The 52501-nt window shown below is 68.9% G+C and carries 48 protein-coding genes and 2 tRNA genes (1 of these 50 running past the window's edge); 26 read left to right on the top strand and 24 right to left on the bottom strand.

Features of this window, described 5'->3' with window-relative positions:
• Positions 1-225: the beginning of an ABC transporter substrate-binding protein gene (locus ACFHNC_RS05285; protein ID WP_437168177.1), read on the bottom strand. The gene continues 1350 nt to the left of window position 1, outside the view; the window shows 225 of its 1575 coding nt (coding positions 1-225); its start codon is at positions 223-225; the stop codon falls past the left edge of the window.
• Positions 226-377: 152 nt separating this feature from the next.
• On the opposite strand from ACFHNC_RS05285, the gene ACFHNC_RS05290 reads away from it, so the two are divergent.
• The 8 genes from ACFHNC_RS05290 (at position 378) to ACFHNC_RS05325 (ending at position 10227) form a co-directional block, all read left to right on the top strand.
• Complete coding sequence (locus ACFHNC_RS05290) at positions 378-2009, top strand: amidohydrolase (protein ID WP_437168178.1); 1632 nt, start codon at positions 378-380, stop codon at positions 2007-2009.
• The gene (locus tag ACFHNC_RS05295; protein WP_437168179.1) at positions 2003-2944 is read left to right on the top strand and encodes an ABC transporter permease; all 942 of its coding nucleotides are present in this window, start codon (positions 2003-2005) and stop codon (positions 2942-2944) included. The genes ACFHNC_RS05290 and ACFHNC_RS05295 overlap by 7 nt, the downstream gene beginning before the upstream one ends.
• Positions 2945-3017: 73 nt before the next feature.
• A complete protein-coding gene (locus ACFHNC_RS05300) occupies positions 3018-3884 on the top strand; it encodes an ABC transporter permease (protein ID WP_437168180.1) in 867 nt (288 codons plus the stop codon).
• 18 nt (positions 3885-3902) lie between these two features.
• A complete protein-coding gene (locus ACFHNC_RS05305; protein WP_437168181.1) occupies positions 3903-5501 on the top strand; it encodes an ABC transporter substrate-binding protein in 1599 nt (532 codons plus the stop codon).
• 16 nt (positions 5502-5517) lie between these two features.
• Positions 5518-6951 carry an amidohydrolase family protein gene (locus tag ACFHNC_RS05310; protein WP_437168182.1) on the top strand — a complete coding sequence of 478 codons (1434 nt, stop codon included), beginning with the start codon at positions 5518-5520 and terminating at the stop codon, positions 6949-6951.
• Complete coding sequence (locus tag ACFHNC_RS05315) at positions 6948-7940, top strand: ABC transporter ATP-binding protein (protein WP_437168183.1); 993 nt, start codon at positions 6948-6950, stop codon at positions 7938-7940. Before ACFHNC_RS05310 ends, ACFHNC_RS05315 begins: the two co-directional genes overlap by 4 nt.
• Entirely contained in the window at positions 7937-9004 is a 1068-nt protein-coding gene (locus ACFHNC_RS05320) for an ABC transporter ATP-binding protein (RefSeq protein WP_437168184.1), read from the top strand. The genes ACFHNC_RS05315 and ACFHNC_RS05320 overlap by 4 nt, the downstream gene beginning before the upstream one ends.
• A 53-nt stretch (positions 9005-9057) precedes the next feature.
• Positions 9058-10227, top strand: a complete 1170-nt coding sequence (locus tag ACFHNC_RS05325; protein WP_437168185.1) for an iron-containing alcohol dehydrogenase — start codon at positions 9058-9060, stop codon at positions 10225-10227.
• Here ACFHNC_RS05325 and ACFHNC_RS05330 read toward each other — a convergent pair.
• The 4 genes from ACFHNC_RS05330 to secD form a co-directional block, all read right to left on the bottom strand.
• Positions 10215-11372 (bottom strand): EAL domain-containing protein, encoded by a 1158-nt coding sequence (locus ACFHNC_RS05330; RefSeq protein WP_437168186.1) that lies wholly within the window; start codon positions 11370-11372, stop codon positions 10215-10217. The genes ACFHNC_RS05325 and ACFHNC_RS05330 overlap by 13 nt on opposite strands.
• Positions 11373-11566: 194 nt before the next feature.
• Positions 11567-12550: a tripartite tricarboxylate transporter substrate-binding protein gene (locus ACFHNC_RS05335; protein ID WP_437168187.1), complete on the bottom strand. Its 984-nt coding sequence runs from the start codon at positions 12548-12550 to the stop codon at positions 11567-11569.
• Positions 12547-13518, bottom strand: coding sequence for a protein translocase subunit SecF (gene secF / locus ACFHNC_RS05340; protein WP_437168188.1), 972 nt, complete (start codon positions 13516-13518; stop codon positions 12547-12549). Before secF ends, ACFHNC_RS05335 begins: the two co-directional genes overlap by 4 nt.
• Positions 13519-13541: 23 nt before the next feature.
• On the bottom strand, positions 13542-15125 hold the full coding sequence (secD, locus tag ACFHNC_RS05345) for a protein translocase subunit SecD (RefSeq protein ID WP_437168189.1): 1584 nt from the start codon (positions 15123-15125) through the stop codon (positions 13542-13544).
• A gap of 154 nt (positions 15126-15279) precedes the next feature.
• Between secD and ACFHNC_RS05350 the strand changes: the two genes are divergently transcribed.
• Positions 15280-16227: a Gfo/Idh/MocA family protein gene (locus tag ACFHNC_RS05350; RefSeq protein WP_437168190.1), complete on the top strand. Its 948-nt coding sequence runs from the start codon at positions 15280-15282 to the stop codon at positions 16225-16227.
• A 35-nt stretch (positions 16228-16262) separates the two neighbouring features.
• On the opposite strand, the gene ACFHNC_RS05355 is transcribed toward ACFHNC_RS05350, so the two are convergent.
• Genes ACFHNC_RS05355 through ACFHNC_RS05370 form a run of 4 tightly spaced genes read right to left on the bottom strand, consistent with a single transcriptional unit; the run spans position 16263 to position 19868 of the window.
• The gene (locus tag ACFHNC_RS05355) at positions 16263-17225 is read right to left on the bottom strand and encodes a DUF808 domain-containing protein (RefSeq protein WP_437168191.1); all 963 of its coding nucleotides are present in this window, start codon (positions 17223-17225) and stop codon (positions 16263-16265) included.
• A complete protein-coding gene (lpxB, locus tag ACFHNC_RS05360) occupies positions 17222-18382 on the bottom strand; it encodes a lipid-A-disaccharide synthase (protein ID WP_437168192.1) in 1161 nt (386 codons plus the stop codon). Before lpxB ends, ACFHNC_RS05355 begins: the two co-directional genes overlap by 4 nt.
• Positions 18379-19272: a carbon-nitrogen hydrolase family protein gene (locus ACFHNC_RS05365; RefSeq protein ID WP_437168223.1), complete on the bottom strand. Its 894-nt coding sequence runs from the start codon at positions 19270-19272 to the stop codon at positions 18379-18381. The genes lpxB and ACFHNC_RS05365 overlap by 4 nt, the downstream gene beginning before the upstream one ends.
• On the bottom strand, positions 19272-19868 hold the full coding sequence (locus ACFHNC_RS05370; RefSeq protein ID WP_437168193.1) for a GNAT family N-acetyltransferase: 597 nt from the start codon (positions 19866-19868) through the stop codon (positions 19272-19274). Before ACFHNC_RS05370 ends, ACFHNC_RS05365 begins: the two co-directional genes overlap by 1 nt.
• Positions 19869-19919: 51 nt before the next feature.
• Here ACFHNC_RS05370 and ACFHNC_RS05375 point away from each other — a divergent pair, with 51 nt between their 5' ends.
• The gene (locus ACFHNC_RS05375; protein WP_437168224.1) at positions 19920-20171 is read left to right on the top strand and encodes a SemiSWEET family sugar transporter; all 252 of its coding nucleotides are present in this window, start codon (positions 19920-19922) and stop codon (positions 20169-20171) included.
• Positions 20172-20223: 52 nt separating this feature from the next.
• Here the strand turns inward: ACFHNC_RS05375 and ACFHNC_RS05380 are convergent, their stop codons facing one another.
• The 4 genes from ACFHNC_RS05380 to hisI form a co-directional block, all read right to left on the bottom strand.
• Positions 20224-20556, bottom strand: coding sequence for an STAS domain-containing protein (locus tag ACFHNC_RS05380; RefSeq protein ID WP_437168194.1), 333 nt, complete (start codon positions 20554-20556; stop codon positions 20224-20226).
• Between the two features lie 42 nt (positions 20557-20598).
• On the bottom strand, positions 20599-21249 hold the full coding sequence (locus ACFHNC_RS05385; RefSeq protein WP_437168195.1) for a GOLPH3/VPS74 family protein: 651 nt from the start codon (positions 21247-21249) through the stop codon (positions 20599-20601).
• A 74-nt stretch (positions 21250-21323) separates the two neighbouring features.
• Positions 21324-22364 (bottom strand): CobW family GTP-binding protein, encoded by a 1041-nt coding sequence (locus ACFHNC_RS05390; RefSeq protein WP_437168196.1) that lies wholly within the window; start codon positions 22362-22364, stop codon positions 21324-21326.
• Positions 22361-22819 (bottom strand): phosphoribosyl-AMP cyclohydrolase, encoded by a 459-nt coding sequence (hisI, locus tag ACFHNC_RS05395; RefSeq protein WP_437168197.1) that lies wholly within the window; start codon positions 22817-22819, stop codon positions 22361-22363. Before hisI ends, ACFHNC_RS05390 begins: the two co-directional genes overlap by 4 nt.
• Positions 22820-22860: 41 nt before the next feature.
• On the opposite strand from hisI, the gene ACFHNC_RS05400 reads away from it, so the two are divergent.
• The gene (locus tag ACFHNC_RS05400) at positions 22861-23376 is read left to right on the top strand and encodes a transcriptional repressor (RefSeq protein WP_437168198.1); all 516 of its coding nucleotides are present in this window, start codon (positions 22861-22863) and stop codon (positions 23374-23376) included.
• 78 nt (positions 23377-23454) lie between these two features.
• The gene (locus ACFHNC_RS05405) at positions 23455-23856 is read left to right on the top strand and encodes a hypothetical protein (RefSeq protein ID WP_437168199.1); all 402 of its coding nucleotides are present in this window, start codon (positions 23455-23457) and stop codon (positions 23854-23856) included.
• A gap of 19 nt (positions 23857-23875) precedes the next feature.
• On the opposite strand, the gene metC is transcribed toward ACFHNC_RS05405, so the two are convergent.
• The 4 genes from metC to ACFHNC_RS05425 are packed head-to-tail and all read right to left on the bottom strand — an operon-like array spanning position 23876 to position 27310.
• Positions 23876-25078 carry a cystathionine beta-lyase gene (gene metC, locus ACFHNC_RS05410; protein ID WP_437168200.1) on the bottom strand — a complete coding sequence of 401 codons (1203 nt, stop codon included), beginning with the start codon at positions 25076-25078 and terminating at the stop codon, positions 23876-23878.
• Positions 25078-25923: a sulfurtransferase gene (locus ACFHNC_RS05415; RefSeq protein WP_437168201.1), complete on the bottom strand. Its 846-nt coding sequence runs from the start codon at positions 25921-25923 to the stop codon at positions 25078-25080. The genes metC and ACFHNC_RS05415 overlap by 1 nt, the downstream gene beginning before the upstream one ends.
• Positions 25924-25928: 5 nt before the next feature.
• On the bottom strand, positions 25929-26645 hold the full coding sequence (locus ACFHNC_RS05420; protein ID WP_437168202.1) for an alanyl-tRNA editing protein: 717 nt from the start codon (positions 26643-26645) through the stop codon (positions 25929-25931).
• A complete protein-coding gene (locus ACFHNC_RS05425; RefSeq protein WP_437168203.1) occupies positions 26642-27310 on the bottom strand; it encodes an NUDIX domain-containing protein in 669 nt (222 codons plus the stop codon). The genes ACFHNC_RS05420 and ACFHNC_RS05425 overlap by 4 nt, the downstream gene beginning before the upstream one ends.
• 37 nt (positions 27311-27347) lie before the next feature.
• Between ACFHNC_RS05425 and ACFHNC_RS05430 the strand changes: the two genes are divergently transcribed.
• Positions 27348-28265: a DMT family transporter gene (locus ACFHNC_RS05430; protein ID WP_437168204.1), complete on the top strand. Its 918-nt coding sequence runs from the start codon at positions 27348-27350 to the stop codon at positions 28263-28265.
• Complete coding sequence (locus tag ACFHNC_RS05435; RefSeq protein WP_437168205.1) at positions 28262-28762, top strand: MaoC family dehydratase; 501 nt, start codon at positions 28262-28264, stop codon at positions 28760-28762. Before ACFHNC_RS05430 ends, ACFHNC_RS05435 begins: the two co-directional genes overlap by 4 nt.
• Here the strand turns inward: ACFHNC_RS05435 and ACFHNC_RS05440 are convergent.
• From ACFHNC_RS05440 to ACFHNC_RS05455, 4 genes are all read right to left on the bottom strand, one after another.
• Positions 28731-28874: a hypothetical protein gene (locus tag ACFHNC_RS05440; protein WP_437168206.1), complete on the bottom strand. Its 144-nt coding sequence runs from the start codon at positions 28872-28874 to the stop codon at positions 28731-28733. The two genes, ACFHNC_RS05435 and ACFHNC_RS05440, sit on opposite strands and share 32 nt — an antisense overlap.
• On the bottom strand, positions 28871-30244 hold the full coding sequence (locus tag ACFHNC_RS05445) for a hypothetical protein (RefSeq protein ID WP_437168207.1): 1374 nt from the start codon (positions 30242-30244) through the stop codon (positions 28871-28873). Before ACFHNC_RS05445 ends, ACFHNC_RS05440 begins: the two co-directional genes overlap by 4 nt.
• A gap of 9 nt (positions 30245-30253) precedes the next feature.
• On the bottom strand, positions 30254-30715 hold the full coding sequence (locus ACFHNC_RS05450; protein WP_437168208.1) for a GNAT family N-acetyltransferase: 462 nt from the start codon (positions 30713-30715) through the stop codon (positions 30254-30256).
• 89 nt (positions 30716-30804) lie between these two features.
• Positions 30805-31437 (bottom strand): AAA family ATPase, encoded by a 633-nt coding sequence (locus ACFHNC_RS05455; RefSeq protein ID WP_437168209.1) that lies wholly within the window; start codon positions 31435-31437, stop codon positions 30805-30807.
• Positions 31438-31915: 478 nt separating this feature from the next.
• On the opposite strand from ACFHNC_RS05455, the gene ACFHNC_RS05460 reads away from it, so the two are divergent.
• The 4 genes from ACFHNC_RS05460 to ACFHNC_RS05475 all read left to right on the top strand — a co-directional run bounded on the left by ACFHNC_RS05460 (position 31916) and on the right by ACFHNC_RS05475 (position 39485).
• The gene (locus tag ACFHNC_RS05460; RefSeq protein ID WP_437168210.1) at positions 31916-33370 is read left to right on the top strand and encodes an NAD(P)H-hydrate dehydratase; all 1455 of its coding nucleotides are present in this window, start codon (positions 31916-31918) and stop codon (positions 33368-33370) included.
• Between the two features lie 21 nt (positions 33371-33391).
• Entirely contained in the window at positions 33392-34831 is a 1440-nt protein-coding gene (locus ACFHNC_RS05465; protein ID WP_437168211.1) for a malonyl-CoA decarboxylase, read from the top strand.
• Positions 34832-34935: 104 nt separating this feature from the next.
• A complete protein-coding gene (locus ACFHNC_RS05470) occupies positions 34936-36120 on the top strand; it encodes an MFS transporter (protein ID WP_437168212.1) in 1185 nt (394 codons plus the stop codon).
• 182 nt (positions 36121-36302) lie between these two features.
• Positions 36303-39485, top strand: a complete 3183-nt coding sequence (locus tag ACFHNC_RS05475; protein WP_437168213.1) for a chemotaxis protein CheB — start codon at positions 36303-36305, stop codon at positions 39483-39485.
• A gap of 10 nt (positions 39486-39495) precedes the next feature.
• Here the strand turns inward: ACFHNC_RS05475 and ACFHNC_RS05480 are convergent, their stop codons facing one another.
• The 3 genes from ACFHNC_RS05480 to ACFHNC_RS05490 are packed head-to-tail and all read right to left on the bottom strand — an operon-like array spanning position 39496 to position 42487.
• Positions 39496-40542, bottom strand: a complete 1047-nt coding sequence (locus ACFHNC_RS05480) for a sensor histidine kinase (protein WP_437168214.1) — start codon at positions 40540-40542, stop codon at positions 39496-39498.
• On the bottom strand, positions 40539-40976 hold the full coding sequence (locus tag ACFHNC_RS05485; protein WP_437168215.1) for a response regulator: 438 nt from the start codon (positions 40974-40976) through the stop codon (positions 40539-40541). The genes ACFHNC_RS05480 and ACFHNC_RS05485 overlap by 4 nt, the downstream gene beginning before the upstream one ends.
• On the bottom strand, positions 40973-42487 hold the full coding sequence (locus ACFHNC_RS05490; RefSeq protein ID WP_437168216.1) for a sensor histidine kinase: 1515 nt from the start codon (positions 42485-42487) through the stop codon (positions 40973-40975). The genes ACFHNC_RS05485 and ACFHNC_RS05490 overlap by 4 nt, the downstream gene beginning before the upstream one ends.
• A 223-nt stretch (positions 42488-42710) precedes the next feature.
• Here ACFHNC_RS05490 and ACFHNC_RS05495 point away from each other — a divergent pair, with 223 nt between their 5' ends.
• The 8 genes from ACFHNC_RS05495 to ACFHNC_RS05530 all read left to right on the top strand — a co-directional run bounded on the left by ACFHNC_RS05495 (position 42711) and on the right by ACFHNC_RS05530 (position 52436).
• Entirely contained in the window at positions 42711-45125 is a 2415-nt protein-coding gene (locus ACFHNC_RS05495; RefSeq protein WP_437168217.1) for a 1-deoxy-D-xylulose-5-phosphate synthase N-terminal domain-containing protein, read from the top strand.
• A 34-nt stretch (positions 45126-45159) separates the two neighbouring features.
• Positions 45160-45240, top strand: a tRNA-Leu gene (locus tag ACFHNC_RS05500).
• 143 nt (positions 45241-45383) lie between these two features.
• Positions 45384-46730, top strand: a complete 1347-nt coding sequence (gene tig, locus ACFHNC_RS05505) for a trigger factor (RefSeq protein ID WP_437168218.1) — start codon at positions 45384-45386, stop codon at positions 46728-46730.
• Positions 46731-47018: 288 nt separating this feature from the next.
• Positions 47019-47663: an ATP-dependent Clp protease proteolytic subunit gene (locus tag ACFHNC_RS05510; protein WP_304815917.1), complete on the top strand. Its 645-nt coding sequence runs from the start codon at positions 47019-47021 to the stop codon at positions 47661-47663.
• A gap of 177 nt (positions 47664-47840) precedes the next feature.
• Entirely contained in the window at positions 47841-49097 is a 1257-nt protein-coding gene (gene clpX, locus ACFHNC_RS05515; protein ID WP_437168219.1) for an ATP-dependent Clp protease ATP-binding subunit ClpX, read from the top strand.
• A 176-nt stretch (positions 49098-49273) separates the two neighbouring features.
• Complete coding sequence (gene lon, locus ACFHNC_RS05520; RefSeq protein WP_437168220.1) at positions 49274-51694, top strand: endopeptidase La; 2421 nt, start codon at positions 49274-49276, stop codon at positions 51692-51694.
• A 283-nt stretch (positions 51695-51977) separates the two neighbouring features.
• Positions 51978-52250 carry an HU family DNA-binding protein gene (locus ACFHNC_RS05525; RefSeq protein WP_437168221.1) on the top strand — a complete coding sequence of 91 codons (273 nt, stop codon included), beginning with the start codon at positions 51978-51980 and terminating at the stop codon, positions 52248-52250.
• 114 nt (positions 52251-52364) lie between these two features.
• Positions 52365-52436: transfer RNA gene (locus ACFHNC_RS05530), tRNA-Val, on the top strand.
• Positions 52437-52501: the final 65 nt, after the last annotated feature.

The raw sequence follows: 52501 nt of genomic DNA on the forward strand, positions 1-52501 counted from the left end.
GTCCACCATCTGCGGTCGCGCAACGCCTTGGCTGTCGAGGGCGAAGAGCTGATCGTACACCATGAAGCCATGGTTGCGGACGAAGGCGGCGGTGGAGTTCACCGGGTCCAGGCTCGCCAGGTCATTGATCAGTACGACGCGCAGCGTGGACTGCGCCGCCGCTAGGCTCGGCGCCAGGCCAATGGCGGCCGCCGCTGCAAGGCCCAACCAGTTTCTGCGCTTCATCGGATATCATCCTGCCTAGGGAAGAAGCGGATCATCTCCGTCGGTCGGCTCCAGTGCAATGTTCTTGCGTCATCGCCGGGTTGACGGGTGCAGATCGCCGCATGACAGTCTGCCCATCCAATGCTGCGCGCGGAATGGGGTTTGATGGCTTGATGGGCCAGGATGTGATTTTTGCCGGCGGGCGCGTGTTTCGCGGCCTGGCGGGCGGCTTTGCCGAGGCGTTGGCGGTGCGGGATGGGCTCGTGCTCGCGGTGGGAAGCGAGGCCGAGGTCATGGCCTCCGCCCCGCAGGCCCGGCGCGTGGCGCTGGACGGGCGCGTTGTGATCCCAACCTTCAACGAGGCGCATATGCACCTGCTGCCCTACGGCCTGGCGCTGGCGGGCGTGAACCTGCGGGCGGAGGAAGTCCGCAGCCTGGATGAGGTGCTGGCGCGAATCGGCAAGGCTGCAAAGGAGTCGCCAAAGGGCGACTGGGTGCTCGGCCGCGGCTACGACCATGCCGAGCTAGATATCGGCCGCCATCCGACGGCGGCGGAGCTTGATCGGGTCTCGCCGGAAAATCCCGTCTTCATCGTTCGGACTTGCGGCCATATGGGTGTGGCGAACAGCGCCGCGATGCGCGCCGCGGGCGTCGGCCACAACACGCCGAACCCCGAGGGCGGCGTGGTGGAGCGCAAGGGCGGTGCGCTGACCGGCCTGTTCCAGGAACGCGCCATGCGGCTTATCCGGGATGTGGTGCCGGAGCCTGATGAGGCGACGCTGGTGGACGCGATCGAGCGGGCGGGCAACCACTTGGCCTCGCTCGGCTTTGCATCCGCCACCGATATGAATGTCGGCATGACGGCGGGCATGGCGGAGGTCGCGGCGTTTCGTACCGCCGTCGCCACCGGTCGTTCGCCGATGCGGATGTGGAACGTGCTGGCCGGCAATCCGGAAGGCATCGCGCTGCAGGCCTGGGAGGCCGGGCTGCGGCCGGGGCAGGGCGACGACATGCTGCGCTGGGGCGCCGTGAAGGTCTTTGCCGATGGTTCCGCGGGCGGTCTGACCGCGGCGTTCTTCGATCCGTACCTGGAAAGCGCCGGCGGCGGCACGGGAGTGTTCACCTTCCCCGACGAGAAGATACACGCACTACTAAAGCTGTTCCACGAACAGGGCTGGCAGCTCGACATCCACGCCATCGGCGATGCGGCGATCGAGCAGGTGCTGGTCGGCATGGAGATGGCCGATAGCGAGGCATATCCCTTCCTCGGCCGCCGCCACCGCATTGAGCATTGCGGCTTCCTCACCGCACATCAGCGCAAGCGCATGCTGGCCCGCGGCATCCTGCCGGTGCCGCAGCCGGCCTTCATGTATGAGTTCGGCGACCTCTACATCCGCAACCTCGGCCGCGCACGGTCGGAGGAAGCCCATCCGATGCGGACCTGGCTGGAGGAAGGGCATCATCCGGCGGCGTCCAGCGACTGCCCGGTGTCTTCCGTCGATCCCTTCGCCAATCTTTTCACCATGCTGACGCGCAAGACCAACCGCGGCACGGTGCTGGGGCCTGACCAGACGCTGACGGCGGAACAGGCGGTGCACTGCCAGACCTGGTGCGGCGCCTACACGCAATTCGCCGAGGACCGCCGCGGCACGCTGGAGCCCGGCATGCAGGCCGACATCGCCGTGCTGTCGCGCGACATCTTTGCCTGCGAGCCGGAGCAGATCCTGCGTGACACGCGTGCCGACCTGACGCTGCGCGGCGGTGAGGTGATCTTCGACCGGCACGGGGCGCTCGCGCCATGCTGAGGCATGCCGCCCAACGCCTGATGCTGGCGGTGCCGGTGATGTTCGGCGTGCTGCTGGTGGGCTTCCTGCTGATGCAGGTGGTGCCCACCGACCCCGCCATCGTCCGCGCCGGCCCGAATGCGAGTGCGGAGGTCATCGCGCAGATCCGCACCGATCTCGGGCTGGATGAGCCGCTCTACGTGCAGTTCGCGCTGTATTTGTGGCGGCTGGCGCAGGGCGATCTCGGCGTCTCCATCATCAACAACGTGCCGGTCGCGCATGAGCTGGCATCGACCATCGGCCCGACGCTGGAGCTGATGTTCGCCAGCCTGATCTGGTCCATCCCGCTCGGCATCGCCATGGGCACGGTGGGCGCCTACCTGCGCGGGTCATTGATCGACCGCATCGTCATGGCCTTCAGCGTCGCAGGCGTTTCCGTGCCGGTGTTCTTCCTCGGCCTGGTGTTGATCTGGTTCGTCGGCTTCCAGTGGCAGTGGCTGCCCTTCACCGGGCGCGAGGGGCCGCTCTGGACCTGGCAGGGACTGCGCGCGGTGATTCTGCCGGCGATCACGCTCGGTGGCGTCTTCGTCGGCCCGGTGGCGCGCATGACGCGCACGGCGGTGCTGGATGTGCTGGGTGCGGACCATGTGCGAACCGCTCGCGCCAAGGGTCTGTCCGAACGCCTGGTTGTCACGCGGCACGCGCTGCGGAATGCGATGGTGCCGGTGGTGACGCTGATCGGTCTTCAGATCGGCTTCTTGCTGGGCGGCGCGGTGGTGACGGAGACCGTGTTTTCCTGGCCTGGTGTCGGGCGCCTGGCGGTGGGTGCCATCCTGTCCTCCGACTTCCCGATGGCGCAGGGCACCATCATCGTTCTTTCGATGGGCTTCATCCTGGTGAATTTGACCGTGGACCTTCTGTATGGCGTGCTCGACCCGCGGGTGCGGGCATCATGATGGCCTCCGATGATCGCAGGGCGCAGACGCCGCTGGCGGCGAGCACCGGAGATCTGAATCGGATGCCCCAGCCATGAGCACGACCGTGACCGAAATCACCGCCCCGGCGCGCCCGGGCACCTTGAAGATCCTGCTGCGGGAGCCGGCGGCGGCCGTGTCGCTGGCCGTGGTGGTGCTGGTGATCCTGGCGGCGCTGCTGGCGCCCTGGCTTGCGCCCTACGACCCCTTCGACACCGACCTGATGGCAGTGATGCAGCCGCCGGGCGAGGGCGCCTATCTGCTGGGCACGGACGGGCAGGGGCGGGACATGCTCTCGCGCATGCTGTTTGGTCTGCGCGTGACTCTGGCTATGGGCGCGCTGAGCCTCGGCATCGGCGGCGTCATCGGCGTGGCGATGGGTTTCGCCGCCGCCTATTACCGGCGCCTGGACGGGCTGCTGATGCGGCTGGCGGACATCATGCTGTCCTTCCCCGCCATCCTGTTCGGCCTGGCGATCGCCGCCATCTTCGGCCCGGGCGTGACGGCGGTGGTGATCGCGCTGGCGGTGGCCACGGTGCCGCTGATGGCACGCATCTCGCGCTCCACTGCGCTGGTCGTGCTGGGGCAGGACTACATCGAGGCAGCGCGGGCGCAGGGCATGGGCGATGCGCGGCTGATATGGCGGCATTTGATGCCGAACTGCGCCTCGCCGATCCTGGTGTTCTCCACGCTGCGCTTTGGGCAGGTCATCCTGCTGGGCTCGGCGCTGTCCTTCCTCGGCCTCGGCGCGCAGCCGCCGATTGCCGAGCTTGGTGCGATGGCGGCGCAGGGGCGCACCTTCCTGTTCTTTGCGCCGCATATCTCGGTCATTCCGGCCGTCGGCATCTTCGTCGTCGTGCTGGCCTTCAACGTGCTGGGGGATGCGCTGCGCGATGCGCTTGACCCCCGGCTGCGTATCTAGTCAGGCAGGGAGAAAAAGATGAGGTTCCTCAAGGGCGCAATGGTCGCCGCATTGGCGGCGGTAACCGCCGTGCCGGTGCTGCCGGCCGTGGCACAGACGCCGCGCAACACGGTGGTGTTCCTGCGCGAGATCGACGCCGATCGCTACGACCTGCACCGCTCCACCGCGCGCAGCGCGGGCGAAGTGGTGGGCATGATGACCGATACGCTGGTCACCATGGATTTCGACGGCCAGACCATCCGCCCCGGCCTGGCGGAGCGCTGGACCGTCTCGCCCGACGGCAAGACCTACACCTTCCATCTGCGCCGCGGCGTGACCTTCTGCGACGGCAAGGAATTCACCGCGGAAGACGTGGTCTATTCCATCAACCGCTGGATCTCGCGTGAAACGCGCAGCCCGGTGGCGTGGCGCGCCGGCCCGGTGAAGGAAATCCGCGCGGTCGATGCCCACACCGTCGAATACGAACTGAACGAGCCGTTCTCCGAATTGCTGTCGCAGCTCACGCTGTTCTTCGCCGGCATCATCGACAAGAACACGGTCGATCGCCTCGGCCAGAATTTCGGCAGCCAGGGCTTCAACGGCACCGGCCCCTATTGCTGGGCGTCCTGGACCCCGCGCAATGAGCTGGTGCTGACGCGCCACCCGAACTACCGCTGGGGCCCGCCGCAATACCAGAACCAGGGTCCGGCGCATGTCGAGCGCATCGTCTGGCGCGTGGTGCCGGAACCTTCCGCACGCCTCGCCGCCATCCAGACCGGCGCCGCGGATGTCACGCAGTACATCCCGACCGTGGCCCTCACCAGCCTGCGCCGCGTGCCGACCGTCTCCGTGCTGACGCAGCCGAACTACTTCTGGGACTTCTACCTGGGCTTCAAGGTGGACAAGCCCGTGATGAACGACCGCGCCGTGCGCCGCGCCATCCACCAGGCGGTGGACCGGGAAGCGCTGGTGCGTGCGGTGTGGTTCGGCCATGCCCAGCCGGCGCTGAACATCATCAACCCGAACGCGCTGGACTACGACGCGCAGTCGGACACGATGGTGCCGCGCTTCGACCCGGCTGCCGCCGCGCGTACGCTGGATGAAGCCGGCTGGACGATGGGCTCCGATGGCGTGCGCGTGAAGGACGGCCAGCGCGCTACCTTCCTGACCTACGGCATCAACACGCTGGAGAATCAGCGTCAGAGCGAGATCATCCAGCAGCAGCTGCGCCGCGTCGGCATCGAGATGCGGATCCAGCTGTTCGACGCGACGGTCGCCTGGGGCCGCATGGCCACGCAGGAGTTCGACGCGCTGTTCCTGTCCTACCCGTACTTCTCGGCCGGCGATGCGCTCAGCCTGTACTGGCACAGCCGTGCGCGCCCGACGCCGAACCGGATGAACTGGAACAACCCGCAGACCGACGCCTGGCTGAATGAGGCGCGCAGCGCGACCGACCCCGCCGTGCGCCGCACCGCGCTCGCCAACATCCAGCGCCAGCTTGCCGAGGAGGCGCCTTGGCTGACCACGGCGCGTGAGAACCTGTATGTCGCGGTCTCCAACCGCGTCACCGGGCTGCGCGCGCATGGGCTGTACGGCATCGGCATCTACAAGGCGCTCGACATGCGCACGACGCGATAAAGGGAGAGAAACCGGCATGACCACCACCGTCATCCGCAACGCCGACCTGGTCGTTGCATGGGACGCATCGGCGCAGCAGCACATCTACCTGCCCGATGCCGATGTGGCCTTCACCGGCGGAGCCATCAGCTTCGTCGGCCGCGGCTACACCGGCGAAGCGGAGGAGGAGATCAGCGGCTCCGGGCTGATGGTCATGCCGGGGTTGGTGAACATCCACTCCCACCCGTCCAGCGAGCCGATGAACAAGGGGCTGATCGATGAGATCGGCTCGCCGGGCCTGTACAATTCCTCGCTTTATGAATTCATGCCGATCTTCCGGGCGGATTCAGAAGCGGTGCCGTCCTGCGTCCGCGTGGCGCTGTCCGAACTGCTGCTGTCCGGCGTGACGACGGTGGCCGACCTGTCCATGGCGCATCCGGGCTGGATGGACCTGCTGGCTGAATCCGGCATGCGGGTCTGCATCGCGCCGATGTTCAAGTCCGCGAAGTGGTTCACCAAGAACGGCCATGTGGTCGAGTATGAGTGGGACGAGGCCGCCGGCGAGAAGGCGATGGGCGAGGCGCTTTCGCTGATCGAACGCGCCGAGCAGCATGAGAGCGGCCGCCTGTTCGGCATGGTGGTGCCGGCGCAGATCGACACCTGCACGGACACGCTGCTGAAGGAGAGCTTCCAGGAAGCCGAGAAGCGCGGCGTATCCTGGCAGATCCACGCCGCGCAATCCGTGGTGGAGTTCCACGAGATCACCCGCCGCACCGGCAAGACGCCGATCGGGTGGCTCGATTCCATGGGGCTGCTGAGCGACCGCAGCATCATCGGCCACGGCATCTTCCTCGACGACCACCCCTCGACGAAGTGGTGGACCGACAGCGACATGGGGCGCCTGGCGGAAACCGGCACCACCGTCGCGCATTGCCCGACCGTCTTCGCGCGCCGCGGCATCACGCTGAAGCATTTCGGGCGCTACAAGCGCGCGGGCGTGAATATGGGCCTCGGGACCGACACCTATCCGCACAACATGCTGGATGAGATGCGGCTGGTGGCCTATCTCGCCCGCACACAGGCCAATGACCCGCGCAGCATGACGACGACGGAGCTGTTCGACGCGGCGACGATCGGCGGCGCCAAGGCGCTGGGGCGCGAGGATATCGGGCGCCTCGCCGCCGGTGCGCGCGCCGATTTCGTGCTTGTGGATGTGACGCATCCGATGATGCGCCCGGGCCGCGATCCGGTTCGCAGCCTGGTCTATGCGGCGGGCGATCGCGCCGTGCGCGATGTCTATGTCGATGGCAACAAGGTTGTCGCCGACGGCAAGGTGACGACCATGGACTACCACGGCGCCGCCGCGCATCTGCATGAGGCGCAGAAGCGCATCATCGAGAAGGCGCCGTCGCAGGATTGGGCGCATCGCCCGGTCGACGTGTCTTCGCCCCCTACTTTCCGGTGGTCATGAATCCTCTTCTAGAAATCCAGGGGCTGCGGACGGTGTTCCGCAGCGCCAATGGCGATATCCCCGCGGTCGATGGCGTGGATCTGACGGTGCCGCGCGGCAAGACGCTCGGCATCGTCGGTGAATCCGGCTGCGGCAAATCCATGCTTTCTCTTTCCATCATGCGGCTGGTGCCGCGGCCGGGGCGCGTTGCCGCCGGGCGCGTGCTGCTGGAGGGGCAGAACCTGCTCGACCTGTCGGATTCCGCCATGCGCCAGGTGCGCGGCGGCCAGGTGGCGATGATCTTCCAGGAGCCGATGACCAGCCTGAACCCCGTGCATCCCATCGGGCTCCAGATCATGGAGGCGATGCGCGCGCACGACACCAAGGCGAGCAATCAGGAGTTGCGCGCACGTGGCCTCGCCGCGCTGGACCGCGTCCGCATTCCCGCCGCCGCCAGCCGCTTCAACGAATTCCCGCATCAGCTCTCGGGCGGCATGCGCCAGCGCGTGATGATCGCGATGGCGCTGGCCTGCAAGCCGAAGCTGCTGATCGCGGACGAACCCACCACCGCGCTGGATGTGACGGTGCAGGCGCAGATCCTGGATCTGCTGCGCGACCTGCAGACCGAACTCGGCATGTCCATCATCCTCATCACCCACGATCTCGGCGTGGTCGCGGAAATGGCCGATGAGGTCGCCGTGATGTATGCTGGCCGCGTTGCGGAACGCGGCACGGCCAGCGAGATCTTCGCCAGCCCCCAGCACCCCTACACCCTCGGCCTGCTCGGCTCCGTCCCGCGGCTGGATGAGGAACGGGCGGAGCTGCTGGCGATCGAGGGCGCGGTGCCGCCGCCCTTCGCCCTGCCCAAGGGCTGCCGTTTCGAGCCGCGCTGCCCCTTCGCCATCGAAGCCTGCCGCACCGCACCGCCGCCGCTGACGGAAGTGGCCCCCGGCCACTACGCCGCCTGCATCCGCGCCCCGGTGGAGAACAGCCTGGACCTCGCCGCATGACGACGCTGCTGGAGGTCGAGAACCTCACCAAGCACTACCCGGTGACGAAGGGGCTGGTGCTGGCCAGGCAGGTCGGCCTGGTCCGCGCCGTGGATGGCGTGTCCTTCCGCATCGAGCGCGGTGAGACGCTGGCCATCGTCGGTGAATCCGGCTGCGGCAAATCCACCACCGCGCGGTTGGTGCTGCGGCTGATCGAGCCCACCGGCGGCACCGTGCGCTTCGACGGGCAGGAGATTTCGGGCGCCGCGCTCCGTACGTTGCGCCGGCGCGTGCAGGTGGTGTTCCAGGACCCCTATGCCAGCCTGAATCCCCGGCTGCGCGTCGGCGACACGATCTCGGAGCCGATGGAGGTGCACGGCATCGGCACGAAGGAGTCCCGCGCGGCACGGGTGAAGGAGTTGCTCGGCCTGGTCGGCCTCGCGCCCTTCCACGCGCAGCGCTACCCGCATGAATTCAGCGGCGGCCAGCGCCAGCGCATCGGCATCGCGCGCGCGCTGGCGGTGCAGCCGGAGCTCATCATCTGCGACGAGCCGGTCTCCGCGCTCGATGTCTCGATCCAGGCGCAGGTGGTAAACCTGTTGAAGGACCTGCAACGCCGCTTCGGCCTGTCCTACCTGTTCATCGCGCACGACCTGGCCGTGGTGCACCACATGGCCGATCGGGTGGCGGTGATGTATCTCGGCCAGATCGTCGAATCCGCACCGAAGCGCGCCATCTTCGACCGGCCGATGCACCCCTATACGCGGGCGTTGCTATCCGCCATTCCGCACCCGGATCCGCGCCGGCGCGGCATGGTGAAGCCGCTGGGTGGCGATGTGCCGAGCCCGATGAACCCGCCCTCCGGCTGCCGTTTTCGCACGCGCTGCGCGTATGCACAGCCACGTTGCGAGGCGGAGATGCCGGCGCTGCGGGAATTGGTACCGGGCCAGCAGGTGGCCTGCCACTTCGCCGAGACGCTGCCGCCGCATGTCGGCGTGGCGGAGAACGGCATGTCGCCGGTCGCCTCCCAGCGCCTCGCGCTCTATGCCGCCGCCAAGGCGCGCAAGGCGGCCCAGGGGGTCTGACGCAAGGCGCGATCCTGTCCTACCCTCGCGCCACGAGGCGAGGGGAAGCGACGATGATCATGTCACTGGTGGCACCGCGGCTGATGGTGATGGGCGGCGGTGCTGTGGCGAAGCTCGGAGATGTGCTGGGCCAGCTCGGCCTGTCCCGCCCGCTGGTGGTCACCGACCCCTTCATGGTCTCCTCCGGCCTGCTCGAACACGCCATGGCGCCGATGCGCGCCGCCGGCATGGCGCCCGCGGTGTTCTCGGACACGGTACCGGATCCGACAGATACCGTGATTGCCGCCGGCGTCGCGGTATTCGCCGCAGGTGACTTCGACTGCCTCGTCGGCTTCGGCGGCGGCAGCCCGATGGACACCGCCAAGGCGATGGCCATCCTCGCCGCCGCGCCGGCCGGCGCGAAGATGCGCGACTTCAAGGTGCCGGCCACCGCCAGTCGCGGCGCCGTGCCCATCATCTGCATCCCCACCACCGCCGGCACCGGCAGCGAGGCGACGCGCTTCACGATCGTCACGGATACCGAGACGGATGAGAAGATGCTCATCGCCGGCCTCGGCGCCCTGCCGCTGGCCGCTATCGTGGACCACGAGCTGACCTTCGGCCTGCCCGCGCGCATCACCGCCGATACCGGCATCGACAGCCTGACCCATGCGCTGGAGGCCTTCGTCTCCGCCAAGGCCAACCCGGTCTCGGATGATTATGCCCGCAGCGCCATGCGGCTGATCGCCCCCAACCTCCGCCGCGTCTGGGCGGACCCCAGGGACGCCGTGGCGCGGGAGGCGATGATGCGCGGCGCGACGCTCGCCGGCCTCGCCTTCAGCAATGCCAGCGTCGCCCTGGTGCATGGCATGTCCCGCCCGATCGGCGCGCATTTCCATGTGCCGCACGGCCTGTCCAACGCCATGCTGCTGCCCGCCGTTACCGAATTCGGGCTGGAGGCCGCCCGCGCCCGCTATGCGGAAGCCGCGCGCGTCATGGGCGTGGCCAGCGAGGCGGAAGGCGACCAGGCCGCCGCACGGCGCCTGGTGGAGGAACTGCGCGCGCTGAACCGGGACCTCGACGTGCCAAGCCCGGCGAAATGGGGCATCGAGGCCGCGAAATGGGACGGGCTGCTACCGCTGATGGCGCGGCAGGCACTGGCCTCCGGCAGTCCCGGCAACAATCCGCGCGTGCCGGATGAGGGCGAGATCGTGGCGCTGTACCGGGCCAGCTACGGCGCCTGAGGTTCCGGTACGGCGGAGGCGCTCCAGGCCGCGATCCAGGCCGGTAGCGCAGCCGGGGGCAGGGGGCGGCCGACGCCAAAGCCCTGCGCCAGGTCGCAACCTGCGGCCGCCACGGCGCGCCAGATATGCGTATCCGTCACGCCCTCCGCGATTACCAGCATGTTGTTGCGGTGGGCGTGGCGGACAATGCGCTCCACCTCCGCCCGCGCCCGGCGTTCCTCCGGCATGGCGATCACCAGTTTGCGGTCCAGCTTCACCCCGGCGAAGGGCAGGTCCAGCAGGCGGTGACGGCCGTCATCCAGCGCCAGATCGTCCAGCAGCACGCCGAAACCGGCCAGCCGCAGCCGGTTCAGGGCACGGCGCAGCAAGGCGCGGTCGCGCACCTGGGTGCTCTCGGTCAACTCCAGCAGGATATCGGCGGCGGGCAGCCCGGCGCGCGCTGCCATCAGCCCCAGCCAGCGCGGCAGGTCCGGCTTCACCAGTTCCGACAGCGGCAGGTTGAAGGACAGGCGGATGGGTCGGGCGCCGCGCTGCGCGGCCAGATCCGTCATCGCCCGCTGCGCCACCGCGGCGGTTAGCTGCGGCGCCAGGCCGGCATGCTCGGCCAGCGGGATGAAGGCATTGGCACCGAGCGCAAGACCGGGCCGTTCCCAGCGCGCCAGCGCCTCCACCATCACCGGCCGGCGATCGGCCAGGCGAACCATCGGTTGGAAGCGCACGGTGATCTCGCCGCGTGCCAGGCCGGCGGCCAGCGCGGCGGCATCGCTTGCCGGCAGTGTTGCGCCGGGGGCGGCCGAGGCCAGCGCGGCGGCAAGCCGTGCGCCCTCCGCGGGTACCTGGCGCAGCCCGGCCGGCGCTTCCTCCCCGGGCCGCGTGACGATGATCACATCGGTGCCGTTGAACGGGTCCTGGGCCGCGCTCAGCAGGGCGCTGCTGCCGGCGCCGCTCTCCACCACAAGGTGCCGCGGCGCCGCACCCGGACCGACCATGTGGCTCAGCGCCTCGGCGGAGGTCGCGACCAGCATCGGCGGTGGCCCGGCCATGCGGCGCATGGCATCGCGGGTTGCAGCAATCACGGCCGGATCGTTCGCCAGCAGCAGAACCGTAGCTGGCGTGGAAAGGGCGCGCCTGCGGCGCGTCAGCATGATCTGAACATCCTTCAACAAGACCCCGCAGCCGGTGTCGGCCCGGCGTCAAGCTCGATCATCACCATTTCATGATAAGGAATATCATTCGGATCTCGGTCCGTTCAGCATCCTTGGTGACCCGCTCGACAATGGGGCAGCATTTTGTCCATGACTTGGCGTGCGGGAACACAGTCTCGTGTCGTGCGCGCCAGTCACGCGCGGCGTGGCAGCCAGGGCTCTTCGGCCCAGCGCCGCCGCAACTCCACATCGACGCGGTTCAATAGCCGGGTCCAGTCTTCCGGGCCGATGAAGCGCGGATTCTGGCCCCGCGCCGCGCATTGCTCGGCAAAGTCCGGGTCTGCCGCCAGCGTCTCCAACCCGCGCAGCAGCGCCGCCCGGAAGGGCGCCGGCGCCGCCGGGTGCAGTGCGAAGCCGCGCTGGGCGGAGGCGACGAGATCCACCTCCTGCTCCCGCAGCGTCGCCACCTCCGGCAGCAGGTCGCTGCGGTGCGCGGCCGCGATGCCAATGCCGTGCAGCCGGCCCTCCCGCAATTGGGTGATGGCGTCCGGCAGGGGCAGCATGGCGGCGGCGACATGGCCGGCGGCCGCGGCCTGCCGTGCGGCGGTGGCGGTAGGGAAGGCGAAGCAGGGCAGATCCAGCCTGCCATCGAGGCGAGAGGCGGCGAAATGTGCCGCGCTGCCCGGCGCCGGCGTGCCGAGTGTGCCGCGGTCGTTCAGGGCACGCAGCGCGGCGACATCGCGCGGCCCATCCGGCGCGCCGACCAGCACCATGCTTTCCTCGAGCACCGCGGCCAGCGGGGCGATGCGGGAGGCCGGGAAAGGCTCCCCGGCCTCCACCGCGCGGGCCAGCAGCAGGGGGGCGGTGACCACGCCGATGACCCGCCGCGCCGGGTCCGCTTGCGCCAGCACGGCGACCGAATCGAGGCCGCCGCGACCCGGATGGTTCCGCACCGCGAGGGTCAGCCGCGGCAGGGCGCGCTCCAGGAAGGGGGCGACGCCCCGTGCCCAGAGGTCCGGCTTGGAGCCGGGCGGCGCGCCGACCAGAAGCTCCGCCGAGTTGCGGCGAGAGGCGATGGCCGGCGCGGGCAGCCCCAGCGTGGCGGTCAGGCCGAGGCCCAGCACAGCGCGCCGCGGCAGCCCGGTGCGCCTCCTGTCGCCGGGCTGCCCTCGGGTCACGACACCGCGGCCTGGGCCGGGGTGGCGGCTTCCTTGGGCCGCAGCGCCTTCGCACCGGTGAACAGCACCACCGGCGCACTGATGAAGATGGAGGACATGGTGCTGAGGATGATGCCGAACAGCATGGTCCAGGCAAAGCCCGCCAGCGCATCGCCGCCGAACAGCGCCAGCGGCAGCGCCGCGAGGAACAGCGTGGCGGAGGTGCCCAGCGTGCGGTTCAGCGTCTCGTTGATCGACAGATCGACCACGTCGCGCAGCGGCATCTGCTTGAACTTGCGAAGATTTTCCCGCATCCGGTCGAACACCACGACCTTGTCGTTCACCGAGAATCCGACGATGGTCAGGATGGCTGCGATGGTCTGCAGGTTGAACTCGATCTGCGTCACCGCCAGGAAGCCGATGGCCTTGGTGGTGTCCAGGATCAGCGTGATCACGGCGGCGATGCCGAACTGCCACTCGAAGCGGAACCAGATGTAGAACAGCATCGCCAGCAGGCTGACGCCGAGCGCGATCATGCCGCCACGGAACAGCTCGGAAGAAATACGCTCGCCCACCGCCTCGACTCGCAGGACGCGGGTGCCGGGGGTTGCTTCCTCCAGCGCGGCGCGCACGGCGGCCACGGCGCGCTGCGTGCCGGCCTCATCGGCCTGCACGGGCAGGCGGATCAGCACCGCTTCCGGCGAGCCAAATTGCTGCAAGCCGACATCACCGAGGTTGAGGGCGGAAGCCGCAGACCGCAGCCGGGCCAGATCGGCCTCCGCCGGGGTGCGGATTTCCATGACGATGCCGCCCTGGAAATCGATGCCACGGGCCAGACCCGGATAGATGGCCAGCCCGACGGAGGCGATGGACAGCAAGGCAGACAGGATCAACCCGGCCACGGCACCCTTCATGAAGGGGATGCGCGTGTCGTCCGGGACGATGCGGAACAGGGGGCGGGCCAACGGGCGAAAAAGGGCGCGAAACATGGGTTTTCCTCAGACCGCCGCGTTCAAACAGGAAGGTTCTGCGGGCGGCGGCGGCGATACCAGGTCGCCACCATCAGCCGCACCAGCACCGTCGCCGTCCACATCTGTACGACGGTGCCGACCGCGACCGTCACGGCGAAGCCCTTCACCGGGCCGGAGCCGAAGGCATAGAGGCAGGCCATGGCGATCAGGTTGGTGAGGTTGCTGTCCATGATGGTGCCGGAAGCCTTGGTGAAGCCGAGCTCCAGCGCCGAGATCGGCGTTCGTCCGTTCCGTACCTCCTCCCGTATCCGTTCGTTGATCAGGATATTGGCGTCGAGCGCTGTGCCCAGGGTCAGCACGATGCCGGCGATGCCGGGCAGCGTGAGTGTCGCGCCCATCACCGACAAGACGCCGACCATGATGACCACATTGGCCAGCAGCGCGATGGTGGCGAGCCAGCCGAAGAAGCCGTAGGCTAGGCCCATATACAGGAAGACGAAGGTTGCCCCGACGGCGAGGGAGATGATGCCGGCACGGATCGCATCCGCCCCCAGCTCCGGCCCCACGGTCCGTTCCTCCACCACCGTCAGCGGCGCGGGCAGGGCGCCGGCGCGCAGCAGCACTGACAGGTCATTGGCGCCGCGCACATCGAAGCTGCCGGAGATCTGGCCGCGGCCACCGGTAATCGGCTCCCGGATGTTGGGCGCGGTGATCACGCGCTCATCGAGCACGATGGCGAAGGGGCGGCCGACATTCTGGCGGGTGACATCGGCGAAGCGGCGCGTGCCGATCGAGTCGAAGGTGAAGTTCACCACCCACTGGCCGTTGCTGTCCTGGCCGGCGCGGGCGTCGGTCAGGTTCGCGCCATCGACTTCCACGCGCCGGCGCACCGCGTAGCGGTCCTGGAACCGGTCGCCGGGCAGGAACATGGTGCCCGGCGGCGGCGTCGGCGCCTGGAGATTGGCCGCCTCGTCCAGCAGATGGAACGTCATGCGGGCGGTCTGGCCAAGCAGGTCCTTGATACGGGCGGGGTCTTCCACGCCGGGCAACTGCACCAGGATGCGGTTGGTGCCCTGGCGGGCGATCAGCGCCTCCGCCACGCCGGTCTCATCAATGCGGCGGCGGACGATCTCCAGCGACTGTTCCACCGCATTGCCGGCCTTGGCGCGCAGTGCGACCTCGGTCAGCGTGGCGCCGACGACGCCATCGGCGGAGGTGGAGACCTCGATATCCGGCTGCTGCGCCCCGGCACCGGCGGGCACCACGATGGCGGCCTCCCGCAGGATTCGAGCCATATCCTCGGCCCGGGCGGGGTCGGAGACGCGCACGGAGACGCGGCGCTGCGCCGCATCGGCGCTAAGCCCGGTGTAGAGGATGCGCGGATTGGCACTGGCGGCGCCGCGGCGGGCGGTATCGACCAGCGCCTCCAGCCTCTCCCGCACCATGGCGGAGGTATCGACCTCCAGCAGCAGGTAGCTGCCGCCGCGCAAATCCAGGCCGAGGCTGATCTGGCGAACCCAATCCGGCAGCGCGCTGCGCGGCGCCAGGTTGGGCAGGGACGCCAGGATGCCGAGGAGGCAGACGCCAATGATGGCGAGCACCTTCCAGCGGGCGAAATACATCATGGAAACAGCCAGACCCCGAATGGTGAAGAAGCGGCCGTAATACCCCATGCAGGGCGCGATGCCACCGGCCCCGAAGATGCGGCGCGGCCCCCCCTGATGCAAGCCCGCGCGCGACGCAGTATCACCCTGTGCCTTGAAGAGAGGAATTTTCACGATGTCGCTGCGGGTCGCGGTGCTGGGTGCCGGGCATTTCGGGCGTTTTCATGCGCTGAAAGCCAGCCGGGCGGGCGAACACCCGCTGCGTCTCGTCGCACTGCATGATGCGGACCCGGCACGCGCCGCCACCGTCGCCGCCGAATGCGGCGTGCCCGCCCTGCCGGCGGCGGAGGCGATCGCGGCCGCCCAGGCGGTGATCGTCGCCGCGCCCACCCGATTCCATGCGGCGCTCGGCCGCCAGGTGCTGGAGGCCGGGCGGCATCTGTTCATGGAAAAGCCGATCGCCGCGACGCTGTCCGAGGCGCAGGCACTGGCCGAACTGGCGCAATCGCGCAGCCTGGTGCTGCAGATCGGCCATATCGAGCGCTTCTCCGCCGCCTTCCGCGCTGTGGTCGCCGCCCAGGAGGGCGCCCGCGCGGTGCATTGGGAAGCCGTGCGCGTCGCACCCTTTCGGCCACGCTCCCTGGATGTCTCCGTGGTGCTGGACCTGATGATCCACGACATCGACCTGGTGCTGAAGCTGGCCGGCGGCCCGCCCAAGACGGTGGAGGCGGTCGGCGCGCGGGTGATGTCGGAGCATGCCGATTTCGCCGTGGCCCGGCTCGGTTTCGCGGGCGGCAGGGCGGCGACCATAACCGCGTCACGCGTGTCGCTGACCATGGAGCGGCGGCTGCGGGTGCTGGGGAATGAAGGCGAGATGAGCGTGGATTTCCTTAACCGCGGCCTGGCGATGCTGCGCCGGGGCGGGGCGGAGCCGGTCGCCACCATGCCCGGCTACGGTATCGACCGCGCCGGCTGGACGGACCATGACAGCCTGGAGGCCGAACAGGCCGGTTTTGCCAGGGCCTGCGCCGGGGACGGTCCGCCCGAGGTCGGCGCGGCGGAGGGGATGGCCGCGCTGCGTGTCGCGCTGGCGGTGGAGGCGGCTATTTCATCCTTCGACTAAGCCCATCCTCCTGCAAATCAGCCGCGCTTGCTGGCCTATGCCCGGTTGCGAAGCCGCCGCCAGGCCGGGATGATCAGCTTCTCCACCACGGGCACCAGTGCCGCGCCGAGGACAAGGCCAAGCAGGCCGGAGCCGAGCGCGGTCACGAACCAGGCGGCCAGACCGCTGATGGCAGGCATCGCCGCCGCGGCGGCATCGCTGCCGGCATGCAGCACATGGGCGATCCCGCCGAACCCGTACTCCTCCAGCCCATGCACGATGATGCCGCCGCCGACCCAGACCATGGCCGCGGTGCCGATGATGGCCAGCCCTTTCAGCAGATAAGGCATCCCCAGGACGATGCCGCGGCCCAGGGCGCGCAGCGGCGCGCTGCCAGTCTGCGCCAGGGCGACGCCGGCATCATCCGCCTTCACGATCAGTGCGACGGCACCGTAGACCACCATGGTGATGCCGATTCCGACGACTGCGAGCACCATCGCCTGGCCGATGAAGCTCGCCTCCGGCACTGTCGCCAGGGTTATGGCCATGATCTCGGCCGAGAGGATGAAATCAGTCTGGATGGCGCTGGCGACCTTCTGATCCTCAAGCGTGTGGTCGCCCTCGGCGAGACCGGGGGATTGCGACACCGTGATCCCGTGATGCGGGAAGATCGCCTCGATGACCTTCTCGGCCCCCTCGAAGCACAGATAAGCGCCGCCCAGCATCAGCAGCGGCGTGATCGCCCAGGGTGCAAGCAGGCTGAGCGCCAGGGCGCCGGGCAGGAGGAACAGCAGCTTGTTCTTCAGGGAGCCCCAGGCGATGCGCCCGACGATGGGTAGCTCCCGCGCCGCCGCGAAACCAACGACATAGCGCGGCGTGACGGCGGCGTCGTCAATGACCACGCCCGCCGCCTTGGTGCCCGCCTTCATCGCCTGCGCGCCGATATCGTCGAGCGAGGCTGCGGCGACCTTTGCCAGAGCAGCGACGTCGTCCAGCAGGGCAATCAGACCGACGCTCATGGGTGATCCTTGGTGTTACGCAGCACGACGGCGGCGGCGGCGGCGCTCGGCAGGCCCTCCGCCGGACGCAGTTTTGCCAACATGTCGGCAAAGCCCGCGCGCTGCGCCGCGGCCGGGGCGGGGTCCAGCAGCAGTCCGGCAATGCCCTCGGCCAGCGCCTCCGGCGTTGCGGCCTGTTGCAGATACTCCGGCACCACGGCGCGGTCCGCCAGCAGGTTCACCAGGCTGGCGAAGGGCACGCGAACCAGGCGGCGGACAATGGCGGCGGTGATCGGGTTCACCTTGTAGGCCACCAGATGCGGCACCCCGGCCACTGCCATTTCCAGGGAGGAGGTGCCGGACTTGATCAGGCCGGCCCCCCCAGGCTGCGCGGCGGCCGCAAAGGCATCGTGCTTTTCGGCCAGCTCCGTCACCAGGATGGTCCGCCCCGGCCAGTCCCGTGTTCCCGCCCGCACCTGATCCGCCACCACCGCGGAGACCGGTAGCGCCACGGCGAGGTTCGGCACGCGCGGCGCCAGCAGCCGCAACGCCTCGCCGAAAACCGGCAGCAGGCGTTTCACCTCCATCCGCCGGCTGCCCGGCATCACCACCAGCAGCGGCGCATCCGGCGCAAGGCCGTGTGCCACGCGGAAGCGTGCGCCATCCCCCGCATCCACGCCGGATTCCAGCACCGGATGGCCGACGAAGCTGGCGGGGATGCCCGCGGCCTCGAAGATCACCGGCTCGAACGGCAGCAGGCACAGGACATGGTCCACCGCCGCCTTGATCTTGGCGACGCGCCCCGGCCGCCACGCCCAGATCTGCGGCGCCACGTAATGCACCACCGGAATGCCAAGCGGGCGGATGCGCTGGGCCAGGCGCAGGGTGAAGCCGGGGCTGTCGATGGTCACCACCACGGCGGGCCGCCGCGCGGCGATATCGGCCACCGTCTGGTCCAGGCGGCGGGCCAGGCGCAGGATGTTGGGCAGCACCTCGATCAGCCCCATCAGGGCGAGTTCGCGCATCGGGAACAGGCTGGCCAGCCCCTGTTCCGCCAGCCGGTCACCGCCGATGCCGGCGAAGTCCAGTGCCGGCTCCCGCGCCCGCAGCGCCGCCACCAGCCGCGCGCCGAGCACGTCACCGGAGGCTTCGCCGGCCACCAGATAGACAAGGGTCATGCGAAGATCGCCGGCTTCGGGGTGGGCACCGGGCGGCGCGGCCAGTCGCGGTGGTTGCGGACGGCGCCGTTGGCGCGAACCTCCTCCACCAGCGCCGGGTCCAGCGTGGCGAACAGCCAGCCGGGTTGGTCCATCACGCCGGCGGCGACCACGCCATCCTCCGGAAAGCCGTGATCCGGCGGGCCGAAGATGGCGGCCTGGCCGTGGTTCTCGTCCAGCGCCGCGGACCAGCGCGCCGCGCCCACCGTCGGTGTCACCGCGACGAAGCACTGGTTCTCCAGCGCCCGCGCAGCCGCGCCGACCCGCACGCGGGCATAGCCGCGCAGGCTGTCGGTGCAGGAGGGGGCGAGCACCAGCCAGGCGCCCTGTTCCACCTGGGACCGTGCATGCTTCGGGAACTCGATATCATAGCAGATGGAAATGCCGATCCGGCCCCAGGGCGTGTCGAACACGGCCGGCCCGGCGCCGGCCGAGACACCCCAGCGCTCCGATTCGAAGCGCGTCATCGCCGTCTTGTCCTGGAAGGCCATGCTTCCATCGGGGGCGATCAGCGGTGCGCGGTTGATGATGCGGCCGCCCGCCGCCCGCATCGGCAGCGTCCCCGGCAGCAACCACACCCCGGCGCGCATCGCCGCCTGGCGCATCGTGGCCAGGATCGAATCTGCGTGGGCCACCATCGCGGCCAGCTCCGCTGCCTCATCGGGTGCCGTGGTGGCGGCCAGCGCGGCGCCGAGCTCGACGCAGGCATATTCCGGCAGGACGCAGAGATCGGCCTGGCTGCGTGCCTGGTCCAGCCAGCCGTCCAGCCGCGCGCCGAATGCGGCAACGCTGGCCGGCTGGCCGACCGGCCAGGCAAGCAGGCCGAGGCGAAGCGGGCGCGGCGCGGGGATCAAAGCGTCCGGGTCCAGAAGGTCAGGTCGTGCGGCGTTTCGGCCTCCTGACCGATTTCCTTCCAGTCGAACCGCACCAGCAGATCCGGCCGCGCTGCATAGCCACGCTTGCGCCAGAATGCGTCAAGCCGCGTGTAGCCGGGCAGGCGGCGCGGGTCGGCCGGGTCGCGGACCACGGCGCAGAAGGCGGCCTCGGGCAGGGACAGGCGCCGGGCATGGGCCTCCCGCTCCGCGAAGAAGCGCACGCCGGCGCCGCGGCCGCGGTATTCCGGCAGCAGCACCGATTCGCCGAAATAGCAGAAGCGCTCCGGGTCCAGCCCCGCGGTCCGGAAGCAGGCGCCGACTGGCGCATGGCCCTGGACCATCGGCTCGCAGGTCGCGGCGCCGACCACGCGGTCACCATCCCGACAGACCACGATCGCCGCCCCCGGGGCGTCGGCATAGGCGCGCAGATAGCCCTGCTCGTAGCCGCCATCGCCCTCATACAGATAGGGCCAGTCGCGGAACACCGCGATGCGCAGCGCGGCCAGGTCCGGCAGCAGCGGGTGCAGCGCGGGGCCTGCCAAAGTCTCGAAGGTGAGGTGGATTTCCGCCATGGCGGAATGCATAGGGGGCGCCGTCCGGACAGGAAAGAGCGACGCGTGGATATGGCGGTGGAGGCGGTCGGGTTGCTGGCCGGGGCAATGACCACATCGGCTTTCGTGCCGCAGGCCTGGAAGACCTGGCGCACCCGGTCCGCGAAGGATTTCAGCCTGGCGCTGCTGGTGCTGCTGGTGGCCGGCAACACCATGTGGCTCGGCTACGGGGTGATGAAGGGGTCCACCGGCCTGGTGGTGGCGAATCTGATCACCGTGCCGCTGACGGCGGCAATCCTGTGGGTCAAGCTACGTCGGGGGTGAAGCTGCGACAGGGCTGAGGCCTGCGCCCCGCAGGTTGCGGGGCGCGCCGGCTTCAGGCGAGCGCGGTGACGGCCGCGTCGCGCGTCGGGTGGATGGCGAGGATCTTGTCGAAGCCGCTGATCTCCAGCACCTCCCGCACCGGCGCCTGGGGGGCGGCGACGGCGAAGCTGCCGCCGACGGCCTTGGCCTGCTTCGCCGCCTTCAGCAGCACGCGCAGCCCGGCCGAGGAGACGTAGTGCACCTCTGCCAGGTCGGCCACCACCTTCGCACCGCCCTCGAGCAGCCCGATCAGATTCGTCTCCGCCGCGGGGGCGGTGGCGGTATCGAGGCGACCCTTGAGAGCCGCCACCTTCACGCCCTTGTCGGTGCTTTCCGTGATGTCCATGAAGTCCGTCCTGCTCCTCAACGCGCCTGTATCGGTCGTGTCTTAAACCATTGGCGCATAGCGCGCGATCTGCGCGTAAATTTCACGGATGGCATCGGCGAGGGAGCGGTTCAACTCCTCAAGATCGGCCACCTGGTCAATGCGGGTCTGCACCCGGTCCAGTTCCTGCGTCGACAGGATCAGGGAGAACAGCCCGCCGGCGCGGCACAGGCCGATCAGCATCGAATCGCGCGGATCGGGGATGTCATCCTGGAACAGCACGCCCATGATGCGCGCCTTCACCTCACGCTCCTCCTTGTCGGAGACCATGGGGTAGCGGCGCTCCGGGAACACCCAGAGGAAGCGGCCTTCGACGCGCTTCAGGATGCCCTTGCTCACCAGCCGCTCGAACAGCGTGTCCCGATAGGTATCGGCGTCGGCGGCGAGTGTCTCGATCCAGTAGCGGCTGTCGCCGGCTTCCGGCGCGGCGACCATCTGGGCCAAGGCGCGGTCCAGCAGCGCATCGCCGGTCGGTGCCGGGTTCACCACGTAGAGGCGGGTGGGGTCGGTGTCGATCCGCCCTTCCAGCGCAAGTTCCGCGAGCACCGCGCCGGCAATCGCGTAGTCGCCGGACGGCGCCGCGCGTTCCTGCAGCCGCCCGCTTTCATCATCGAGCATGAGGAGGAGGATTTCCTCCGGCATCGTTAACGGCATGGCGTCACCCGGTTCCTTGAAGTGGCGCCAGGGAAGCGCGCGGCGGGGGTGAAGTCAACGCAAGTGAGGCGGCTTCAGCCGGCACTGACCGCCGCATCATCCCGCGCCGCGCGCAGGAAGGCGTCCAGGCCGTTCCGCACCACCTCCGGGTCCAGCTCGCGCAGGATGAAGACCAGTCGGGACCGGCGCGGCTCCCCCTCCGGCCAGGCGGCGAGGCGGATGGGTGGGTGGAACAGGTGCTGCACGCCATGGATCACCACCGGCCGATCCTCGCCCTCCAGATCCAGCAGCCCTTTCATGCGGAGCACGGCGGCACCGCGGGTCATCGCCAGCATCTCCAGCCAACCGGCGAGGCCTGCCCAGGGCAGTGGCTGGTCGAATTCGAGGCATAGCGCCTGGATCGTCGGGTCGTGCCGGTTGCGGTCATGGTGATGATGGTGGTGGTGGCCGTGGGGGGCGGCAGCGCCGATCCAGGTGGCGACTGCGGGCGCCTTGGCCGAGGTATCGTAGGGCCCGGCATCGAGCAGGCGCGACGCCGGGACATCGCCGGCGATGGCGGTTAGGATCGGCGCGATCGGATTCAGCGCCGCCAGCCTTTCGCGCAACGCGGCGACCTGGGCCGGGGGCACCAGATCCGTCTTGGTCAGCACGATGCGATCCGCCACCGCGGCCTGGCGCAGCGCCTCCTTCTGGCTGTCCAGCGTCGCCATGCCGGTTGCGGCATCCACCAGCGTCACCACGCCATCCAGCACGAAGCGCTGCGCCAGGCGCGGGTCGGCCATCAGCGTGTGCAGGATGGGGGCGGGGTCGGCCAGGCCCGTGGTCTCCACCACCACCCGCGCAACCGCCTGGCCCGCCAGCATGCGGTCCCACACGCCATCCAGTGCCGTCAGCAGGTCGCCGCGGATGGTGCAGCAGAGGCAGCCGGCATTGAGCAGCACCGTATCGCCATCCAGCCGCTCCACCAGCAGGTGGTCCAGGCCGATCGCGCCGAATTCGTTGATCAGCACGGCGGTGTTGGCCATCTCCGGCTGCTGCAGCAGCGCGTTCAGCAGCGTGGTTTTCCCGGCGCCGAGGAAGCCCGTGAGGATGGTGACCGGGATCGGGCCGCTCATCCGTGGCTGTGCCCCTTATGGGCATCCCCATACATCGCAGCCGGGTCCATCAGCGGGTCCGCGATGGTTGCCAGCGCGTCGTCCCGGATGGCGCGATAGAAGCAGTTGCGGCGGCCGGTGTGGCAGGCGACGCCCAACTGGTGCACCAGGGCCAGCAGCGTATCGCCATCGCAATCGAGGCGCAGTTCCACCAGATGCTGCAACTGCCCGGATGTCTCGCCCTTGCGCCAGAACCCCTTGCGGGACCGGCTGTAGTAGCAGACGCGACCGGTTCGCAGCGTCTCGGCCACCGCCTCCCGGTTCATCCAGGCCATCATCAGCACCTCGCCGCTGTCATGCTGCTGGGCGATGCAGGCGACGAGACCGGCGGCATCGAAGCGCACCGCGTCCAGGAGATGTTCGCACGCAGCGGCGGGCGGAGGGGTATAGGCTGGGGGGGAGGGTGTGTCGGTCATGCCACCCCATTATATGATGCAGAGCGGCGCAGGGGACAGAGATGGCGGACAGCATGCGAGCGGATGCGGTTGCCGCACCGGACCCGGCCCAGGATGCAGCCATGGAAGCGGCGCTGGACCGGGCTGCGGCATCCTGCCTGCATCGCGGCGCGCAGCTGACGGAGTTACGGCGGCAGGTGTTGCGCCTGGTGCTCCAGGCGCGACAGCCGATCGGCGCCTATGCCCTTCTCGACCAGCTGCGCGGCGCCCGGCGCGGCGCGGCGCCGCCCACCGTGTACCGGGCGCTGGATTTCCTGCTGGCCCAGGGGCTGATCCACAAGGTGGAGCGGCTGAACGCCTTCATCGGCTGCGACGAGACAGGCCACGGCCATGCGCATGGGGAGGATCACCCGCACCAGTTCCTGATCTGCGGCGAATGCGGAGCCACGGCTGAAATCTGTGATTCTGACACCTCCGCCGCCGTGGCCGCCGCCGCCGCGCGACAAGGCTTCGTGCCGCGCCGGACCACGGTGGAGGTGGAAGGTCTGTGTGCGCGCTGCGTCGGGGCGCCCGGGTGATCGCGTCCATCAATTGCGCGTCATCCATGCGCAACTATCTCGCATCACGGGACGGATGGATGCTCAATACGAAAGAGAATGGAACGTTTCATACAATCACCAAGCGGCCTGAACCACGTCTCGAAGGATGGTCCCGGCGTTGCCGACGTCCGGATGGCCGCACTTCGCCTGCTGCGTGATCTGCGGACCGTCGATGCGAAGGCCGGCGTTCACAACAGCCGCATCGCCTTCGACGTCGCCATGCTGTTCTATGAAGACGGGCTGGCCCAAACCGAACCCGCGCTGTCCGTGGACCAGATCGCGGCGGCCAGCGGCTTTAGCGGGCCGACTGTCCGGCTGGTCCTGAAACGTCTGCTCGCCGCCAGGATCGTTGCCCCGGTCCGCCGTCTCGGCAAGACCCAGCTCTACGCGATGACGGCGGCCGGGACGGAGGGCTTCGAGGGCTACATCGCCGCCATTCTGGCTTTCCGGGCACCCTGAGGGCGCCCGGACCACCGCCTTATTGCGGCAGCAGCGCCAGAGCCTGGTCAAGGTCCGAGATGATGTCGGAGACCTCCTCCAGCCCGATATGCAGCCGCACGGCCTGGCCCGGCAGCTCGGGCGTCACGCGGCGCACCAGCATGCCGTTGGTCGGCAGCGCCAGGCATTCATAGCCGCCCCAGCTCGCTCCGATGCCGAACAGCTTCAGCCCATCGACGAAGCGAAAGACGTCGTTCTCCGTGTAGCGCGGCTGGAACACGATGCCGAACAGCGAGCAGCCGCCATCGAAATCCCGCTTCCACAGCTCATGCCCCGGCGCGCCGGGCAGGGCCGGGTGGCGCACCTCCGCCACCTCCGGCCGCTGCGCCAGCCAGGCGGCGACTTCCAGGGAACTGGCCGTCTGCCGTTCCAGCCGCAGCGGCATGGTCCGCACCCCGCGCAGCGCCAGCCAGCAATCATCCGGGCTGGCATAGTGCCCCATGGCGGAGGCGGCGTTGCGGACGATGTGGTGATGCGCCTCCGACGCCACGGTGATGCTGCCGAGCAGGATGTCGGAATGCCCGCCGACATACTTCGTCAGCGCCTGGATGGAGACATCGCAGCCATGCACGAAGGGCTGGAAGCTGTGGATGCCCCAGGTGTTGTCGATCATGCTGACCGCGCCGTGGCGCCTGGCGACCGCGGTCAGCGCCGGCACGTCCTGCACCTCGAAGGTGTGGCTGCCGGGGCTTTCCAGGTAGAGTACCTTGGTATTCGGCGTCCAAAGCTTCTCCAACCCTTCGGCGTCGATGCAGGGGTCGTAGAACTGCGTCTCGATGCCCCAGTTGGGCAGCACGTTTTCCGCCAGGTTGCGCCCGGGGCCATAGACGCTGTCGGGCATCAGGCAGCGATCGCCCGCCTTCAACCAGGCCATCAGCGGCACGGCCACGGCCGCGAGGCCGGTGCCGGTGATGGTGCAATGCGTGCCACCCTCGATCTCCGCCACCACATCTTCGAGGGCGTAGTGGGTAGGCCCGCCCTGGGTGCCGTAGGTCATCACCCGGTTGTAGCGATGCTTGGAATTCTCCCGCCGCGCCTCGCAGGATTGCGCGGTGACGGTGGAGCCGCGATGGACCGGCGGATTGACGAAGCCCAGTGCGCGGATCGGCGGCCGCGCGGCATGGGACATGCGGGTGGCGAAGCCGTGCTTCGCGTGGCCGGCGGGATTGGCGTCGTCGGGCATCAGCTTGCCTCCTTCGGGGTTTCCGGGCGGCTCGCCCATTCGGTCCAGGATCCGTCGTAGACGGCGGGTTCGGGCAGCCCGGCGCGCAGCGCGCCGAGGGTCACGACGCAGGCGGTGACGCCGGTGCCGCAGGAGGTGACGATCGGGCGCGTATCATCCGCGCCGCGCTCCGCGAACATCGCCTTCAGCGTCGCCACGTCCTTCATCACCCCATCCGGGCCCACTAGGTCCGCCGCCGGCAGGGATTGCGCGCCGGGCATGTGGCCCGACGGCAGGCCGGGGCGGGGTTCCGACGCCGTGCCATCGAAGCGCGCCTTGGACCGTGCATCCAGGATCAGCGCCTCACCGCCACCTTGGCGGACGATGCGCTTGATATCGCCGATGCCGGCCAGGCGGCGGGCAATCAGGTCGGCCACGAAGGTGGCGGCAGGGGCAGGGGGGGCGTCGCCGGTCTCCACCGGACGGCCCTCGCGCTGCCATTTCGGCAGTCCGCCATCCAGCACCGCGGCATTCTCATGCCCGAACAGCCGCATCATCCACCAGCCGCGCGGCGAGGCGCGCAGCCCATGCTGGTCGTAGAACACCACGCGGGTGGTGTTGGAGACGCCGAGCGCCCCGATCAGCTTCTCGAATCGCGCCGGCGTCGGGATCATGTGCGGCAGGGCGCTGTCGGGGTCAGCGATCTGGTCGATGTGGAACAGCCGCGCGCCGGGGATATGCGCCTTGCGGAAACCATCCGGCGCATTGCCCTGTTCGGTCGGCAGATAGGTGGTGCAGTCCAGCACCACGAGGTCCGGCTTGCCGAGTTCGGCCGCCAGCCATTCGGTGGAAACCAGCAGGTCCATTTGGGTCACTCCGGCAATACGATGTGGATGCGGCGGTTCTGCCGGCCCTTGCTTTCCAGCTTCAGCACCTCGACCCGCCCGATCTCCCCGGTGCTGGCGACATGCGTGCCGCCGCAAGGCTGCAGATCGACCGGCGCCGCCTCCGCGCCGATGCGGACCAGGCGGATGCGCCCGGCGCCGCGCGGCGGCTGCACGGACAGGGTGCGGACCATCTGCGGGTTGGCGTCCAGCTCCGCCTCCGTGATCCAGGTGGTGGAGATCGGGTGGTCGGCGGCGACCAGCTCCGCCAGGCGTTCGGTGAACCATTCCTTGGCGGGCGGGTCGGGCAGGTCGAAGTCGAGGCGCGACTTCTCCGCGCCGATCTGGTTGCCGGTGGCGTAGATGCCAGGCAGCACGCTGCACAGCAGGTGCAAGGTCGTGTGCATCCGCATGTGCCGATGCCGGCGCGCCCAGTCGAGGCCGAGTGTCACCTCCGCCCCCACCGGCGGCAGGGCGCTGCCGGGGGGCAGGGTGTGCAGGATCGCGCCGGCCTCGCCCTTGATGGCCTCCGCCACGGCGGCTTCCGCGCCATCCCAGCGCAGCGTCCCGGCATCGCCCGGCTGGCCGCCGCTGCGGGCGTAGAGGATGGTGCGGTCCAGCACCACGCCGCGCTCATCGGCGGCGACCACGCGCGCCGTCGCCTCCCGCACATAAGCGTCTTCAGTGAACAAGGTCTCGGTCATCGCTTCCATTCCTCACGCAGCCGCGTGCGGTTCACCTGCAGCCAGAGCAGCGCGAGCGCGCCGGGGGCATTCTGGATGCGGCCCTGCGCCACCATGCGGAAGGCCTCCTCCACCGGCAGCACCAGCACGCGGGTTTCCTCATTCTCGGTGGCCAGGCCATGCGTGGTGGCGCCGGTATCCGACAGGTCCACACAGGCGCAGTGAAAATGCACCACCTCGTCGCAGCCGCCCTGCATCAGCATGAAGGCGCCGATCCGGTCCGTGGCGCCGGCCACCAGCCCGGTTTCCTCGGCCAGTTCGCGCGTGCCGGCTACCACGGGATCCTCCCCCGCCTCCAGCAGCCCGGCGGGGCATTCGGTCATCACCGGCGGCAGGCCGGCGGCGAGTGCCGGCAGGCGGAACTGCTCGATCAGCGCGACGCGGTCGGTGATGGGGTCGTAGGGCAGCATCACCACGCCCTGGCCGCGGCGCCACAGCTCCCAGGTCAGGATGCCGGATTGCGTGCCATCGAAGCGCTCATGGCGGAAGCGCACCCGCTGCAGGGCGAAGCGCTGGCCCCAGACCACCTCATCCTCCAGCACCTCCAGCCCCGGCCAGGGCGGGATCGGCGGGGCCTTGGGGTGGCGGGGCGGGGTGGATGTGGGGCGGGGTGGGCTGGCGCTCATGCCCGGCTGAACCTACGCTTGGGAGCCAGGAACGTCCATGTCCCCCACCCTTCCGATTCCCATCACTGTCAGCGCCGCCCGGCGCCGCGCCATCCTGCTCGTGCTTGCGGCCTCGGCGTCCTTCGTGGTTTCGGCCGCGCTGGTGAAATCGCTGGGGCCGGGCGTGCCGCTGACGCAGATCATCCTGTTCCGCAATCTCTTTGCCCTGCCGCTGCTGATGTTGATGGTGATGCAGGCGGGCGGCTTCCACCTGCTGCGGACACGGCTGCCCTGGCGCCATGCGGAGCGCACGCTGTGGGGCATGTGCGGCATGGTCGGCGCGTTCCACGGCTTCGTGCACCTGCCGCTGGCCACCGCCACGGCGCTCGGCTTCACCATGCCGCTGTTCCTGACGGCGCTTTCGGTGGTGTTGCTGGCGGAAAAGGTGGGCTGGCGGCGCTGGTCGGCGGTGGTGGTGGGCTTTGCCGGCGTGCTGATCATGGTGCGCCCCGGCTTCGGCGGCGCGGCGCTGCCGGTGTTCAGCGTCGGCCTGGTGCTGCTGGGCGCCTTCGGCTGGGCGATGGCCATGATGAGCATCCGCCGCATGGGGGAAGCCGGGGAGCCTGGCGTGTCCATCGTCTTCTGGTTCGCCCTGTCCTCCGCCGTCCTGGCCGGGATCGCCACCATCCCGGTCTGGGTCACGCCTTCGCCGCGGGAATGGCTGCTGCTGGCGGGCATCGGCTGCGTCTCCGCCGTCGCGCAGCTGCTGATGACGGCGGCCTATCGACGGGGGGAGACCACGCTGCTGGCGCCCTTCGAGTATTCCGGGCTGATCTGGACCATGTTCGCCGGCATCCTGATCTGGTCCGAATGGCCCGACATATTCGAACTGATCGGCTTTGCCGTGCTGGTCGGCGCCGGCCTGTTCATCTGGTGGCGTGAAGTGGTGCGGGCTGCGGAGGCACAACGCAAATGACCTTTGACCCGAGCCAGCATCGCATGCTGGCCGAGCAGCGCTGGTTCGAGGATTTCCGGCTCGGCGAACGCTTCCCGCTGCCCAGCCGCACCATGACCAGCGCCATCTTCTCGGCCTTCCAGGCCGCCAGCGGCGACAACCACCCGATCCATTATGACCGCGAATACTGCCGCGCCCGGGGCCTGCCGGACATGCTTGCGCATGGCTACCAGGTGGCGATCCAGACCGCGGCCGGCGCCGGCATCTTCCCGCATCTGGTCGAGGAGTCGCTGAAGGCCTTCCTCGAACAATCCAGCCGCTTCCTGCATCCGGTGGTGCTGGGCGACACGCTGTACCCGGCCCTGGAGGTGGATGAGCTGACGCCAGGCCGCACCACCGGCGTCGTCGGCCTTCGCAGCACGGTCCATAACCAGGCGGGCGTGCAGGTGCTGGAGGGCCGGCACCGCTACCTGCTGCGCAGGCGTGTCAGCGCAGCGCGCCCTCCAGCACCGCCATGATCAGCACCAGCACCACGGCGGTGCCGGCGAGGACGGGGAAGATGTAGGGGTGGCGAAGATGCGAGACGTCGCGCCGGTCCTCGGCATGGCGGTCGTTCTGATACTGGCTCATGCGGGTGTTTCCTTGCTCCACCCAGGCTGAACGTCCGCGCCGAATTCGCGGTTCAGCTCCGTTCCGCCTTCAGCCGGCGGTTTCGCCAGCAGTTTCTCCACCTGTCGCGTCGCGGCATGGTCCGGATGGGCGCGGCGCAGGACCGCGAGATGCGCCTCCGCCGCCGCCTGGTTGCCATCGCGCAGCGCGGCCTGCGCCAGATGCTGCTGCGCCAGCGGATGCTCCGGCACGGCGCGCACCGCGGCGCGGAAGGCGTTGCGGGCCGGGCCGTGTTCGCCCAGCCGCTCATGCAGCCGGCCGATATTCACCAGATGGTCCGCCTCCCGCTGCGCCGCCTGGTTGAGCTGGTGTTCCAGCAGCAGGCAGGCGGCCTCCAGCGCCGCGTCGCGGTCGACCAGCGGCGGGCCTTCGGGCGGCGGGCCGGCGTTGGCCGCATCGAGCGGGGCGAACAGGCGGGTCCGGTCGGGAAACCAGCGCTGGCGCACCGCCTCATTCACCTGTTCGAAGCGGGCCAGGAAGGCGGCGGCCTCGGCTGGATGCGGTTGCCAGCCACGGCCGGGCAGGGCGTCCGACACCGCCGCGGTGAAGCGGCGCCACAACAGGGAGGAGGCGCTCAGCCCCTCCGGCCGCGCCTTCAGGCGCGCGCCCAGCGTTCGCACCAGGTCGATCGCGGCGGGGGTGAGGGACAGGTTGCTCTGGCGGTCGGGGTGATCGGCCGGCACGGCGAGCGGCACGTCGCACAGCGCCAGGAAATCATCCACCGCATCGCCATGCACCAGGCTGGCACCATCGAAGATGCGGACCAGCATGGCGTCCGCGCCAAAGACGGCGGCCCAATCCTCCAGCATGCACGCATAGTCGTAATGCGGCAGCCGGTCCGGCCCGGCTTTCGGCAAGGCGGGTGGGTTGATGCCGGCCACGCGCAGCGCCTGGGTGTAGCCGCTGGCAGCGTGCTGGTCCTGCCGCCGCAGATACACCACCACCCGGATGCGTGCGGCGAAGGGCGCCAGCAGGTCGCGCAGCCGGGCGATGTCCCCCCGTGTGGTCAGCAGCCCGCCGCATTGCTCGGCCGAGAGGATCACGAGCCGCGTCGAGGCCGGCAGCGCCGCCATTTCCGCGGCGAACTCCCGCCGGAACTGCGCCAGCCGCGCCTCCGCGCCGATGCCGTCCCACAGCGCCGGGTTGAAATGCCCGAGCCGTGACAGCGGCACGAGGGAGGCCGGCAGCATCCCGTGATTGGCCCAGCCGGGGCTGGCCGGGTAGCACACGCCGAGCTTCGCCAGCGCCGCCCGCTGCCCGCCCAGTACCCGCTGGATGGACGAGGTGCCGGTCTTAGACAGCCCGATATGCAGGATCAGGTCGGGCGCCATCTCGGCGGCTCAGAGCGTCTTCTTGAACCAGACCCGCGCATGGCCGGCCGGCATCCCGTCCAGCCGCCCGAACTCGGTATAGCCGTTGCGGAGCCAGAAATCCGGCGCCTGGAAGCTGAAGGTGTCGGTGTAGACCTGCCCGCAGCCGCGTTCCCGCGCGATCGCCTCGGCCCGCTGCAACAGCTCCGATCCCACGCCCAGGCCGCGCAGGTCGCGCGACAGCCACAGCCAGTCGATGAACAGCCAGCCCCAGAAGGTCAGCCCCAGCAGGCCACCGCGGGCGGTGCCGTCCGGGGCGCGGGCCAGCAGCGTCACCGGCTCCCGGTCATAGGGGCCGCCCATTTCCTGGTTGAAGGCGTGCAGGCCACGCTGGATGGCGGCGACGGCGTCCAGTTCGGGGAAGGTGTCCTCGGAAATCTCGATCCCGGCATCCGGGCGTATGGCCCTCGGCGCCTCATCCCGCTCCGCCATGCCTCGTCGTCTCCTGCTGTGTCCGCCTGTTGCGGTGCGGCAAGTGGCCACATCGCGCGGCGGCTGAAAAGCCCCGGGGCCGGCCGGGGTCAGCCGCGGCGCAGCGCCAGCAGGGCCGCGGCGAGCGCGCGCATCTCGGTCGCCGCCACGGATTTCGGCGAGGCCTCCGTCACCCCGAGCCCGGCCGCGAAGGCCTGGGCGATGCCGGTGCGGTTGCCGATGGTCGGGCCGAGCAGATGCAGGTCGCGCTGGCCCAGCTCCGCCAGCACCTGCGCCAGCAGCTTGCCGCTGGCCGGTGCACGATTCAGGGCGATGACGGCCGGGCGCTTCTCGCCGAGTGCCATTTCAAGCGTCGCATCCATGGCCCAGAGATCGGCCGAGGAAGGCTGCAACGGCACCAGCACCAGATCCGCGTTGCGGATGGCGATCTTGGCGTCCGTATCGGCATGCGGCGCGGTGTCCATCAGCACCACATCCTGCCCGCCCAGCTTGCCGAGCGCGGCGGGCAGGCGCCAGCCGGCCGGGGCTTCCAGGTGCAGGGGAAGGGCGCGCGGACCGGCCTTGGCACGCTCGGCGCCCCAGCGCGTCAGCGTCTGCTGCGGGTCCGCATCCAGCAATGCGACCTTCAGCCCCTGGCCGGCGAAGGCAGTGGCGAGGTTGGCGCTGAGGGTGGACTTCCCGGCGCCACCCTTGCGCTGCGCGACGGCGATGACGAAGGCCATGCTGGCGACTCCACGACCTGTTGATGCGCAAGTCTAGCAAGAATCGCGCTTCAGCGCCCCGTCGTGGATGCATCCGGCCTGGCGCCGGGGCGCGCCGGCACTGGGCTGTTGCCGAACTGCCCGACGCCTTCACTGCGCTGCGGCTGCGTCGCTCCGGGCACTGGCGGCGCGGGCAGAATGACACGGCCCTCCGGCGGGGTTGTGCGCGGGGGATGGCTGGGCGGCATGCCCACGCCCGGGGGTGGCGATGCAGGCAGCGGACGGTCGGCCGCCGAGGGGGCGCCGGGCAGCGAGGTCGGCGGCGGCTGCGAGCTGGCGGCAGGCTGCTGCGCGACGGCGGCGCCCGCGAACAGCAGCGGCGCGATCAGCAGGAGCCGGAGGGGGCGAAGGAATTGGGTCATGCCGGGTTAGCGCCCCGCCGAGGCGTTCGGTTCCCTGCCCTGGGCCGCGAGGCGGAGGTCGCGCTAGGCTGTTTCGCATGGACCTGCCGCATGAATTGCTGACCCCCGCCGAGATGGCCCAGGCCGATGCCGCCGCCATCGCGGACGGCACGCCGGGCCTGGTGCTGATGCAGGCGGCCGGGCGAGCGGTGGCGCGCGCGGTGATGCGGCGCTTCCGTCCCGTGCGCTGCCTTGTGCTCGCCGGGCCGGGCAATAATGGCGGCGATGGCTATGTGGTAGCGCGGCTGCTGGACCAGGCGGGCTGGCCGGTGGCCGTCGCGGCCCTGGTGCCGCCCAGCCCCGGCACGGATGCGGCCGCGATGGCGGCGCGCTGGCAGGGGCCGGTGCTGCCCTTCACCGCGGCGAAGGCGGCACGGGCCGGGCTGGTGGTGGATGCCGTCTTCGGCGCCGGCCTGTCGCGGCCGGTGGAAGACCGCGTGGCGGAGGTACTTGGCGCGGCGGGCGGGCCCGTGGTGGCGGTGGATGTGCCCTCCGGCCTGGATGGCGCCACCGGCGCGGTGCGCGGCTTTGCGCCAAGGGCCGCGCTGACCGTGACCTTCTTCCGCCTCAAGCCCGGCCATCTGCTGTATCCGGGCCGGGACCTGTGTGGCGAGGTGGTGTTGGCCGATATCGGCCTGCCCGCTTCCGTGCTGCCGGCCATCGCGCCGCGCGCCTTCCGCAACGGCCCGGCGCTGTGGCGCCTGCCGCGCCCCGAGGCCTCCAGCCACAAATACGCCCGCGGCCATGTCGCCGTGATCGCCGGGCCCGGCATGACTGGCGCTGCGCGCCTGGCCGCCGCCGCCGCCCGCCGCACCGGGGCCGGGCTGCTGACCATGCTGGCGCCGGATGCACCGACGGCCGCCGTGCTGCGCGCCGGTGATCCCGGGGTGATGGTGTCGACCGAGGGGGCGGAGGCACTACGCCAGGATGCGCGGATCGGCGTCTGGGTCATCGGCCCCGGCCTGCCGCCGGATGCCGCGACCCGCGAACTGGTGCATCAGGCGGTGGCGGCCGGGCGGCAGGTGGTGGCTGATGCCGGCGCGCTCCGCGCCGCCACGGGCGACCCCGCCGCACTGGCCGGCTGCGCCGTGCTGACCCCGCATCTCGGCGAATTCACCGCCATCTTCGGCCCGCCGGGGGAGGACCGGCTGGCCGCGGTGCGTGCTGCATCCCGCGCCACCGGCGCCGTGGTGGTGCTGAAGGGTGCGGACAGCCTGGTGGCCGCCCCCGATGGCCGCGTCGCCATCAACGCCAATGCCCCGCCCTGGCTGGCCACGGGCGGCACCGGGGATGTGCTGGCCGGGATCATCGCCGGCCTGCTCGCCCAGGGCATGGCCCGCTTCGAAGCCGCCGCCTGCGCCTGTCACATCCACGGGGAGGCCGCATCTCGCGCCGGTCCCGGCCTTTTGGCGGAGGACCTCCAGGGCCACATTGCCGCCACGATGACCGCGATGGCGCTCGACCTGTCCCCGGCCATCGGGCATGCTTCCTGAAACATGCAGAAAGGAACCGTGATGTCCGATGTGGCCGTTTCGCCCGGACTGATCGACCGAGCGCTGCGGCGCGTGACCTCACTCTGGCGCGACATCGCCTCCTCCGCCCCGGCGGGGGAGGAGGGTATCGCGGCCCAGATGCGCGGCTGCCTGGATGCGCGGGGGGGCGAGGTTTCCGCCCGGTCCCGCGCCGCGCGGCTGGCGCAGAGCTACCTGGCCGGCGACCATGCGGCGCGTGGCGAATTCCTGCGGGCGCTCGCCGGCTTCGATTCCGACCACGCCGCCGTGGCCAAGGCGTGGGAGGCGGTGGCCGCCGCGCCGGATGCGGGAGTTCGCGCCACCGCCAAGGCCCGCCTGCGCCGGGTGCTGGAGCCGCCGCGGCTGCGGCTGCTGACGCAGTTCACCACCCTGCCGGATGGCGTGAAGTTCCTGGTGGGACTGCGCGCCGACCTGCTGGCGCGGATGCAGGACGATGCCATGCTGCAGGCGCTGGAGACCGATCTGCGCGGGCTGCTGGCCAGCTGGTTCGATGTGGGTTTCCTCGAACTCCGCCGCATCGACTGGACCTCCCCGGCCGAATTGCTGGAGAAGCTGGTGGGGTATGAGGCGGTGCACCGCATCCGCACTTGGCGCGACCTGAAGAATCGGTTGGATTCCGACCGGCGTTGCTACGCCTTCTTCCACCCGCGCATGCCGGATGAGCCGCTGATCTTCGTCGAGGTGGCGCTGGTGCAGGGCATGGCGGCGAATGTGCAGGGCCTGCTGGATGAAAAGGCACCGCTGCTGGATGCGCGGCAGGCCGATACCGCCGTGTTCTATTCCATCAACAACTGCCAGCGCGGGCTGGATGGAATCTCCTTCGGCAATTTCCTGATCAAGCGGGTGGTGGATCTGCTCGGCGCCGAATTCGGCAAGCTGGAATGCTTTGCCACCCTCTCGCCCATCCCGGGCTTCCGCACCTGGCTGGAGGAAAAGCTGGAGGCCGGCGATACCTCCCTGCTGACGGAGGATGAGGCGGCCACGCTGCGTGCCGCGGCGCCGCCCGACCTGGCCATCGCCGCGCCGGATGCCGGGCCCGCCAAGGCCATGGAGGAAACCGCGCCGCAGACGCTGCGCCGGCTGATCGCGCGGCGCGGCTGGGCGCGGGTGGAGGCCACCTCGAAATCACTGGAGCCGATCCTGCTGCGCGCCGGCGCCCGCTATCTCCTGGCGGAATCCGGCCGCAACGGCAAAAGGGCGCGCGATCCGGTGGCGCATTTCCACCTGTCCAACGGTGCGCGCGTGGAGCGCCTGAACTGGCGGGGCGACATCTCGGAAAAGGGCTTTCGTGAGTCCTGCGGGCTGATGGTGAATTACCGCTACGACCCCGCCAAGATCGAGGATTACCACGAGGCCTATGCCGGTGAGGGCAGGCGCGCCGCATCGCCGGCTGTGCGCAAGCTGGCCAAGGGTTTCGTCTGAGCCTTTCGTCGGAGCCTTTCCTTGGGCCTTTCGTCTGGGCATTGGGTTGAGCCGCCCGCCGCCGCCTGCAAGGATCACGCAGGGGCGGGGGCGGGACAGGCAGCTTGAACATTCTGGGCGTGCCCGATTTCAGGCGCATCCTGCTGGTGGGACTGCTGGTCTCGGTCGCGCGCTGGCTGGAGATGCTGGTGATCGGCGTCGTGGTCTGGCAGCAGACGCAATCCGCCTTCCTGGTCGCCATGATGACGCTGCTGCGGCTGCTGCCGATGGGGTTGTTCGGCGCCTTCCTCGGCGTGGCGGCGGACCGCGTGCAGCGGCGTTCCGCGCTGATCCTGATGCTGGCGGTGCAGGGCGTGGTGGCCTCGGTTCTCGCGATGCTGGCGCTGGGCGGCACCCTGGCCGTGTGGCAGCTCGGCGTCGCCAGCTTCATCGGTGGCATGGTCTGGGCGGCGGATAATCCGGTGCGGCGGATGATGCTGGGGGAGGTGGTGGGCGCCAGCCGCATGGCGCGCGCCGTCTCGCTTGATGTGGTGGCGAACAATGCCAGCCGCATCGCCGGCCCGGCGCTGGGCGGCACCATCCTGGCCGCCGCCGGGCTTGGCCCCGCCTTCCTGCTGTGCGTGGGGCTGTATGCGCTGGCTTCGCTCGCGGCACTGCGCCTTGCGCATCGCAGCATGCTGGTGCCGCGGCACGCCAGCGTGCTCCGCGACATGCGGGAAAGCTTCGGCCTGGTGCTGCGGGTACCCGGCATGGCCGGGGTGATGATCGTTACGCTGGTCTTCAACCTGTTCGCCTGGCCTGTCTCCTCCATGATTCCGGTAATCGGGCAGGAACAATTGCGCCTTGGCGCCGATGGCGTCGGGCTGTTGGCGGGGATGGATGGGCTGGGCGCGCTGGTGGGTGCCGCGCTGCTGGTGCCGCTGGTGCGGCCGGCCGGGTACCGCGCCATCTATGTCGGCGGCACGGCGCTGTATTGCGGCATGTTCGTGGTGTTCGCCGCCACCACCTCGGTGCTGCCGGCGGCGCTGGCGCTGCTGCTGGTGGGCGTGGGCAGTGCCGCCTTCGCGGCGATGCAGGCAACGCTGGTCTACACCACGGCGCCGCCCGAGATGCGGTCCCGTGCGTTGGGCGTGCTGTCCGCCTGCATCGGGCTTGGGCTGCTTGGCTTCCTGCATCTTGGCCTGATGGCGCATTGGCTCGGCGCGCCGCTGGCCACCATGGTGATCGGGCTGGAGGGGATGGCCGCGCTGCTGCTGACTCGGCGGTGGTGGCGCGCGCCGCCAGTCTGAAAGTCGCCAGTCTCAAATATGTGAGGCGTGCGTCAGCCCGGGTCTCGGTTCTCGGGCGACAGAACGGCTCGATGCTGGTATGCGTCTAGCGAGATGGTCCTCTGCCTCAGGGTCCGCATCCGCGGCCGGTTCCTCCCCTGCGTCGGTGTCCTGGTCGAACCGCGCAGGAACATAAGGACAATATGAAGAACGCCGTGGCGCGGTTCCCCATTGTAGGCATTGGTGCCTCGGCCGGTGGCGTTGAAGCGCTGCGATCGTTGTTTCGCGCCATGCGGCAGCCTCTGCCGATGGCCTTCGTGGTGGTGACGCATCTGGCGCGCGGCCATCTCAGCTCACTGCCCGATATTCTCCACGGTTGCACCGACCTGCCGATCCTGGTGGCGGAGGATGGCCAGTTGGTGGAGCCGGGCCATGCCTATGTGATGAAGGAAAACGCCGTCATCACCATGAAGGCGGGCCGCATCGTGCTGCGCCCGCAGCCCGCCGATATCGGCCGCGAACGCCACCCGATCGACGTTTTCCTGGCCTCCCTGGCCGAAGACCAGCAGGATTGCGCCATCGGCATCGTGCTGTCCGGCAGTGGCAGCGACGGCACGCTGGGGCTGAAGGCCATCAAGGCCGCCGGGGGCCTGACCATCGCGCAGGGCACCAACGGCACCACGCCGCAATTCGGCGACATGCCGAACAGCGCCATGGCCGCCGGCGTGGTGGATCTGGTGGTGCCGTCCGAACAGATCGCGGCGCGGCTTTCCGAATTGTCGCACACCTTTGCGGACCCGGCCTATGAAAGGCTGAGCAGCGATGAAACCGTTGCGGTTCACGCAACCATCGCCGACATCCTGCAGACCGTGGTCGGGCATGATTTCTCCGGCTACAAGGACCGCACCTTCTTCCGCCGCGTGCAGCGCCGCATCCATGTGCTGCGGCTGCCGGGGCTCGAGGCCTATATCGCCCGGCTGCGCGCAGATGCCGAGGAAGTACGGACCCTGTTCCAGGACCTGCTGATCGGCGTCACCAGCTTCTTCCGCGATGCGGATGCCTTCGCCGCCCTCGGCGAACGGATCATCCCCCGGCTGTTCGAGGGCCGCGGGCCGGATGAGGTGGTGCGCGTCTGGGTGCCGGGCTGCGCGACGGGGGAGGAAGCCTATTCCCTGGCGATTCTGCTGCGGGAGCAGATGGAGATCCACCCGGGGGGGCCACGGGCGCAGGTCTTCGCTACCGATATCGACGAGGCGGCGCTGGCCGTGGCGCGGCGTGGCCGCTACCCGGGCGCGCTGCTGGCCGGCATGTCGCCGGAGCGGCTGGCGCGACACTTCACCGCGGATGCAGCGAGCTTCGCCGTGGCAAAGCCGCTGCGCGACCTTTGCGTGTTTTCGCCGCACAGCCTGATCAACGACCCGCCCTTTTCGCGAATCGACCTCGTCTCCTGCCGCAACCTGATGATCTATCTGGGCGCGGGTTTGCAGGACCAGGTGGTGCCGCTGTTCCACTACGCGCTGCGGCCCGGCGGCTTCCTGTTCCTCGGCATCGCCGAGACCATCCTGCGCCATACTGAATTGTTCATCCCCGAGGACAAGACGCATCGCATCTACCGGCGCCGCGACGATGTTTCCGCGGATGGTCCGGCCGCGCGGCTGCTGGCAAACCCGCGCGGCCCCACCCGTATCTGGCCCTCCCGCACCATGCTGCGTCCGCCGATACCGGCGCGCGGCACGGAACTGCGGCAGGCGGCGGAGGCGCTGGTGCTGGACCGCTTCGCCCCGGCCCATGTGGTGGTGAACCGCGATGGCGACGTGCTGCACCAATCCGCGCATCTCGGCCGCTACCTGGAACCGGCCACCGGCCGGCCGAGCCGGCAGCTTGTCGCCATGGCGCGCTCCGGCCTGCGCTTCGCGCTGCGCACCGCCTTGCGGGAGGCGATCGAGGGCAAGGCCACCGTGGTGCGCCCGCAGGTTGAAATCGAGGAAGGCAACCGTCGCAACAGCATCACCCTGACCATCGCGCCGATGGGCGGGCGGGAGGTGGCGGAGCAGCAATACCTGGTGGTCTTCGCCGACCTGCCCATGGTCGCGCTGCCCGCCGTGCCGCTCGATGCGGCAGGGCAGGGCCACGTGCTGCTGCTGGAACGCGAGCTGCGTGACACGCGGGAGAAGCTGCTGTCGGTGACCGAGGAATACGAGACCGCGACGGAGGAACTGACCTCCGCCAATGAGGAAATGGTCTCGGTAAATGAGGAATTGCAGTCCACCAACGAGGAGCTGGAAACCTCGAAGGAGGAACTGCAATCGGTGAATGAGGAGCTGCGCGCCGCCAATACCGAGCTCTCCATAAAGATCGATGAGCTGGACCGGTCGAACGCCGATCTGGGGAACCTGTTCGACAGCACGCAGATCGCCACGCTGTTCCTCGACCGCCATATGGTGATCCGCAGCTTCACCCCGGCGGTGACCAGCATCTTCAATCTGGTCGCTGGCGATCGTGGCCGCCCGGTGACGGACTTCGCCGGGCAGCTCGACATGGTCAATCTGCGCCGCGAAGTGCGGCGCGTGCTGGATGAGCGGATGCCGGTGGAACGTCGCGTCACCGCGCGGGACGGGCAGGTTCACTACCTGATGCGCCTGTTGCCCTATCGCACGGCCGAAGACGAGGTGGACGGCGTGGTGCTGACCTTCTTCGACGTGACCAAGGTGGTGGAGGGTGAGATCCTCAGCACGCTGGTCGATGAGCTGAACCACCGCGTCCGCAACATGCTTCAGGTGGTTCAGGCCGTTGCCACCAACACGTTGCGCCACGCCACCTCGCTGCAGGATTTCTCCGCCATCTTCGGTGGGCGCATCAAGGCCCTGGCGCGGGCGCATGAGCTGGTCGGCGAGCAGGGCTGGACCACGGTGGACCTGGAGGCGATGTTCGCCAAGGAATTGGCGCCGCATGGCGGCCGGCCGGAGCGTATCGCCCTCACCGGCGCCGCCGTGCCGCTGCGGCCGAAGGTGGCGTTGGGGCTGGGTATGGTGCTGCATGAGCTGGCGACGAACGCCACCAAGCACGGCGCGCTTTCGGTCCCGCTCGGCCAGTTGCGGATCAGCTGGTCGGTCGCGGGGGAGGGTGCAGCTGCACGCCTGCACATCATCTGGCGGGAGTTGGGCGGGCCGCCGCCGGTGCAGAGCCACAAGCGCGCCGGCTTCGGCACGGAGCTGGTCACCCGGCTGCTGAAGCACGACCTGGGCGGCACAATGACGCAGACCCAGGCCGATGGCGAGCGCATCATCGCGCTGGATCTGCCCCTGCGCGGCATGCCGATACCGCGCCCGGTGGCGGTGGACACCAGCCCCGCGGCCGCCCTGCCGCGCAACGGCCGGGCGCTCTGAGGCACCCGTCTCAGGCCAGCGCGAAGCGCACCGTGATGCGGGATCCCGGTCCGCCGGCGAATTCGACCAGGCCGCCGATGGTGGCCGCCATGGCCTGCACGATGCGCCCGCCAAGGCCGGTGCCGGCGGCCCGGTTGACGCCGGCCCCGCCAATGCCGTCATCCTCCACCTGCAAAACGCCGTCCGTCCCGTCCAGCGCCAGCGTCACCCGGATCGGGCCACCATGCGGCGCGCCCGGATAGGCGTATTTCAGCGCATTGGTGACCAGCTCGGACAGGATGACGCCGAGGGAAACGGCACGATCCGGCGGCACTTCCAGCGCCGCGCCGGTGAAGTCGATGCGCGCCGTCTCCACGCTGCGCCCGATCTCCTCCAGCAGCCCGCCCAGATAGTCGTTCAGCGCGACGGAGCGCACATCGGCGGAGGTGTAAAGCCGGCGATGCACCTGCGCCACGGCGGCGATGCGGTGGCGCACCGCGGCCAGCGCCGCCCGCGCCGCCGGGTCGGTGACCGCGCCTTCCTGCAGACGCGTCAGGCTGGCGATGATCTGCAGGCTGTTGGCGACGCGGTGGTTCATCTCCTGCAGCAGCAGCGCGCGGCTGGCGGCCAGCTCCTCCGCCCGGTCGAGCGCGGAGCGCACCTTGGCCTCCGTCTCCGCCTGCTGGCGGCGCATCGCGGCGCGGTCCACCGCACCCTCAATCGCGCGGTGCAGCAGCAGCAGGAAGCTTTCGCCCGGCGTCTTCACCACGAAATCCTCCGCGCCCGCACGCAGCGCCGCCACGGCGACGCGCGTTTCATCCGCGCCGGTGACGAAGATGACGGGCGCCGGATTGGGCAAGGCGTGCAGGGCGGCCAGCGTCTCCAGGCCATCGGCGCCCGGCATGTAGTGGTCCAGGCAGATCGCGGCGAATTCCTCCTCCCGCGCCCGTGCAAGTCCCTGGTCGCCATCATTGGCGGTGACAACCTGATGGCCGAAGCGGCCAAGCGCGCGCTGGACCAGGCGGCACAGCGCCTGGTCGTCATCGATGTAGAGGATACGCAAGGCCGGCTGGGTCATGGGGCTGTTGGCGGCACCTGGATCACGGCGAGGAACAATCCGAGCTGGCGGACGGCCTGGGCGAAGGTTTCGTAATTCACCGGCTTGGTGATGTAGACGCTGCAACCGAGTTCATAACAGCGCCGGATCTCCCGGTCGTCATCTGTCGTCGTCAACACGATCACGGGTGCGAGGCGCAATTCGGCATCCGCCTTCAGCCGGGCGAGAATGTCGATGCCGCTCATATCCGGCAGGTTGAGATCGAGCAGCACCAGCACCGGCGCACCGGCCTGACGCTGCGGTCCGAACAGATGCTCCACCGCGGCCGTGCCGGAGGCGAGGTGCAGCACGGTGTTGTAGACGCCGGCGCGCTTCAGGTTCTTCTCGATGAGGCGGGCATGCCCCTCATCATCCTCGATCATGACGATACTGACGGCTTGGGCGGAGACATTCATGCGGGCTGGTCCTCCAATGCGTGGGCCGTGTCTGGGTCGGGTGCGGGCAGCACATCCGGCAGCAGCAGGGTGAAGACGGAACCTTCGCCGAGGCGTGACGTCAGGCGGATATCGCCGCCCATGCGGCGGGCCAGGGCACGGACATGCGCGAGGCCGATACCCTCCCCGGGCTTGTCCTGCGGGCCGGATCGGCGGAACAACTCGAACACGCGGACATGGTCGCGCTGGGCGATGCCGCGGCCATTATCCACCACGTCCAGCGCATGCAGCCCGGCTTCCCGCCGCGCGCGCACCAGGATGCGGCCCGGCCGGGCGGGGTCCAGGTATTTCACCGAATTGTCCAGCAGATTGCCGAGGATCTGTTCCAGCGCCAGGCGGTCTGTCTGCAAGGTGGGGAAGGGGGCCTGCAGCCGCATTTCCGCACCGGCGCCGTCGAGCTGGTGCTGCAGGCTGTTCGACAGCCCCTCCAGCAGCGGCTGGACCGGCACGACCTCCGCCACCAGGCGTCGGCGGCCCTCGCGCGAAAGCGCCAGGATGGCGCCGATCAACCGGTCCATGCGGGTGGTGGAGGAGCGGATGAAGCCGATCGCCTCCGGGATATCCCCACCCACCGCATCGCGGACTTCCTGCGTGACCAGGGCAGGGGCCTCGGCCTCGGCACGTTCGATCAGGCCACGCACCGCGACGATCGCGGTCTCCAGCTCCTGCGTGAAGCCCATGACATTGACCAGTGGGGCGCGCAGATCGTGGGAGACGATGTAGGCGAAGCGCTGGATTTCCTCATTCGCCGCCATCAGCGAACCGGTGCGCGTGGCAACCCGCTGTTCCAGGCTGGCATTGGCGCGTTGCAGCGCCGCCTGCGCCGCCTCCAGGTCCCGCGTGTAGCTGCGGGCGGCGCGCAGGGTGCCGAAGCTGACCAGGGCGATCAGCAGCAGGCCAACAAGCGCGCCGTACAGCAGAAACCGCCCGGCCCTTTCCAGTGTTTCGCTGCGCTGCTGCTGCCGGGCGCTGGTGCGCTGCTCCACACCGTCGATCTGTTCCCGCACCTGGTCCATCAGCAGCTTGCCGCGCCCGCCACGGACCAGCGTGATTGCCGCCGGCATGTTGCCGGCCTCGACGAGGGCCACGCCCTGCTGCAACTCGGCCAGCTTCGCTTCCACGGCGGCACGAAGTTCGGCCTGAGCCTCGATGACGCCGCCATCGGCCGCCACCTGTGCGGCCAGCGTATCAAGCTCCCTCGGCAGTTGGGTCTGCGCGGCTTGGTAGGGCGCCAGATAGGCGGGATCACCCGTCAGCAGGTAGCCACGCTGGCCCGTCACCGCATCCTGCAACGTCGCCATGACCTCCGCATTCGAGACGCGGATCTGCTGGGTCGTGACGACCGCCATGGCGTAGCTGCGGGTTTCCTGGATCAGCCAGACGAAACCCACGCCAAGCGCGAGGAGAATGACAAGCCCAAGCGCCGTGAGGCCGAGGGTGATGCGGCCGAAGGCTGCCTGCGTCCAGGTCATGGATCCGTTTCGGTTTCATTGCAGCGTGCGGACAAGCGGCCGCAGCGCCCCTTCGCCGGGGGCGGCCTGCGGCACAAGAGCGCGCGGGCGACCGTTCTGTTCCCGGCTTTCACCTTTTCGTGTTGCGCGCGGCCCGGCTCTGGCAGGCCCATGGGCCTGTCGGACCGCCTTCGCGCCGCCGCCGTCGCGTCGTATCCTGCCGGCAAATGTCCAGGAGGCGCAGATGACCGCCGAACGCCCGACCCGCACGGCGGCCCAGCCGCAACCGGCCGAATTGGCGCGCACCGATGCCGAGCGGCTTCGTCTGCTGCATGCGTTGGAACGCAAGCTGCTGTGGCTGTCCGCCTGGATGATCCACCACGCAAACCATATCCGCCCGAACCGGGATGGGCTGAAGGTAGGCGGGCACCAGGCTTCCTGCGCTTCCTCCGTCTCGATCCTGGCGGCTTTGTATTTCGAGATCCTGCGGCCGCAGGACCGGGTGGCGGTGAAGCCGCATGCCGGGCCGGTGTTTCATGCCATCAATTATCTGCTCGGGCGGCAGGAGCGGGAGAAGCTGTCCACGCTGCGGCAGTTCGGCGGCATCCAGCCCTATCCCAGCCGGGTGAAGGATGGCGCGGAGGTGGATTTCTCCACCGGCTCCGTCGGCCTCGGCGTGGCGCTGACCAGTTTTGGCAGCCTGGTGCAGGATTATGTGCGCCTGCATGGGCTGGGGCGGTCGGAGATTCCGCCGGGGCGGCATGTCGCGATCGTCGGCGATGCCGAGCTCGATGAGGGCAACATCTACGAGGCCCTGCTGGAGGGCTGGAAGCACGATGTCCGCAATGTCTGGTGGGTGGTGGACTACAATCGCCAATCGCTCGACAGCGTGGTGCCGGACCGGCTGTTCGGCCGGATCGAGGGCCTGTTCCGCGACATGGGGTGGAACGTCGTCACTCTGAAATACGGCCGCCGCCTGGAAGCCGCCTTCGCGCGGGAGGATGGGGAGGCGCTGCGCCGCTGGATCGATGACTGCCCCAACAGCCTCTACGCCGCACTCACCTTCCAGGGGGGCGCCGCCTTCCGCCGCGCGATCCTGGCGGAGCTGGGCCGGGTGGAGGGGGTGCGCGCCATCATCGACCCGCTGGACGATGACGAGCTGGCGGCGCTGATGACGAATCTCGGCGGCCACGACATCGAGACACTGACCGAGGCCTTCCGCGCCGCGGCGGCGGAAGGTGACCAGCCGACCTGCTTCATCGCCTACACCATCAAGGGCATGGGCCTGCCCTTCGCCGGGCACAAGGACAACCATGCCGGGCTGATGACCAAGGAGCAGATGGCGACCTTCCGGGAGGTCATGCGCATCCGCGACGGGCATGAATGGGACCGCTTCGAGGGGCTGGACGTGCCGGTGCCCGAGCTGGAGGCCTTCCTCGCGGGCCTCCCCTTCGCCCAGCCTTTGGCGCCGGAGGGGCGCCAATTGCAATCGCCCACCATCCCGGTGCCCGCCACCCTGCCGGCGCCCCGCATCCCGCCCGGCCGGATGATGTCCACCCAGGGCGCCTTCGGTGAAATCCTCGCCGAGATCGGCCGCGGGCAGGGGGCCAACGCGGCCTTGGCCGAGCGCATCGTCACCACCAGCCCGGATGTCACCGTCTCGACCAATCTCGGCCCCTGGGTGAACCGGCGCGGCATCTTCGACCGGCATCTGAAGAACGACGTGTTCCGGGACGCCAAGCTGGCCTCCGCGCAACGCTGGGGGATGGGGCCGGAGGGGCAGCATATCGAGCTCGGCATCGCCGAGCAGAACCTGTTCCTGCTGTTGGGCGCGCTGGGTCTGTCCCATTCGCTGTATGGGGCGCGGCTGCTGCCGGTGGGGACGGTGTATGACCCCTTCGTCAATCGCGGGCTGGATGCGCTGATCTATGGCTGCTACCAGGATGCAAGGTTTCTTTTGGTTTCAACACCTTCCGGCCTGACCCTCGCCCCGGAAGGCGGCCAGCATCAGTCGGTGAACACGCCGCTGATCGGCATCGCGCAGGACCGGCTGGTGGCCTACGAGCCGGCCTATGCGGATGAGCTCGCCATCCTGATGCGCTTCGCCTTCGACCACATGCAGAAGCCCGATGGCAGCGCCGTCTGGCTGCGCCTGTCCACCCGCGCCTTGGCGCAGCCGGAACGCAAGCTGGACCCGGCTGGCGTCATCGCCGGCGGCTATTGGATGGTGCCGCCCGGGCCAGGTTCGAAGCTCGCCATCGCCTATCAGGGCCCGATCGCGCCGGAGGTGCGGGAGGCGTTCGAGGCGATTCGGGAGGATGTGCCCGATGCGGGCCTGCTCGCCGTGACCAGCCCGGACCGCCTGCAGGCTGGCTGGCTGGAAAGCCGCCGCGGGCGGCGCCAGGGCAAGGCGAGCGAGGCCTCCGCCATCGAAACCCTGCTGGCGCCGCTGGACCGGGACGCCGCGTTGGTCACGATCCTGGATGGCCATCCGGCGGCACATGCCTGGCTTGGCGCGGTGCGCGGGCAGCGGGTGGTGCCGCTGGGCGTGGATCGCTTCGGCCAGGCGGGCGACCTGCCGGACCTCTATGCCGCCTATGGGCTGGACGCCTCCGCCATCCTGGATGCCTGTGCGGCGGCGGTGCTGGGGGGCGAGTAGACCTGGGGCAGCCGCGCGGCTAGGAACACGTCACGCGGGCGTGGTGAAATGGTAGACACGCTGGTTTTAGGTACCAGTGGCGCAAGCCATGGGGGTTCGAGTCCCTCCGCCCGCATACCCAAGCCTCCCGCTCGCCGCGCTGATGGCCCGGTTTCGGGGCCTTCCCCATTGCCCCCGGCGCCCTTGGGCGGTAACGGGGCGAGCCTCAAAGCGTCTTGCGCCCGTCATGGGCGCCTCTGTGCATAAAGAAGGTCCGAAATGCAGGTCACCGAGCTTCCCGCCGAGGGGCTGAAAAGGGCGTTCCAGGTCGTCGTCCCGGCGGCGAGCCTCGCCGAAAAGCGCGACAAGCGCCTGAAGGAACTGGGTGCGGATCTCCGCCTGCCCGGCTTCCGCCCCGGCAAGGTGCCCACCGCCGTGGTCAAGCAGCGCTATGGCCAGGCGGTTGCCGGCGAAGTGCTGGAGCAGTCGGTGGATGACGCGACCCGCCAGGTGATCGCCGATCGCGGCCTGCGGCCCGCCATGCAGCCGAAGATCGAGCTGGTGAACTACAGCGAGGGTGCCGACCTCGAATACAAGATCGACCTCGAGCTGCTGCCCGAGATCCCGATGCCAGACTTCGCCTCGATCGAGCTGGACCGCCAGAAGGCGACCCCAGGCGATGCCGAGATCGACGCCTTCCTGGCCACCATGGCCGGCCGCCTGGCGAATCTCGAGGACGTGGCCGAGCCGCGCCCGGCCGCCAAGGGCGAGATGCTGGTGGTCGATTTCGAGGGCCGCACGAAGAACGAGGACGGCAGCCTGTCCGAACCCTTCCCGGGCGGGACCGCGACCGACACCCCGATCGAGGTCGCCGGCGACGGCTTCATCCCCGGCTTCACCGAGCAGTTGGAGGGCATGTCCCCGGGCGAGCAGAAGGAAATCAACGTCTCCTTCCCCGCCGAATACGGCTCCGCCGCGCTGGCCGGCAAGGATGCTGTCTTCGCCATCAACGCCAAGGCGTTGAAGGTGAAGGTGCTGCCGGCGATGGATGATGAATTCGCCAAGCGCCTGGGCCTTGAGGACGTCGCGACGCTCCGCGCCAAGGTCGCCGAGAACCTGCAGGGCGAATATGACGGCCTGGCCCGGATGAAGGTGAAGCGCGCTTTGCTGGACGCGCTGGCCGAGAAGGCCGTGTTCGAAGTGCCGCCGGGCATGGTGGAGGGCGAGTTCGCCCAGATCTGGCAGCGCGTGGAGCAGGACCTGAAGGCCGGCAAGCTCGATGCTGACGACCAGGGCAAGGACGAGGATACGCTGAAGGCCGACTACCGCGGCATCGCGGAGCGCCGGATTCGCCTCGGCCTGCTGCTGTCGGAAATTGGCCGCACCAACAACATCCAGGTCTCGAACGAGGAGCTGACTGCCGCCATGCGGCAGGAAGCCTCCCGCTACCCGGGCCAGGAGAAGCAGGTTCTGGATTATTTCCGCAAGAACCCGCAGACCATCGAGAACCTGCGCGCGCCGATCTTCGAGGAGAAGGTGGTCGATTTCGTGCTGGAACTGGCCAAGGTGACGGACCACCAGGTGGCGCCGGAGGACCTGAGCGCCGAGGAAACGGCAGCGGCCTGAGCCGCTGCCCCATAGGCAAGCGTTGCGCGGGGCGGTGCCAGCAGGCCCCGCCCCGTTTGTTTTGCGGGGCTTGCCAGTTGCGGCCGCAGCCCCCAACTCCGGCAGCCGCCGCGGCGCCCGGTCGGGGCGCGCCGGGAGGGGGGGCTTTGCGAGGCGCGCGGCTTTCCCCATCTTAAAGGGAATGGCAGAGATTCGCTGTCAGGCTGCGGCTCAGCTTGCCCGGCCGGGGGGAATCAGCCGGGATTGTTTCGCCCAGGCCGGTGACGGACGGGCATGAAAGGGACCACCATGCGTGACCGCGATCCGGTCGAATTCTACAATAACGCGCTCGTCCCCATGGTCGTCGAACAGACGGCGCGTGGCGAGCGTGCCTATGACATCTATTCGCGCCTGCTGAAGGAGCGGATCATCTTCATTACGGGGCCGATCTTCGACCAGGTTGCTTCCCTCGTCTGCGCGCAGCTGCTGTTCCTGGAAAGCGAGAACCCGAACAAGGAGATCGCCTTCTACATCAACAGCCCCGGCGGCGTGGTGACGGCCGGCCTCGCGATGTACGACACCATGCAGTACATTCGCAGCCCGGTCTCCACCGTCTGCCTCGGCATGGCCGCTTCCGCCGGCAGCCTGCTGCTGACCGCCGGCGCCAAGGGCAAGCGCTTTGCCCTGCCGAACAGCATGGTCATGGTCCACCAGCCTTCTGGCGGCGCCCAGGGCCAGGCGACGGACATCGCCATCCAGGCGCGCGAGATCCTGAAGACGCGGGAACGCTTGAACCGCATCTATGTGCACCATACCGGCCAGCCGCTCGCGGAGATCGAGGCCAAGATGGAGCGCGACACCTACATGACGGCCGAGGAAGCCCGCGACTTCGGGCTGATCGACCAGGTCGTGGAACAGCGGCCGGTGCCGCCGACGGACCCGGTGAAGATCTGAACGCGCTGGTTCCATGGGGCGGCCCTGTGCCGCCCCGGCGATGCCACGGTGCGAGTTGCACTTTCCCCCGCAGGATTGTGGGGCTACATTCCTTCGTTTCCCGCCCCCCCGTCGGGGGGCAGGTATCCCGGTCCGTCAGCCTGCGAGGCGGCCGCGGCTTGAGGCTTCGGAGCGCGCATGAGCAAGTCTGGCGACTCGAAGAATACCCTGTACTGCTCGTTCTGCGGCAAATCGCAGCACGAGGTCCGGAAGCTTATCGCCGGACCCACCGTGTTCATCTGCGACGAATGCGTCGAGCTGTGCATGGACATCATCCGCGAGGAGCACAAGACGCATCTCGTGAAGTCGCGTGATGGCGTTCCGACGCCCCGCGAGATCTGCAAGGTGCTGGATGATTACGTGATCGGGCAGGACCACGCCAAGAAGGTCCTCTCGGTCGCGGTGCATAATCATTACAAGCGTCTGGCGCATGGTGGGAAGGCGGGCGAGATCGAGATCGCCAAGTCGAACATCATGCTGATCGGCCCCACCGGGTCGGGCAAGACGCTGCTGGCGCAGACGCTGGCCCGCATCCTCGACGTGCCCTTCACCATGGCGGATGCGACAACGCTGACCGAGGCCGGCTATGTGGGTGAGGATGTTGAGAACATCATCCTCAAGCTGCTGCAGGCCGCGGACTACAATGTGGAGCGCGCCCAGCGCGGCATCGTCTACATCGACGAGGTCGACAAGATCAGCCGCAAGTCGGACAATCCCAGCATCACGCGGGACGTGTCTGGTGAGGGCGTGCAGCAGGCGCTGCTGAAGATCATGGAAGGCACCGTGGCCTCCGTGCCGCCGCAGGGTGGCCGGAAGCATCCGCAGCAGGAATTCCTGCAGGTGGACACGACCAACATCCTGTTCATCTGCGGTGGCGCCTTTGCGGGGCTTGAGAAAATCATTGGCTCCCGCGGCAAGGGCTCGGGCATCGGCTTCGGCTCCGAGGTCCGCGCGCCGGATGAACGCCGGACCGGCGCCATCCTGAAGGAAGTGGAGCCCGAGGACCTGCTGAAATTCGGCCTGATCCCGGAATTCATCGGCCGCCTGCCAGTGGTGGCGACGCTGGAGGACCTGGATGAGAAGGCCCTCATCGAGATCCTGACCAAGCCGAAGAACGCGCTGGTCAAGCAATACCAGCGCCTCTTCGAGATGGAGGGGGCGAAGCTCACCTTCACCGAGGACGCCATGAAGTCCGTGGCCATGCGCGCCATCCAGCGTCGCACCGGCGCCCGCGGCCTGCGCTCGATCATGGAGGCGATCCTGCTGTCCACCATGTTCGACCTGCCCGGCCTTGAGGATATCGAAGAAGTGGTGGTGAACCGGGAAGTGGCCGAAGGCCGCGCCAGCCCGCTGTTCATCTACGGTGAACGCCCCGCGGAGCAGTCTGCGGGGTGAACACGGCGGTGGCTTCCCCGGCACAAGGTCCCCGATGGGGCGCGCCTTGTGGTGGTGGGGAGGGGGGGCCATCTGTTTGACAATCCCGTGGCGCAGGGAGCCGTGCCGAGAACCAGGCGCCCAGGTGGGCCGCCTGGGGGCGGCTTCCGCGCCGATCGTCCAAAGTGAGGTCCGATATGGCGGCTAATCCCACCGAACCCGTTCGCGGCGAACTGCTCCCCGTCCTGCCGCTGCGCGACATCGTCGTTTTCCCCCACATGATCGTGCCGCTCTTCGTCGGGCGCGAGAAATCCGTCCGCGCGCTGGAAGCGGTGATGCGTGACGACAAGCAGATCCTGCTGGTCGCGCAGAAGAACGCCGCGCAGGATGACCCGGGTGCCGATGATCTGTACCAGGTCGGCACTGTCTCCACGGTGCTGCAACTGCTGAAGCTGCCCGACGGCACCGTTAAGGTGCTGGTCGAGGGCGGCCGGCGCGCGAAGATTGCCGCCTACAAGGGCACCGAACCGTATTTCGAGGCCTTTGCCGAGGCGGCCGTTGAGCCGCCGAAGCCCGAAGGGCGCGAGCTGGAGGCGCTGGCGCGCACGGTGGTCGCGCAGTTCGAGCAGTATATCAAGCTCAACAAGAAGATCGCGCCCGAGGTGCTGGTCTCGATCAATCAGATCGAGGAACCGGCCAAGCTGGCCGACACGGTGGCCAGCCACCTGAACCTCAAGATTTCAGAAAAGCAGGAACTGCTGGAGATCGAGGGCATCGGCCCGCGGCTCGAGCGTGTCTTCGCCCATATGGAATCCGAGATCGGCGTCCTGCAGGTGGAAAAGCGCATCCGCAGCCGCGTGAAGCGGCAGATGGAGAAGACGCAGCGCGAATACTATCTGAACGAGCAGCTCAAGGCGATTCAGAAGGAACTCGGCGAGGGCGAGGAAGGCAAGGACGAATCCGCGGAGCTGGAGGCCAAGATCAAGGCCACCAAGCTGACCAAGGAAGCGCGCGAGAAGGCGATGGCGGAGCTGAAGAAGCTCAAGACCATGTCGCCGATGTCCGCCGAGGCCACCGTGGTCCGCAACTACCTCGACTGGATGCTGTCCATCCCGTGGAAGAAGAAGACCAAGATCCGCAACGACATCGTCGCGGCGGAAGCGGTGCTGGACGCGGACCACTACGGCCTAGAGAAGATCAAGGAGCGGATCATCGAGTATCTGGCGGTGCAGACCCGCAGCCCGAAGATCCGTGGCCCGATCCTGTGCCTGGTTGGCCCGCCTGGCGTGGGCAAGACCTCGCTCGGCAAGTCCATCGCCAAGGCGACCGGCCGCAACTTTGTTCGCATGTCGCTCGGCGGCGTGCGGGACGAGGCGGAGGTGCGCGGCCACCGGCGGACCTATATCGGCTCCATGCCCGGCAAGGTGCTGCAGGGGATGAAGAAGGCGAAGTCGTCCAACCCGCTGTTCCTGCTGGATGAGATCGACAAGCTCGGCGCCGATTGGCGCGGCGACCCGTCCTCCGCTTTGTTGGAAGTGCTGGATCCGGAGCAGAACGGGACCTTCAACGACCACTACCTGGAGGTCGACTACGACCTGTCCGACGTGATGTTCGTCACCACGGCCAACAGTCTGCGGATGCCGCAGCCGCTGCTGGACCGCATGGAGATCATCCGCATCCCCGGCTACACCGAGGATGAGAAGGTCGAGATCGCCAAGCGCCATCTGCTGCCCAAGGTTAGCGAAGCGAATGGCCTGAAGGCCGGCGAGTGGTCCATTTCGGACGAAGCGCTGCGCGACATGGTGCGCTACCACACCCGGGAAGCCGGCGTGCGCAACCTGGAGCGCGAGCTGGCTGGCATCGCCCGCAAGGCGGTGAAGGAGATCGTCGCGAAGAAGTCCAAGAAGGTGGCGGTCAACGTCAAGAACCTGGACAAATTCGCTGGCGTCCGGAAGTTCCGCTACGGCGAGGCGGAAGCCGAGGACATGGTGGGCGTCGTCACCGGCCTGGCCTGGACCGAGGTGGGTGGCGAAATCCTCACCATCGAATCCGTGGTGCTGCCGGGCAAGGGCGCGGTGAAGACCACCGGCAAGCTGGGCGACGTGATGCAGGAAAGCGTCTCCGCGGCGCTGTCCTATGTTCGCAGCCGCTCGATCAACTTCGGCATCAAGCCGACGGTGTTCGAGAAGCGGGACATCCATGTCCATGTGCCGGAAGGCGCGACGCCGAAGGATGGTCCCTCCGCCGGCGTGGCGATGGCGACCTCCATCGTCTCCGTCCTTACGGGCATCGCGGTGCGCAAGGATATCGCCATGACCGGCGAGATCACGCTGCGCGGCCGGATTCTGCCGATCGGCGGGTTGAAGGAAAAGCTGCTGGCGGCGCTGCGGGCTGGCGTCACCACGGTCTTCATTCCGAAGGAGAATGAGAAGGACCTGGCCGAGATCCCCGACAACGTGAAGAAGAACCTGACCATCATCGCGGTCAGCCACGCGGATGACGTGATTTCCCAGGCCCTGGTGCGGAAGCCCGAGGCCATCACCTGGGAGGAGCCGGCCGAGCCGGCGGCAGGTGCGGGTGGCGGCACCGGTGACGGGGCGACGGTTCGCCCCCACTGAAGGATGAGTGGCGAAGGGGCATGCAGTATGCGCCCCTTCGTCGTTCGCCCTTTTCTTGTCCCGGTCTCACGAAATGATTTTGATTCGGCGGGCGGTGCGGCCGAAGAACCTCGCCCGCTGTGTTTCTGCCGCATGTGCCGCACGAATGGCGGATATCCGCGGCTAATCGGCCGTCGTGGCGTTGACGCCGCAGAAAGCGCGCTCCTAGTGTGCCCCGAAGACGGGGCTGATTCGCGCCCGTACCACCACGCAAGATGCACAGGAACCTGAAGGGGGGTCCCACATGAACAAGCAGGATTTGGTTAACGTTGTTGCGGAGGCTGCCGATCTTCCGAAGGCCAAGGCGGGCGATGTTTTGGATGCGGTTTTCGAGGCAATCGAGAAGGCGCTGAAGAACAACACCGAGGTTCGCCTGGTCGGCTTTGGCACTTTCAGCACGTCCAGCCGCAAGGCTGGCACGGGCCGCAACCCGCGCACGGGTGAGGAGATTGCGATCCCTGCGACGACGACCGTTCGCTTCAAGGCCGGCAAGGGCCTGAAGGACGCCGTGAACTGAGACTGCCGTCTTTGGCAGAGTGAGTGGTGAAAGGGTCGGCCCGCAGGGGCCGGCCCTTTTGCCGTTCAGAGGCCTTGGCGCGGCCTGCCGCAGGCGCTACGCCAAGGCGGCGAGGGGCGCTTAGCTCAGCGGTAGAGCGCCTGTCTTACACACAGGTGGTCGGCGGTTCGATCCCGTCAGCGCCCATTCTCCCACGGCTGGGCCGCGGGAAAATCCCCCGGAGGGAATGCGAAGCGACCAGCGCGGCATCG

Origin of the sequence: Falsiroseomonas sp. E2-1-a4 (assembly GCF_051433165.1) — a bacterium.
In the GTDB taxonomy this organism is placed as follows: domain Bacteria; phylum Pseudomonadota; class Alphaproteobacteria; order Acetobacterales; family Acetobacteraceae; genus Falsiroseomonas.

Coding starts and splice junctions, on each gene's coding strand:
- metC (WP_437168200.1), bottom strand. CDS start 25,078: ATGCCCGACGACGCCAATCCCGCCGGCCACGCGAAGCACGGCTTCGCC.
- ACFHNC_RS05305 (WP_437168181.1), top strand. CDS start 3,903: ATGAGGTTCCTCAAGGGCGCAATGGTCGCCGCATTGGCGGCGGTAACC.
- secD (WP_437168189.1), bottom strand. CDS start 15,125: ATGATGTATTTCGCCCGCTGGAAGGTGCTCGCCATCATTGGCGTCTGC.
- ACFHNC_RS05380 (WP_437168194.1), bottom strand. CDS start 20,556: ATGGACATCACGGAAAGCACCGACAAGGGCGTGAAGGTGGCGGCTCTC.
- ACFHNC_RS05325 (WP_437168185.1), top strand. CDS start 9,058: ATGATCATGTCACTGGTGGCACCGCGGCTGATGGTGATGGGCGGCGGT.
- secF (WP_437168188.1), bottom strand. CDS start 13,518: ATGTTTCGCGCCCTTTTTCGCCCGTTGGCCCGCCCCCTGTTCCGCATC.
- ACFHNC_RS05450 (WP_437168208.1), bottom strand. CDS start 30,715: ATGGCGGAGCGGGATGAGGCGCCGAGGGCCATACGCCCGGATGCCGGG.
- ACFHNC_RS05315 (WP_437168183.1), top strand. CDS start 6,948: ATGAATCCTCTTCTAGAAATCCAGGGGCTGCGGACGGTGTTCCGCAGC.
- ACFHNC_RS05310 (WP_437168182.1), top strand. CDS start 5,518: ATGACCACCACCGTCATCCGCAACGCCGACCTGGTCGTTGCATGGGAC.
- ACFHNC_RS05400 (WP_437168198.1), top strand. CDS start 22,861: ATGGCGGACAGCATGCGAGCGGATGCGGTTGCCGCACCGGACCCGGCC.
- ACFHNC_RS05445 (WP_437168207.1), bottom strand. CDS start 30,244: ATGGCGCCCGACCTGATCCTGCATATCGGGCTGTCTAAGACCGGCACC.
- ACFHNC_RS05425 (WP_437168203.1), bottom strand. CDS start 27,310: ATGAGCGCCAGCCCACCCCGCCCCACATCCACCCCGCCCCGCCACCCC.
- ACFHNC_RS05390 (WP_437168196.1), bottom strand. CDS start 22,364: ATGAGCGGCCCGATCCCGGTCACCATCCTCACGGGCTTCCTCGGCGCC.
- ACFHNC_RS05485 (WP_437168215.1), bottom strand. CDS start 40,976: ATGAATGTCTCCGCCCAAGCCGTCAGTATCGTCATGATCGAGGATGAT.
- ACFHNC_RS05460 (WP_437168210.1), top strand. CDS start 31,916: ATGGACCTGCCGCATGAATTGCTGACCCCCGCCGAGATGGCCCAGGCC.
- ACFHNC_RS05455 (WP_437168209.1), bottom strand. CDS start 31,437: ATGGCCTTCGTCATCGCCGTCGCGCAGCGCAAGGGTGGCGCCGGGAAG.
- ACFHNC_RS05375 (WP_437168224.1), top strand. CDS start 19,920: ATGGCGGTGGAGGCGGTCGGGTTGCTGGCCGGGGCAATGACCACATCG.
- ACFHNC_RS05420 (WP_437168202.1), bottom strand. CDS start 26,645: ATGACCGAGACCTTGTTCACTGAAGACGCTTATGTGCGGGAGGCGACG.
- ACFHNC_RS05415 (WP_437168201.1), bottom strand. CDS start 25,923: ATGGACCTGCTGGTTTCCACCGAATGGCTGGCGGCCGAACTCGGCAAG.
- ACFHNC_RS05490 (WP_437168216.1), bottom strand. CDS start 42,487: ATGACCTGGACGCAGGCAGCCTTCGGCCGCATCACCCTCGGCCTCACG.
- ACFHNC_RS05510 (WP_304815917.1), top strand. CDS start 47,019: ATGCGTGACCGCGATCCGGTCGAATTCTACAATAACGCGCTCGTCCCC.
- ACFHNC_RS05350 (WP_437168190.1), top strand. CDS start 15,280: ATGTCGCTGCGGGTCGCGGTGCTGGGTGCCGGGCATTTCGGGCGTTTT.
- ACFHNC_RS05435 (WP_437168205.1), top strand. CDS start 28,262: ATGACCTTTGACCCGAGCCAGCATCGCATGCTGGCCGAGCAGCGCTGG.
- ACFHNC_RS05330 (WP_437168186.1), bottom strand. CDS start 11,372: ATGCTGACGCGCCGCAGGCGCGCCCTTTCCACGCCAGCTACGGTTCTG.
- ACFHNC_RS05385 (WP_437168195.1), bottom strand. CDS start 21,249: ATGCCGTTAACGATGCCGGAGGAAATCCTCCTCCTCATGCTCGATGAT.
- ACFHNC_RS05495 (WP_437168217.1), top strand. CDS start 42,711: ATGACCGCCGAACGCCCGACCCGCACGGCGGCCCAGCCGCAACCGGCC.
- ACFHNC_RS05290 (WP_437168178.1), top strand. CDS start 378: ATGGGCCAGGATGTGATTTTTGCCGGCGGGCGCGTGTTTCGCGGCCTG.
- lpxB (WP_437168192.1), bottom strand. CDS start 18,382: ATGACCCTTGTCTATCTGGTGGCCGGCGAAGCCTCCGGTGACGTGCTC.
- ACFHNC_RS05430 (WP_437168204.1), top strand. CDS start 27,348: ATGTCCCCCACCCTTCCGATTCCCATCACTGTCAGCGCCGCCCGGCGC.
- ACFHNC_RS05465 (WP_437168211.1), top strand. CDS start 33,392: ATGTCCGATGTGGCCGTTTCGCCCGGACTGATCGACCGAGCGCTGCGG.
- lon (WP_437168220.1), top strand. CDS start 49,274: ATGGCGGCTAATCCCACCGAACCCGTTCGCGGCGAACTGCTCCCCGTC.
- clpX (WP_437168219.1), top strand. CDS start 47,841: ATGAGCAAGTCTGGCGACTCGAAGAATACCCTGTACTGCTCGTTCTGC.
- ACFHNC_RS05370 (WP_437168193.1), bottom strand. CDS start 19,868: ATGGCGGAAATCCACCTCACCTTCGAGACTTTGGCAGGCCCCGCGCTG.
- ACFHNC_RS05480 (WP_437168214.1), bottom strand. CDS start 40,542: ATGACCCAGCCGGCCTTGCGTATCCTCTACATCGATGACGACCAGGCG.
- ACFHNC_RS05440 (WP_437168206.1), bottom strand. CDS start 28,874: ATGAGCCAGTATCAGAACGACCGCCATGCCGAGGACCGGCGCGACGTC.
- ACFHNC_RS05320 (WP_437168184.1), top strand. CDS start 7,937: ATGACGACGCTGCTGGAGGTCGAGAACCTCACCAAGCACTACCCGGTG.
- tig (WP_437168218.1), top strand. CDS start 45,384: ATGCAGGTCACCGAGCTTCCCGCCGAGGGGCTGAAAAGGGCGTTCCAG.
- ACFHNC_RS05295 (WP_437168179.1), top strand. CDS start 2,003: ATGCTGAGGCATGCCGCCCAACGCCTGATGCTGGCGGTGCCGGTGATG.
- ACFHNC_RS05475 (WP_437168213.1), top strand. CDS start 36,303: ATGAAGAACGCCGTGGCGCGGTTCCCCATTGTAGGCATTGGTGCCTCG.
- hisI (WP_437168197.1), bottom strand. CDS start 22,819: ATGACCGACACACCCTCCCCCCCAGCCTATACCCCTCCGCCCGCCGCT.
- ACFHNC_RS05525 (WP_437168221.1), top strand. CDS start 51,978: ATGAACAAGCAGGATTTGGTTAACGTTGTTGCGGAGGCTGCCGATCTT.
- ACFHNC_RS05355 (WP_437168191.1), bottom strand. CDS start 17,225: ATGAGCGTCGGTCTGATTGCCCTGCTGGACGACGTCGCTGCTCTGGCA.
- ACFHNC_RS05405 (WP_437168199.1), top strand. CDS start 23,455: ATGGAACGTTTCATACAATCACCAAGCGGCCTGAACCACGTCTCGAAG.
- ACFHNC_RS05300 (WP_437168180.1), top strand. CDS start 3,018: ATGAGCACGACCGTGACCGAAATCACCGCCCCGGCGCGCCCGGGCACC.